This window comes from Caballeronia sp. LZ034LL (assembly GCF_031451215.1).
Classification (GTDB): Bacteria; Pseudomonadota; Gammaproteobacteria; order Burkholderiales; family Burkholderiaceae; genus Caballeronia.
Map to the genome: position 1 here is coordinate 27,147 of NZ_JARUXR010000003.1, position 55,920 is coordinate 83,066.

Consider the following 55,920-nt stretch of genomic DNA (forward strand, 5'->3'; position numbering starts at 1 on the left):
CTTGAATTCCTCTGAAAACTCTCGTCTGCCCATTTGACACCTCGTTGGTCGATCAAAGTCTACCTTTAAGAAGTGTCCAAGATTGTTAGACCACTACACGGTAACTTTCTTTGCGTGCTGCAAAGAAAGTCACCAAAGAAAGCAGCTCTCCTACCGCCCAGCGTCACCCCCACGGGCGCAGCACAGAACCACGTTTCTGGCCCGGCAATAGCGAGTGCCCTCACAATCCCCACCCGGCTTGGATCGCGGACCCACTGAGACAAGCCGCCGTTCAGCAAACTGGTGCAGCCATTGAAAGCGCCGGCTCAGCGCTACGCGCCGCCGCAGGGTATGCAAGGGAAACCGTCGAAGGGTCTATGCGATGCTTGATGTGGGATGCGGCGGTGACGCCCGGGCTCTTGGGCCCGGGCACCATCAAGCTTTTTTCTTTTCTCTTTTTCCTCAATAGGATTTAGCTGCGCCGCCGCTCGACGAACCCGAATCCATGCCGCTCTTGTTCTTCTGCATCTTGCTAGAGCCATGTTGCGAACCCATCGTGTTCGCGCCAGATGCGCCCGACGTCGTGCCCGTCACCCCCTCACTGTTCGGCGTGCTCATGCCCGTACCGCCCTGGCCAGCGCCGTTACCGCCCGCCGTGCCGCCCCCAGCGCCGCCTCCGGATCCCCCGCCCGCGCCTTGCGCGAATGCCGCGCCCGACAGGCTCAGAAACATGACGGATACCAGCAAGCCCTTCTTCGCGTTCTTCATGATGTGTCCTCCCGTTTATGGATGATCTCGCATAAGCCATCAGGCTCAACGCCCCAGCTATGCGCCTTACATCGCGCAAGGCTCGTGCCTCACAAACGGGAAAGTCAACGCGTCAGGCCAGCGCCTCGTCACACCATTCAATCGCCCACGCTCGAGCGCAGTGCAGCGCATCCGATTCGTTCGCGAAAGTGTCCAGATCGCCGGAATCGAAAATTTCCAGTTGCGCAGCCGGTTCGCCATCTGCACGCGTGATCCGGGCGTGGGCGTAGAAGCCGCCGTCCTCGTCGTGACGGGCCGTGCAGTCAATGTGGAATGTCTTGTAGTCGAAGCGCATCAATGTCTCCAGTTTCTGTTTCAGCAAGGCGAGGTTCCAATCACCTTGCAGGCGTCGCAAGAGTCAAACCCATGCCAATGCACGTTGCATCTGGGCGTTTTCGAAAGCGGGCGCGAAGGCTTCCAGATCAGCGGCGCGCATGCCGATGTCAGCCGACTGCGCCACGCGCCGCCAATTGGCAAGCGCGCTCGTGACTTGTCGGAGGATCCGCTTTGCGCTGCTGTCGGACAGTCTGAAATGAGAGGCCTCATGCATGATCGCGTCGATGGAATCCACCGGGCCGTCCGTTTCATTGATCCACAGCTTCAGTTCAGGATCCTTGTCCGGAAAAGGATTCAGGTCGAAAGCCGGCGCGAGCTGCCATTGCCCGTGCTCGACGTGCAGGAAGCCGTGGTTCTGAAGGTGATCGTCGACGTTGGTGATGAGCAGATTGAAGACGAGCCGCCGCCACAGTTCTTCCAAGTCGCGCTTCGGCTCGACGCACCGTGCGACGATCACGTCCGCAATCTCGGTGTAAGCGTGATCGGCGGTGCGCGACGCCTGGAGCATCGAAGCCGCCGACAAATAAGGAATGCGTCCGCCCGACGGCGCACGGTCGAAGCGCCGCACGAGCGCCACCGGGACATCATCCGACATGACAATGCGCGCGTGGGCCGCCGTCATGCCCGCGTCAACAGCCAGTCTCAGCGCGAGCACTTCGCCCCGCGTGACACAGCGCTCGTCCTGAACGCTCGGAAACTTGCCGATGGCGAGATGACCGTCCTGGTCGAGCAGCGTGCACTTGGGACGCATGCCGCCCAGTGACGTGCCCCGGCCCCGAAGGTATTGCAAGTCGGCCTCGGTCTCCTGATTCAGCTCGACCGCACGTGAGGCGCCAATCAATTGCGCCAGCTCGATCAAGGGCGGCGTGCTCCGGCCTCGCGGCGCTTGAGGCCGCAAGAAACGGCCGTTCGCGTCCGTCAGCCTGAGCGCCCCTACGCGGCTCAGGTCGTCGACGCCAAGCAAGTAATCCATCTCCGTCAGTGCCGCGCTCGGCGGCGCCTCCCCATTCAACCGCGCGGCGCGCCGCTGCTTCGCATGATCGCGTGCAATGACCCGGCACCCCCAGCCATCCGGCTCCGTATCGGCGAACGCGAAATGGAAGATCGAATCTTCACGGCTCGGCGCCCTGCGGAACTGATGGCCTTCCACCAGCGGCAGATCCGGCGAGATCTCGAAACGGTTGTCAGCCGAGAGCCAGTCGTGGTCGTAGGCGAAGGCCGTGCTCTGCCGGGCGCCATCCTTGTTCAAGGTCAGCGTACCCACCGGAATGGCACTGTCTCCCAATACCACGCGCACCGTCTGGCGCACGGCCGCGCCCTTCATAGCGCCCCCGATTCAGGCGTGATGCGCTTCTTTCGAACGCGCTGCGGTAGCTCCTGGTTCATCAGCGTCAAACCTATTTCGTCGGAGGCCGTGTCCAGCAGGCCGTCTATCTTGTCCAGTTCGCCCAGAACCATGAATGCTCGCGCGATCAGCCCGATAGGAATGCGCGCGTCACCATGCTCCAGGCGTCGCAAAGTGGCTACCGATGTCTGTATGCGTTCGGCCATCGATGCTTGCGTAAGACGCCGCCGCCGGCGCGCCAGCGCGAGATCGGCACCCAGTTTTTTCAAGGCGCGGGCAACGGGCGGAGGAGGCGCTGCATCTTGAGCTTTACCGCTCAGATGTGAGCGATTAAGGGCCTTAGGCATACATGCGTGAGCGGTTAAATCAAGGCGGAAGAGGTTTGGGCATTATTGACAGGGCATCTTCAGGAAGTCAAGAAATCAGAGATAAGCGCTTACAAACGAGCGATTGAGAACTTTAAAGGATCACATACGAGCGGTTAAGTTGGGGCGATTGAATTTCGGAGCATCAGGTCCGCAACCTGCGCCAGCATCGTTGCAAGCGATTGAGCAATCCTCCTTCTCAACCCACACCCAACATGAGATACTGTATATAAACACAGTATTGCCCTCAAGATGGAACTCTCCGAAAAGCTCGAAATACTCGCCGACGCCGCAAAGTACGACGCGTCGTGTGCGAGCGGCGGGGCGCCCAAACGCGAATCGCGCGGCATCGACGGCCTCGGCGCCAGCACCGGCTCCGGCATCTGCCACAGCTTCACACCGGACGGCCGCTGTGTCTCGCTGCTCAAGATTTTGCTGACCAACTTCTGTCTGTACGACTGCCAGTACTGCGTCAACCGCCGCTCCAGCAACGTCCCGCGTGCGCGCTTCACGCCCGACGAAGTCGTGAACCTCACGCTGGACTTCTATCGCCGCAATTACATCGATGGGCTGTTTCTCAGTTCCGGCGTGATCCGCTCGTCGAACTACACGATGGACCAGCTCGTGCAGGTCGCGAAATCGCTGCGCGAGAAACATCACTTCCGCGGCTATATCCATCTGAAAACCATCCCCGACGCCGATCCCGAACTCATCGCAATGGCCGGCCGCTATGCAGATCGTCTGAGCGTGAACATCGAATTGCCGACGGAAATCAGCCTCGAACGCCTCGCGCCCGAAAAAAGCGGCCGCACGATCAAGCTCGCCATGGGCAACATTCGCGTCGCTCGCGAGGAGTCGGAGGCGGAGCCGCGAGCGCCGCGTTTCGCGCCGGCGGGACAAAGCACGCAAATGATCGTCGGCGCCGACGAAACCGATGACCGCACCATCCTCGGCACCGCCGAAACGCTCTACGGTTCCTATCAGCTGAAACGCGTGTACTACTCGGCGTTCAGCCCGATTCCGGACAGTCCGTCGGGCGTGCCGTCGAAGGCGCCGCCGCTGCTGCGCGAACATCGCCTGTATCAGGCCGACTTCCTGATGCGCGGCTACGGCTTCAACGCGGCCGAACTGCTCGGCGATGCCGGCAACCTGCCGCTCGATGTCGATCCGAAGCTCGCGTGGGCGCTCGCTCATCGCGAACGCTTTCCGGTCGATCTGAACGCCGCGCCGGCGCGGATGATCGCGCGTGTGCCGGGCATCGGCATGCGCAATGCAAAGCGCATCGTCGAATTGCGGCGTGCGCGGCGAGTGCGCTACGACGATCTCGTCCGGCTGCGCTGCGCGATGGACAAGGTGAAACCGTTCGTCGTGACGGCGGACTACAAGCCGCCGCTGGCGGATACGCCGTCGGAAAACTTGCGGCGGGCGCTCGCGACCGGACCGGTGCAGCTGTCGCTGATCTGATGCTGAACTGATGCGCATCATCTCCATCGACGACGATTTCGATGCCTGGCGCACCGCCGCGCTCGATGCCCTCGCGCAAGGCCTCGCGCCCGAGTCGATCGACTGGCGCACGGCGCAGGCCGAACCGGCGCTGTTCAACGAAACCGCTCCTCAACAGGAGGCACCGGATGCGCCACGGATCCGCGTGTCGCGGGAGCTGTCGGCGCTGCTGAAGGACGCCGCGCATTTCCGCGACGAGCGTCGCTGGAGCTTCCTTTACCGCGTGCTATGGCGCTGGGCGCAGGGCGACCGCTCCGCGGCCTCCGCCGCCGATGAAGACGGCGCGCGTCTCTACAAGATGGCCAAGGCCGTGCGGCGCGCCCAGCACGACATGATCGCGTACGTACGGTTCCGCCAGCGCGATGCAGCGCTCGGCGCGCCGGAATACGTCGCGTGGTACGAGCCGGATCACGATGTCCTCGCCTGGGGCGCCGAGCATTTCGCGGCGCGCATGGGCCGCTCGACCTGGCTGATCGCGACGCCGGACGGCGCCGCCATGTTCGACGGCGCGCGCCTGCAACTCGAACGCCGCCGCGCGCTGGCGTCGGAACATGCGGTCGACACGCCCGACGCCGCCGAAGGCCTCTGGATGACCTATTACCGCAGCATCTTCAACCCCGCGCGGCTGAACGAGTCGGCGCTCGAACAGCACATGCCGGTGCGCTTCTGGAAAGGACTGCCAGAGGGCGCGCTGATCCCGCAGATGGTCAGCGCGGCGCGCGGCGGTGCGCGCCGCGTTGCGCAGGCGTCGAGTGTCGGCGCGCTCGGCGGCAAGGCCGTGCAGGTCGATGCCCACGAAGCCCAGCCCGAACGCGACGCGCCCACGTCGCTGGATACCTGCCGCCGCTGCGATCTCTGGCGGCACGCGACGCAGGCGGTGCCGGGCGCGGGACCGTCGGGCGCGCGCATCATGCTGCTCGGCGAACAGCCCGGCGATCAGGAGGATTTGAAGGGCGAGCCGTTCGTCGGCCCGGCCGGACAGTTGCTTGACGAAACCATGCGGCGCGCCGGTGTGCCGCGCGAGCAGGTGTACCTGACCAACGCGGTGAAGCACTTCAAGTGGGAGCCGCGCGGCAAGCGGCGTCTGCACAAGACGCCCGCGCAACAGGAAGTCGACGCGTGCTCGTACTGGCTCGAACAGGAACTGCACGACGTGGGCGCGCCGGTCATCGTCACGCTCGGTGCGACGGCGCTGGCAGCGCTGTTCGGCCGCCGCGCGACGCTCTCGGCGCATATCGGCCGCGTGGTGACGTACAAGGACCGACAGGTCGTCGCGACCTATCACCCGTCCTACGCGCTGCGCCAGAACGACGAGGCCGCGCGCGAGCGCACCGTCGCGGCCATCGTCGAAGCACTCGAAGAGGCGCGCCGCCTCAGTGGCGGCTAGCCGTCAGAACGCCGCGCGGATCACGCCGCCATCGGCGCGCAAGGCCGCGCCATTGGTCGCCGCCGAAAGCTCCGAACACACATAGGCCACCATATTGGCAATTTCCTCGGGTGTGATGAACCGCTTGAGGATCGACGTCGGCCGGGCTTCCTCGAAGAACTGCGTTTCGAATTCGTGGAAGCTCTTACCGCCCGACAGCTTCTCGACGAACTCCGTCACGCCTTCCGAACTCGTCGGACCCGGCAGCACCGAGTTGACCGTGACGCCGGTGCCCGCGCAGGTTTCCGCCAGCCCGCGCGCCAGCGCGATCTGCGCCGTCTTGGTCACGCCGTAATGAATCATCTCGACGGGAATCTGCACGCCGCTCTCGCTGCTGATGAACACCACGCGGCCCCAGTTCTTCTGCTTCATCTTCGGCAGATAGGCGCGTGACAGACGCACGCCGGACATCACGTTGGCATTGAGAAAGCGCAACCATTCGTCGTCGCTGATCTCCTCGAAGGGCTTCGGATCGAAGATGCCCATGTTGTTCACGAGGATGTCGACCTGCGGAAAGCGCGCAACCAGCGTATCGACCTGGGCGGCATCGGAGACATCGCCGGCGAAGCCTTCGGCCTGCGCACCCGGAACCTGCTCGCGCAGCTTGGCGAGCGCGGCATCGACGGAAGCTTGCGAGCGGCCGTTCACGATCACGCGGGCGCCTTCGCGCGCGAGCGCCACCGCGATGGCGTGCCCGATGCCTTTCGTCGATCCGGACACGAGCGCGAGCTTGTTGGCGATCTTGAGATCCATCTTTCTCTCCTTGAACAGGTATGACGGAATGCATCGCGCGGCGCGCAATGCGATGACGTGTCCGGCAGTTAACCAGAAGCCCGCCGAATCTGCATGAGCCCTGTCCCGCGCTGCATCTTTTGACTGGCCTGAAAACCTTGCCCAGCGGGCCTTTGCGCCCGATGAAACCGCACGACATAAATGCTCGATGGCGGCATGAAAAGGCATCGTCCATAGTTGCGCCAGCGTGATCGGGACAACCCGCGGGACAACCCACCAGACACAAAGCAGCAGCGGAACCGAACACCGTATTCCTCGTCGCGCGATACGAACCGTCAACGAATCCACACTTCCGGAGTCACATCATGTTCAACCCGATCAACGCCTTCTTCAGCAAAACCCTCGCCGCACTGGTCGTCGGCACGGCGCTGCTGGCGGGCTGTGCCGACAACCCCGCGCATGCCGCGGACGCGTCCGGCGCATACGCTCAGACAACGAGCGCGTCCGTGCAGACGCTGCGTCCCGATACCATCTACGTCTACCCGTTCGCCAGCGATGCCGGCGACGTCAAGCTCGACAACCACGGCATGATCGCGAAACTCGGCGCGGCGATGTCCGGCGATTCCCAGGCCGACAAGCAAGCGCAGGACGCCGTCGCCGCCCGCGAGGACGTGGCGAACGAGATCGTCGCGAAGCTCCAGTCGATGGGCCTGCGCGCCATTCGCGCCGACGTCCCGCCGCCCGACGGCCAGAACGTGCTGATGATCGAAGGCAGTTTCAATACGATCGATGCGGGCAATCGCCGCCGTCGCATGGTGATCGGTCTGGGGGCGGGCGAGAGCCGCGTCGGCGCGACGGTGCAACTGGTGCTCAAACCGGCCTACGGCGTGCCGCAAGTGCTGGAACAGTTCGACGCCAAGGCCGACAGCGGCCACGCGCCGGGCATGGCGGAAATGGCGGGCGTCGGCGCGGTGGCCGGTCATGCGGTCAGTTCGCTGGCCGTGTCGGGCGGCTTGCACGCGGTGTCGGAGAAGAAGCATGCGGACGTCTCGTCGGACGAAAAGCGTCTCGCGGACACCATCGCCAAGCAGATCCAGAAGCTTGGGCAGACGCAAGGCTGGATGCCCGCGAAGAGCTGAGCAGGTAAAAAGACCCGCACGCGGCCCGAAAACTGCTTCCATGGACATTCCGGACGCATGTTCGTTTCGCGAGGCCCGCGTATGGCGACGCTTGCCCTGATTGTCCTGACCGTCGTGGTGACGCTGATCGTCGTGCTCGTCATCGCCAATCTTTCGAGCGGCGAGAAGAAGATCGAACACAAGATAGAACGCGAGTACGCCAGCGACGACCCGCAGTTCCTCCGCTCGATGGGCCTGCTGCTCGGGCCGCCCGTCATCGGCGGGAACCGCTTCGAAGTGCTGCTGAACGGCGACCAGATCTTCCCGAAGATGCTGGACGCCATCCGCGCCGCCCGCGACACGATTACCTTCGAAACCTTCATTTACTGGTCAGGCGGAATCGGCGAGGAGTTTGCCCAGACGCTCTCGGAGAAGGCGCGATCGGGCGTGTCGGTGCATGTGCTGCTCGACTGGGTGGGTTCGTCGAAGATGGACAAGCGCTATCTGCACATGCTGCGCGACGCCGGCGCCGAGGTCATCCAGTATCACAAGCCGCACTGGACCGGTCTCGGCCGCATGAACGATCGTACGCATCGCAAGCTGCTGGTAATCGACGGGCGCATCGGTTTCACCGGCGGCGTGGGCATCGCCGACGAGTGGACCGGGCACGCGCAGGACGAAAAGCACTGGCGCGACACGCATTTCTGGGTCGAGGGTCCGGCGGTCGGCCAGATGCAGGCCGTCTTCATGGACAACTGGATCAAGGCGACCGGCAATGTCCTGCACGGTCCGCGCTATTTTCCGGAGATCGACGCGGCAGGCGACGGCCTCGCGCACATGTTCAGCAGTTCGCCCTCGGGCGGCAGCGACGACATGCAGCTCATGTATCTGATGGCGATCACCGCCGCGACGCATTCCATCCATCTGTCCAGCGCGTATTTCGTGCCGGACAAGCTGACGATCAACGCCATCGTCGAGGCGGCGAAGCGCGGCGTGCGGGTGCGCATCATCACGCCGGGCAAGCGCATCGACACGCATACGGTGCGGGAAGCGTCGCGCGCCTGCTGGGGCGACCTGCTGGCGGCGGGCGTGGAGATGTTCGAATACCAGCCGACAATGTTCCATTGCAAGCTGATCGTCGTCGACGAATATCTGGTGTCGGTCGGCTCGACCAACTTCGACAGCCGTTCCTTCAAGCTCAACGACGAAGCCAACCTCAACGTCTACGACCGCGATTTCGCGCGCCGCCAGACCGCAATTTTCGACGACGACGTGACGCGCGCGAAACGCATCACGCTCGACGACTGGCGCCGCCGCCCGCTGACCGAAAAGCTGCTCGAACGCGTCGTCTCGATGCTCGATCCGCAGCTCTGACGTTTGCGTGAAGTGCCTTGCGAAAAATTCCGTTGGCGACCCTAAAGGTCGGATTCCGGAAGCCGATAAGACGCTCACTCAAACGAGTCTTCGGTCCATTGGCGAACATGCACGGCACCTACAATCTCTGGCTGGTCGCGGCATCGCTGGTGGTCGCGACGCTCGCTTCATTCACTGCGCTCGATATTTCGGCACGCATCGCCAACCTCGCGCAGTCGCGCGGCCGGCAGATCTGGCTGGCCGGCGGCGCCGCTTCCATGGGCATCGGCATCTGGTCGATGCATTTCATCGGCGTGCTGGCCTTCCAGCTGCCGATTCCGCTCGGCTATGACCTGAAGATCACCGCCGGATCGCTCGGCATCGCGGTGCTGGTGTCGTTCTTCGCGCTGCATGTGATCACCAGCAAGCGCCTCACGGCCCGACGGCTCGTCGCGAGCAGCCTGCTGATGGGCGCCGGCATCGCCGCCATGCACTACACCGGCGACGCCGCCATGCGCATGCAGCCCGCCATCACCTACGATCCGGTGCTGTACGCGGCGTCGATCGTCATCGCCGTGGTGGCGTCGGGCGCGGCGCTGTGGATCGCGCACACGCTCTCGGCTGCGAACCTGCGCAACGTGATGGCCAAGCGCGTCGTGTCGGCGGTCGTGATGGGCATCGCCATCTGCGGCATGCACTACACCGGCAACGCGGCGGCGGAATTCGTGCCGGGCTCCATCTGCGGCGCGGCCAACGACGTCGATGCGCACTGGCTCGCCACCACCGTCGCGCTGTTCACGTTTGCGATCCTCATCATCACGCTGGTGCTGTCGCGCTTCGACGCGCGCACCGCCTTGCTGGCCGGCTCGGTGTCGCGGCTGAACGGCCAGATCGTCCGCATGGCCACCTTCGACACGCTCACGGACCTGCCCAACCGCCGCACGATGAACGAGCGCATCGAACGGGCGATCCGCCACGCGACGCAGCAGCGCAGCCGCTTCGCGATCCTCTTCATGGACCTCGACGGCTTCAAGACCATCAGCGATTCGCTCGGCCATACGATCGGCGACGAAGTGCTGAAGGCGTTTGCCCGCCGGTTACAGGAATGCGTGCGCGGCGGCGATACGGTCGCGCGGCTGGGCGGCGACGAGTTCGTGGTGATGCTGGAAAACCTGAACGCGCCCACCGACGCCGAAAAAATGTCCGAGCGCATCCTGGACACGATGAAACAGGGGCTGATGGTGTCGAGCCATCCGTTGCAGGTGATGCCGAGCATCGGCATCGCGCTGTATCCGCAGGACGGCGACAGCGTGGAGGCGCTGCTCAAGCACGCCGACATCGCGATGTACGAGGCGAAGCGCGGCGGACGCAGCACCTATCGCTTCTTCGAGGCGAGCATGAACGAGGCGGCCGTGCGCACGCTGCAGATCCAGCAGGCGCTGCACGAGGCGCTGAGCGGCGGGCATTTCTACCTGCTGTTCCAGCCGAAATTCCATGGCAAGAGCGGCGACCTGGCGGGCGCGGAAGCGTTGATCCGCCTCGATCATCCGCAGATCGGCACGCTGACGCCGCTCGAATTCATCCCGATCGCCGAGCGCTCGGGGCAGATCGTGCAAATTGGTTACTGGGTGGTGCGCGAGACCTGCCGGCACTTGTCGCGCTGGCGCGCCGAGGGCCGTCCGCCGGTGAAGGTGGCGATCAACCTGTCGCCGCGTCAGATGCACGAGGCGGATCTGGTCGCCAACGTCATGCGGATCGTGCGCGAGGAAGGCGTGCCGAGCGAGCAGATCATGTTCGAGATCACCGAAACAGTGGCGATGCAGGACGCGCCGCGCACCATCGAGATGATCCGCGCGTTCCAGGAGAACGGCATCGAGATCGCCATCGACGATTTCGGCACCGGTTATTCGAGCCTCGCCTATCTGCAACGCTTCCGCGCGAAGCAGTTGAAGATCGACCGCTTCTTCACCAATGGGCTCGACGAGAACGGCCAGGAAGGCCGCGCGATCGTCTCGGCGATCATCGCGCTCGCGCACTCGCTGGACATGGATGTGGTGGCGGAGGGCGTCGAGACCGGTTCGCAGCTGAACCGGCTGCAGGACATGGCGTGCGACGAAATGCAGGGCTTCCTGCTCGCCGTGCCCCTGTCCGCCGAGGCCTTCGGCGGGATGCTCGAAAAACGCACGGTCAGCGTCTGAAGCGCGGCTGACGGTGGTGGCGCTCAGTCCATCGCCGCGTGCGCGATGTTGTCGTCCGCCGCGCGCTTCTTCGCGGGCCGGATCAGCAACAGGAGCGGCACGACCAGCAGCGTCGCGACGAACATCAGCTTGAAGTCGTTGATATAGGCGATCATCGACGCCTGCTGGGTGATGGTCTGGTTGAGCATCGCCATGTCCTGCATCGAGCCGTTCAGGACGGACTGCATCGCCGGATTGAATGGCGTGACGTGCGCGGCCAGGTCCGCGTGCGCGATCTGCGTGTTGCGCGTCATCAGCGTCTGCACGATCGAAATGCCGATACTGCTGCCGATATTGCGCGCCAGACTATACGTGGCGGTGCCGTCGGCGCGCAGGTCCGGCGCCAGTGTCGAGAAGGTCAGCGCCGACAGCGGCACGAACACCAGCCCCAGCCCGAAGCCCTGGATCACGCCGGGCCACACGATATCCGACGCCGACAGCACGATCGTGTAGTGCATCATCTGCCACAGCGCGTACGCCGACACCAGGAAGCCCGAGAGCAGCAGCACGCGCGCATCGACATGTTTCAGCAGCCGGCCCGCCATCAGCATCGCCAGCATGGTGCCCGCGCCGCTCGGCGCCGTGACGAGGCCCGTGGTCGCGACCGGATAGTTCATCAGGTTTTGCAGCATCGGCGGCAGCAGCGCGCGGGTCGCGTACATCACCGCGCCGATCACGAAAATGAACAGCGTGCCGGTCGCGAAATTGCCGTCCTTCAGCAGCTTGTACTTGAAGAACGAGCGCGGACCGGCCGTCGCCGTGTGCGCAATGAAGAACACGAAACTCAGCGCGGCAAGAATGGCCTCGACGCGGATTTCCATCGAGCCGAACCAGTCGAGCTGCTCGCCGCGGTCCAGCATCGCCTGGAAAGCGCCGATCGCCAGGCCCAGGGTCGCGAAGCCGAAGGCGTCGAACTTCACCGCGCGGCGCGCCGCCTGCCCCGGCAGGAAGGTCGTCACGCCGAACAGCGCGAACGCGCCGATCGGCACGTTGATGAAGAACACCCAGCGCCAGTTGTAGCTGTCGGTGAGCCAGCCGCCGAGCGTCGGGCCGAGAATCGGGCCGACCATCACGCCCATGCCCCACACGGCCATGGCCTGGCCTTGTTTTTCGCGCGGATTGATGTCGAGCAGGATGGATTGCGACAGCGGCACCAGCGACGCCCCGAACACGCCCTGCAACAGCCGCGACGCGACGATTTGCGCCAGCGTTTCCGACAGCCCGCACAAGGCCGACGCCACCGTGAAGCCCGCAATGGAGATGCACAGCAGCTTCTTCACGCTGAGCTGGTCGGAGAGCCAGCCCGTCAGCGGCGTGGCGATGGCCGCCGCGACGATGTACGAGGTCAGCACCCACGTGATTTCATCCTGCGACGCCGAAAGCGCGCCCTGCATGTGCGGCAGCGCCACGTTGGCGATGGTGCTGTCGAGCGTCTGGATCAGCGTGGCGAGCATGATCGAGACGGTCAGCATGCCGCGGTTGAGAGGCGCCGCGGCGCTTGCTGTTGAAGCTTCGGAGGACATGGAGGCGGCCGCGCGTGACGGCAGATTGTAATCAGGGTGATGATAAGCACGCTTATTATAAGACGCTGACAACGGCGCGCCAATGCCGACATGCACCGGCGCATGCACGCGTGGCCGTCTGTTCCCTATAATCGCGCGATGGAAACCCAACTCGACAAACGCTTCGGCTTCCTGGTCGCGGACGTGGACCGCCTGTGCGGCAACCGTTTCGACGAACTCGCGAAGTCGTCGCTCAATCTCACGCGCGCGCAATGCCGCGTGCTCGCCTATCTATCGCATTACGGCGAGGTCAATCAGGCGCGTCTGGCCAGCCTGCTCGAAGTCGCGCCAATCTCCGCCGGACGGCTGCTCGATCGCATGGAAGAGGGCGGCTGGATCGAGCGGCTGCTCAATCCCGACGATCGCCGCGAACGTCAGGTGCGCATGACCGCGAAGGCGGAAAAGGCGCTCGACAGCGCGCGGCGCGTCGGCGACGAAATCACCGCCGAGGCGCTCGCGGGATTCACCCGCAAGGAAAGCGAGCAGCTGGTCATGCTGCTGCAGCGCGTGCGCGGCAATCTGAGCCGGATCGTGGATCGCTGAAACGCTGCGAAGGATGGTGCGAAGGCTGGCGGGGATGTGGCCCGCTTATTGCTGTCGCGATGCCTGCAAGTCCAACCGTCGCCATCCCTTCCGGAGAAGACCGATCATGAACAAACGCACCGCACCGTTGGCTGTCATCGCTTTGTCCGTCGCCGCGCTCGTGACCTTGCCCGTCGCGCCCGCGCTGGCGCAAGATTCCGCGGCTTCCACGCCGAAGCAGGTCAGGAAGGCCGAGCGCAAGCAGGCGCGCGCGAAGAAGAACGCCGAACTGAAGCAGCTGGAGCAGAACGGCTACAACCCGTCCGGCGAACAGACGAACTATCCGCAGAACCTGCAGAACGCGCAGGCGAAGATCAACGCGAAGAAGGCTGGCCAGCCCGCACCGGCTTCGGCGCCGTAATTCGAGTGCTGCACGCGCGGGCTCGCCCCGCGCGTCAATCCAGTTGATACGACAAGGTCGCGTTGACGCGCGGACTGCGTGACGTGTTCTCTATAGGCGCATCGCCGACCGCCTTCGCCACCGACAAATCGATGCTGTAGTGCTTCGCATCGGACACGCGAAAGCCGATTCCCACCGAAGACAACCTGCGCGGGTTCGCCGTGCCGCCGTGCAGGTAGACGCGCGCGGCATCGAACGCCACGTACGGCGTAAAGCTCTTCAAATAGGTCATGCCGACGTCGAGCGGCCGGTTCACTTCGAACGACGCTCCCCAGCCCGAATCTCCCGACACCTCTCCCGGCTGATAGCCCAGCGCGAAACGCTGCGCGCCGAACGACACCTGTTCCGAAGTCGGCAGGGAGTCGGGCGAGTATTGTCCGGTCGCGGACAGCACCGTGCCGATCTTCCACGGCCATTCGTTGCTCTGCGAGACGGTGGCGCCGGTACGCACGAAGGTCAGCGAGACCGGATTGACGGGCGCATAGCCGGCGATGTTCGTGTCCGCGCTCTTCGACGCCCCGAGCACGTCGAAGGCCTTCGCGACATTGAAGCTCGCGCGCCGCACGACGCCTTCGCTGATGCCGGTGTAATCGATCTGCAACTGCGCGACGCGGACCTGCGAGCGGTTGGCCAGAAACGGATTGCCGGGCGAGATCGTGTTCTTTAGGCGGTCCTCGTCGTGCGAGGCGTACACGGTCGCCGTGCCGATCAGACTGCGCGCGTTGCTTAGCATGAACGGATAGACGCCGGAGAACGCGAGCTTGTCGTTGACCACCGTGCGTTCGATATAGGACGGCAGGCCAGGGTTGTCGACCGGATGGCCGTGATAGTGCGAGGCATCGACCTTGGCGGTGAAGCCGTCGGTGCCCACCGGCAGCGTGCCGTTCAGCGCGTAGTAGGTCTGGTCGTCGCGGCCTTTCGGCAGCAGCGCCGACGCCGTCAGCGATTCGCCGAGCCCGAGCATGCCGTTCTCGGTCGCGCTCAGGATGCCCTGCACGCCCGGATGATTGAAGTCGATGCCCGTGCTGACGTTGAACGGCTTGCGTTCGACGTCGAGTTCGAGCGCCGTCGCGCCGTCGGTGGTCTGCGGCGGCGCGACGTTCACCTTCGCCTTCACGCCCGGAATCATCCCGAGCACGTTGACGTAACGTTCGAACTTCGCCTGCGTGAGCGGCCGGTCCGCCTCCAGGCGTTCGGCCACGGCGCGGATGCGCTTCTCGGCGGCGCCCGGATTGCCCTTCACGATGACCTTGGCGATATAGCCCTCGACGACCGTCACGCGCACGACGCCATCCTGGAACGTCTGCGCCGGGATGAACGCGAAGGAGAGCGCGTAGCCGTGTTCCTTGTACATCGCGGTGATGCCGTTGGCGGCCTCGATCAGCTGGCCGACTGTCACATCCTTGCCGACGAACGGCGTGAAGCGCGCCGCGATCGGTTCGAAGGGCAGCGACTTGACGCCTTCGATCTCGACCTTGGACGGCGTCAGATGATGGGCGAGGAGCGCTTCGAGCGCGGGCGCGGGCGGCGCGACATTCACCGCGACGGGCGCCTTGGGCGGCGTGTTGACTTGCGGCAGGGCATCGAGCGGATTGCCGCCGACGCTGGCGCGGGGTGCGGGCGCGGTCTGCGCCTGAGCGGGGTGTGCCATGGGCGCCGTCAGCGCGGCGAGCATGAGCGCCCGTGTCCAGTCACGGATCTTCATTGTGTTGCCCTCGGTTGGTTGCGAGAACGTCGTGCGTTCGGATGACGCCGCGTTCTTCGTCGTGTGTCGTTATGGGTGCTGCGTGTCTTGCGTGTCTTGCCTTGCGATTTCAGGCAGAGAGCAGGGAAGCGCAGGTTTCGTGGACCGCGCTCCCCTGCCGCGCGCCGGGTTAGCGCCGCGTGCCTCCCAACACGCCGCCTACCACGGCGCCCACCGTGCCCAGCAGGCCGCCGTTGTTGGCGGTGCCGGTCGTGGTGCCGCCGCCGGTGCTGGCGGTGGTCGTCGAGATGCCGGCGCCCGCGCCTGCGCCCGCCGCAGCGGAGTTCGGCGTGCTCGCAACCGTCACCCCGACTGCACCGGTGATCGTCGTCACCGAGCCGAGCAGCCCTGCGTTGCCGGGCGATCCGGCGGTGCTCGTCGGTGCGCCGGTCAATGCGCCGACCAGTCCGGTGACGGGTGCGAGCAGACCTGCGCTGCCTGTGCCGCCCGCGCCGCCGGTCGATCCTGCGCCGGTTCCCGTGGCGCCCGCCAGCGCGCCGGTGACGCCACCGACCAGACCCGTGACCGGTGCAAGCACACCGCCGACGCCCGCGCCGCTGCCCGTGCCGCCCGCCGCGCCCGTCAGGCCGCCGACCAGACCGGTGACAGGTGCGAGCACACCGCCCGCGCCCGCGCCAGTTCCGCCCGCCGCGCCCGTCAAGCCGCCGACCAGGCCCGTGACGGGTGCAAGCACGCCGCCTGCGCCCGTACCGGTGCCGCCTGCTGCGCCCGTGAGGCCGCCGAGCAGACCGGTGACCGGCGCGAGCGGATTGGCCGTCGAGCCGCCGTTGACGAGGCCGCCCACCGACGACACCGTTTGTCCCGTCGCCGAGACCAGGTTGCCGACGCCGGCGGTGACCGGATTCGCGCCGGTGCCGGTGACGCTCTTGCCGGCGTTGTCGAGCGTGCCGCCGAGGGTCGTCAGGAGATTGTTGACGGGCGCGCCGAGGCCGGTCACCGAGCCGACCGTCTGCGTCGTCGTGCCGACGACCGAAGTGATCGGCGTGATGGCCTGGCTGACCGTCTGCGTGAGTTGCGTGACCGGCGCGCTGGTGAGCGTGGTATCGAGCACGCCGCCGGTCTGATGGACCGCGTTGCCGACGATGCCGACGATGCTGCCCACCGGCGTCGTCACCGGTGCGAGCGGGGAGAGCGCGCCGGTGCCGAGGCTCGACACCAGCGTGCCCGCGCTCGACACCGCGTCACCCGTCTTCTGGACGACGCCGCCGACGCTCGCGACGGTGGTGCCCACAGGATTGGTGCTGGTGCCGATGGTGCCGAGTCCGGCCGACACGCCGTCGCCCAGCGTGGAGACAGCGCCGCCCACGTTCGATACGACATCGCCCGCGGCTTTCGTGGTGCCCGGGTTGACGCCCGGCGCGGTCGTCGAGCCGATTGCCGTCCCGATGCCCGTGACCGTGTCGCCCGCCGCGGACACCACGTTGCCTGTTTTATCGACGACAGCCGCGACCGGCTGGACCGGCGTACTGCCCGTGCCACCGCCGGTGCCGCCACCGGTTCCACCGCCGCCCGTGCCGCCGCCGCTCCCCCCACCGCTTCCACCGCCGCCATTGCTGCCGGTGGTGGTCCCCGAACCTCCGCCCGAGCCCGTTCCGGACCCGCCGCCCGAACCGCCGCCGGTTCCGCCCGCGCCCCCGCCGGTGCCGCCGGCATCGCCCGTGGAGATGCTTCCCGCGCCGCCCGGCGCCTTGCTCACGGATCCCGATCCGCCGCAAGCCGCAAGCGACAGCACGCCCGCAACCGCTGCCGCGATGATGGTGATCCGCAGGGTTTCGCGTCCGATGTGTCTCGTATTCATGTTGGCCCTCGATATGTTTGTTTGAACGAACCGCGGGCGAATAACTGCATTAGGTGTGCCATCGCACGGACAGCGCGATACCGATTCAATGGCGGGTTCACACAGTGCCAATCGCTTCAAGCACTTGCGGAGTAGTCGAGAATGATTCTCACGCCATGACGCGATGCATCAACTGAAGTGTTTCCGGGAAACGTAACGTAACGAGAAACGGCTTGTGTAACGGAGCGGAGGGTTACACGAAACCGCTTTGTCAACCCGCACTGGAGATATATCAAGCATTCAATACATGTAGCAGGAAGTTAATACCTGATTCGGATACCGGCGGTGGTCGCACTTACTTAATAGGAGTTGGAAAAACATGCCGTTAAGCGAAAGCCAAGTCAAAAATTGAACAAAGTTGGGTCAGACGATTATTGATTTTGGGATGGCCATGCGTTATAAATCCTCTCAGCGACACGTCACACGAAATGCCCGCCGCGAGGCGCCAGACGCGTAGACGAGATCGCAATACAAAACAGAGTCGGATCGCCTTTCGGGGGCTGTCACTTACGGTGCAGCAGAACCGGATGGTAGATGCGGCCAGAGAGAAGCAAACCCATCCGAGGGCCATTAATAATGAAAGCAACCTTCCTGCAGTTCCTTCGCGACAGTCGGGGAATTACCGCCATTGAATACGGATTGATTGCCGGCGTGCTTGCGCTGGGCATCATGGCGGCGGTCGGTGATGTCGCAGACCAGTTGAAGAGTACCTTCCAGGCAATCAAGACAGAACTGTCGAAAACCGGAACCTGAGAGAAACCGGCCTTTCGCCGTTATACGGCAAGACTGCATGTGCATTTAATGTTCTTCTCGCGCTGGCTCACGCCAGCGCGAGAATGTTTATCGCCTTGCGGTTTTGGAATATAAAAACATCCGTATTAATCCGGATGACGGTATTCGTTTGCCGGCGGATTTGTTTTCGACATGTTCTCGATCGAATCAGCATTATTCACGGGGTGGGCGTGCGCCATTGCCATGTGCGACTGGCGACGCCGTTCCATCCCCAACGCGCTCGTTCTGGCGGGCGCCGCGTGCGCGCTGGCGCTCGCGGCGGCCCGCCTGTCGCCGTTCGATACACCGCCCGGCGCCGCGCTGATCGGACTCGTCGCAGGCTTCGCTGCGCTGCTGCCGTTCTGGCTGCTGGGCATGATGGGCGCCGCCGACGTCAAGACCTTCGCGGTGCTCGGCGCCTGGTGCGGGCCGCGCGCGCTGCTCGGCATCTGGGTGGCGGCCAGCCTGTGCGCCGCGTTGCATGCGCTGCTGCTGCTCGCGCGCCGCCGCACCACGATTGCGCTGGACAAGCTGGCCACCGGCATGACGCTCGCCGAACGCCGGCGCAACAGCACGCCGTACGGCGCGCTGCTCGCGGTGGCCGCGCTCTGTCATCTCGCGCTGCATGCCGCCGGAGTGCCCTCATGACGCCCGCACGCCAAACCGGCAGATCCAGCCGCCGCGCCGAACGCGGCAACATGGCGATCGAATTCGCGATCGTGTTCCCGCTGTTCTTCGTGGTGTTCTACGCGATCGTCACCTACAGCCTGATCTTCGTCGCGCAGCAGTCGCTGACGCTCGCGGCCGAGGAGGGCGCGCGCGCCGCGCTGCGTTTCCAGGACGGCGCGGCAACCGTCGACGACTCGCTCGCCCTGCGCAGCACCGCCGCCTGTACGGCCGCGAAGGGCCTGACGAACTGGCTCGCCGGACTGGCCGACTGCACCGCGACGCCGGCCCCGTGCACCTATGACGCCTCGATGCGCTGCATCCAGGTGACGCTCGACTATCAATACGCGCAGCGTCCGCTGGTGCCGACGCTGCCGCTCTTCGGCCTTGCGCTGCCCGACTCGCTCGTGGCGCGCGCGATGGTTCAACTCGATCCGGACAACGTGCTATGAGCGCGCTCCTGCCGGTCCACTCGCCCTGACACCATGGCCAATCTCACTCGCACGCTTGCCATCCTGCTGTTTTCGGTCGCGGTCATTCTCGGCATCTTCGCCGTGATGCTCGCGCGCCATCCGGCGCCTTCGCCCGAGCGCGACCGGACGCCGGCGCAGCCCGCGGCACTCGCCACGCCGCAACGGCTCGCGCCGGTCGTGATCGCCACCCGCGATCTGGCCGCGGGCAAGCCGCTCGACGCCGACGCCCTGACCATGCGCATGCAGGCCGAACCCGCGCCGGGCACCTGCGGCGATGCGTCCGCGAGCGTCGGCCGCGTGCCGCTCGTCGCCGTGCCGAAGGGCGCGCCGCTGACCGCCGAAACGCTGTCGAGCGGCCTCGCCGACGTCGTCGCGCCCGGCGAGCGCGCGGTGGCCGTGCGCATCGACGAGACCAATGCCGTGGGCAATTTCGTGCGGCCGGGCGATTACGTCGACGTCTTCTTCACGCTGAAGCGCGAAGGCGCATCGGGCGATGTGGAAATCAGCTCGACGCAGGCGCGCCTGCTCCTGTCGAAGGTACGCGTGCTGAGCATGGGCGACGCGTCGATCGGCCGCGCGGGCGGCAAGGACGCAAAGGATTCGGCGCTGCGTTCGGGCAGTCCGCGCACCGCGGTGCTCTCGGTGCGCACCGCCGATGTCGATGCGCTGACGCTCGCGGAAAACGCCGGCCGTCTGGTGCTCGCGCTGCGCAATTCCGCCGATCCCGAAGCGCCGCCGCCGCACGCGTTCGCACCGCTGTTCGCCGCCGCGAAGCCCGACGACGGCGCCGCGCGTGCCGCCGCCGGGCTCTCGCTCGGCACGCTGGCGGGCGCGCGCACGGCGAGCCGCGCGGCGGAACGGGCGCGCGTCGCACGCACGCCGCGCGCGGCCACGGGGGAAGGCATCGAAGTGATACGCGGCGGCCGGGCAGAACAGGTCGCGTACTGACAGTCAGGGCAGGAACGGAACGCGGACAGCGCGACGAATCACGATGACAAGAAAACGGCAAGACAAGGGCATGAAGAAATCGACGGGATGGAAACGGGCGGCGCTCCTCGGCTGGGTGGTCGTGGTATGCGGCGGCACCGTGCAGACGGCGGCGGGAGAAGCAGCGGCGAATGCGGCGACGACGCCCGCGCGCGGACAGGTGCTTGCGCTGTCGACGGGCGCGCAGATGTCGCTCGCGCCCGGCAAGACGGTGACGCGCGTGGCGATCGGCGATCCGGCCGTCGCTGACGTGAACGTGCTGAAGGGCGGCGGCGTGCTGCTCGTCGGCAAGGCGGCGGGTTCGACCAGCCTGATGCTGTGGCAGCGCGGCGGCGAGACGCCGCTCTCCTATACGGTCGACGTGGCCTCCGGCGCAGGCGCCGCGCTCGCCGAAAGCGACGCGCCGCAAGTCCGCGTGCTCGGCAAGACGGCGGTGCTGACCGGCAGCACGCCGGGCGTCGGCAAGCATCAGCGCGCGGTGGCGGCGGCGCGCGCGTCGGTGGGCAAGGACGGCGCGGTCGTCGATGCCTCGACCATCGCGACCCGCAGCGTCGTGCAGGTGGACGTCAAGGTGGTCGAGTTCAGCAAGTCGGTGCTCAAGGAAGCCGGCTTCAACCTGTTCTCGCAGAATCACGCGGGCTTCGCGTTCGGCACCTTCGCGCCGAGCGCGCTCAGCAGCGTGTCGGGCGGCGCGACCAGTCCGCTCGCCGTCACGGCCACCTCGCCGATCGGTTCCGCATTCAACCTGCTGCTCAATTCGACCTCGCGCGGATTGTTCGCCAACCTGAGCTTGCTGGAAGGCAACAATCTGGCGCGCGTGCTGGCGCAGCCGACGCTGGTGGCGCTCTCGGGACAGAGCGCGAGCTTCCTCGCGGGCGGTGAAATCCCGGTGCCGGTGCCGCAGTCGCTCGGCACGACGACGATCGTCTACAAGCCTTACGGCATCGGCCTTTCGCTGACGCCGACCGTACTCGGGCCGGAGCGCATCGCGCTGAAGGTGGCGCCCGAGGCGAGCCAGCTCGACTTCGCGCACGCGATCACCATCGACGGCGTCTCGGTGCCCGCGCTCACTACGCGCCGCGCCGAAACGGCGGTCGAACTCGGTGACGGCGAGAGCTTCGTGATCGGCGGACTGGTGGATCGCGAGACGGCCTCGAACGTCAACAAGGTGCCGCTGCTCGGCGACCTGCCGATCATCGGCGCGTTCTTCAAGACCTTGCAGTACTCGCAGCAGGACCGCGAGCTGGTGATCATCGTGACGCCGCATCTGGTCGCGCCGATCGCCCGCAACGCCCCGTTGCCCGCGACGCCCGGCGAGCAGTCCGAGCGGCGCGACGGTCCGGTGTGGCGCTCGTTCATCGGCGGCGCGTTGTCTGCCGAAGCCGCGCCGGGATTCTCGCGATGACGCCCGCCGAAGCATCCGCGCTACCCGCGCGCTTCCTGTGCGCGAGCCCCGACAGCGCGCGGCTCGACTGGCTGCAACGCGCGCTCGCGGGCGCGGGCCCGGTGGAAGCCGCGCCGTGGGATGTGGCCGGACTGACGGCGCGCATCGGCGAGCGGGCGCCGGGCGTCGTCTTCATCGACTTCGGCGCGAGCGGCGACGCCACCCACGCGAGCCTGCTGGCGCATGCGGCGCGCGACATGTATCCGGAGGTGCCGATCGTCGCGCTGGGCACGCTGGCGACGCCGGCTCCGGCGCTCGCGGCGCTGCGCGCGGGCGTGCGCGATTTCGCCGACGTGAGCGGCGCGCCCGCCGATGTCCTCGCCATCGCGCGGCGTCTGCTGGCCGAACGGCCGGCTCCGCGCAACGAGCCGGTGAGCCGCCAGGGCAAGCTCACGGTGCTGCTTGGCGCGCGCATCGGCGTGGGCGTGAGCACGCTCGCGGCAAACCTCGCGGTGAGCCTGCAAAAACGCGCGGCGGCGGCGCAGCGCACCACGGCGCTGCTCGACCTCGGCCTGCCCGCAGCGGACAGCGCCTTGCTGCTCGACACCCGCAGCGAACTGCATTTCGTCGATGCCGTGCGCAACCTGCGCCGTTTCGACGAAACCTTCGTAAATACCGCCTTCGCGCGCCATCCGAGCGGTCTGGCGCTGACCGCGCTGCCCGCCGACCTCGGCGAGATGCGCGCGATTTCCTTCGCCTCCGCGACCAGCACGCTGAACCGCCTGCGCGCGTATTTCGATCAGCAGATCGTCGATCTGGGCGGTTTCTCGAACTTCGAATTCGTCGCGCAGGCGGTGCGCGCCGCCGACGAAGCCTGGCTCGTGTGCGATCCGAATGTCGCCTCGGCGGTCTCGGCGGTGGCCTTGCTCGACGCCCTGCGCGCGGGCGATGAAAGCGAGCCGGACGAAGCCAGACCGCTCGGCCTCGTCGTCAACAAGTTCGACGCCGCGCTCAACTTCGGCGCCGACCAGCTGGCCGAGCGTCTGGAGCTGCCGCTCGTCGCGGTGCTGCCGGAGCGGGCGCAGGCGCTCGGACGCGCGGTGAACCAGGGCCGGCTGCTGGCCGAGTGCGCCGAACGCGACCCGTATGTCCGCGCGCTCGCGCCGCTGGTGGCGCGGCTGCACGGTGAAGCACCGGGCGAGGCGGCCGCGCGCGACGCACAGTCGGCGGGCGGCCGTGCGTCCCTCCGTTCGGCGCTGGGCGCCGGGCAATTCCTTCCCAACTTTCTCAGACGGTCATAACGATGGTTCAGGACTTCAGCAAGGACATCGCGTTCGCGAACGATCTGGCCGAAGACGCCGTCGCGTTCGCCCAGTCGCAGCAGTTCCAGGACGTGGCGACGGCCGCGCACGAACATCTGCTGTCGCGCATCGAGGAACTCGGCGCGGAATTCGGCCGCTGGTCGCGCCAGGCGATCCAGCAGTTCGTCGATCTGGAAATGGACAGCTTCGTGCGCCTGCGCCGCATTCCGCTCAACGAGAGCGAAGTGCGGCTGGTGGCGGCGGCGCTGACCAAGGAACTCGCGGGTTTCGGTCCGATCGAGGACCTGCTTGCCGACGCCGCCGTGGAGGACATCCTCATCAACGGCTATAGCGACGTGTATGTGTCGCGGCACGGCATCCTCGAAAAGATCCCGGTGCGCTTCGCCGACAACGCGCACCTGCTGCGCATCGTGCGGCGCATTCTCGCGCCGATCGGCCGGCGTCTCGACGAATCCAACCCGATGGTCGATGCGCGCCTGCCCGACGGCGGCCGCGTCAACGTGGTGATCGAGCCGCTGTCGATCGACGGGCCGGTCGTGTCGATCCGCAAGTTTCGCCGCGATCCGCTGCGTCCCGACGATCTGCTCGCCAACGGCACCTTCAACCAGGACATCGCGACGCTGTTGCAGGCGGCGGTCGAGGCGCGCTGCAACGTGCTGGTCTCGGGCGGCACGAGCTCGGGCAAGACCTCGCTGCTCAACGCGCTGGCCTTCTTCATTCCGAAGCACGAACGCGTGGTGACGATCGAGGACACGGCGGAGCTGTCGCTCAACCATCCGCACGTGGTGCGGCTCGAAAGCCGGCCCGGCGGCTTCGACGGCGCGGGCGTCGTGTCGATCCGCGACCTGCTGCGCAATACGCTGCGGATGCGTCCGGACCGGATCATCGTGGGCGAAGTGCGGGGCGGCGAAGTGCTCGAAATGCTCCAGGCGATGAACACCGGCCACGACGGCTCGATGGGCACGGTCCACGCCAGTTCGCCGCGCGAGTGTCTGTACCGGCTGGAAATGCTGGCGGGCTTCGCGGGCTTCCAGGGCACCGAGGCAAGCCTGCGCAGGCAGATTGCCAACGCGATCGACTTCATCGTGCAGATCGGGCGGCTCTCCAACGGCCGGCGCCGGATTCTCTCGGTCACCGAAGTGACGGGCCTGTCCGACAACATCATCGCGATGCAGGAGTTGTATCGCTATGAGCCGTCCGTCGACATGAACGGCGACGAACAGGACCGCTGGAACTGGCTCGGCATTCATCCGAGTTCGCCGAAGCTCGCGAAATTCCGCCAGGCGCAAGGCGTGGCGATGTCGGAAGGCTTCGGGCAGACGGGACGCTTCGGCGGCGGCTTTGGCGGGGGCTTCAGTGGCTAGGGGCGTCGCACTCGTCGCGATGCTGGCGCTGCTGTGCGCGGCGGCGGCGCTCATGCTGTGGCGGCGCAGTGCCGTGCGGCGCGAACGGGCGCTGGCCGAGCGCTTCGTCGAGCGCCAGGTGCAGAGCGCGAGCGCGGCGCATGGCATGCCCGCGCCGCATCCGGCCCAGCCGCCCCGGCCCGTGCCGGGCGCGCCTGCCGTCGAGATGCAGACGGGCGTCCGGGCGCGCATCGCGCAGGTTCGCGCCTTTGTCGGCAATCTGCTGAACCGTGCGGGCATCGAACGGCCGGGCGCGCTCGTCGCGACCACGTTCGCCGTTGCCGGCTTCGGCGCGCTGTGGGCCGGCTTGCGCGCGGGACCAGCGATTGGCGCGGGCGTCGCGGCGTTCGTGCTGGTCGCCGTCTATGCGTGGCTCACGTGGCGCGCGCAGAAACGCTATCAGCGCATCGTGCGGCAGTTGCCGCCGTTCCTCGACGGCATCGTGCGGATGATCGTCATCGGCCACAGCGTGCCGGCCGCGTTCCAGAGCGCGCTCGGCAGCGCCGAAGCGCCGCTCTCCGAATGTCTGAACCGCGCGCTGCCGATGCTGCGCACCGGCATGGAAATCGATCACGCGCTCGGCGCGGTGGCGCGCATCTATCGCGTGCGCGAACTGGAACTGGTGGGTTCGGTGCTGCGCGTGTCGGTGAAATACGGCGGCCGCTCCGACGTCATGCTCGACCGCATGGCCGCCCTGATGCGCGACCTGGAGCAGGCTGATCGCGAACTGATCGCGCTGTCCACTGAAACGCGGCTGTCGTCGTGGGTGCTCGGACTGCTGCCCATCCTGCTCGGCACGATGGTGATCCTGACCAATCCCGCCTACTTCGACGCCATGTGGACCGACACGCTCGGCAAACGCCTCGTCTACATGGCGGTGGCGTTGCAGGCGCTCGGCGCGTGGATGCTGTACCGGCTGGCGAGGGTGCGGACATGACGATCACGCCTGCCTTGCTCGGCGCGCTCGCGCTCGCCGCCGCCGCGCTGGCCGTGAGCCTGTGCGGCGTGCTGGCGTTCAGCCGCCATCTGCGCATGCAGCGTTCGGCGCGCACGCTCGACCACGCGTTGCAGGACCGTGCCGCGGCGTCGCTGGCGGCCGCTTCTGCTGCCGCTGCGCCCGCCACGCGCCTCACATCGCCGCCGACGCGCGGCCTGTTCGCGGCGCTGGGGCGCGCGAGCGTCGCCTGGCTCGACACGCCGTTCGGGCGCATCGCGGTGGCGCCGGAAGACCGGCGTCTGCTGGAACGCTGCGGCTATCTCGACGTCCGTGCGCGCGCCCGCTTTCTCGCGGCGCGCATTGTTGGCGCGCTCGGCGCGCCGCTCGCCGTCTTCGCCGTCGACCATGGCGGCATGAGCAGCGCGCGCTTCATGCTGCTGATGTTCATGGCGCTCTCGGCGGGTTTCATGGCGCCGAAGTGGTTCGTGCGGCGGCGGGCGCAGGCGCGTCAGCGCGCGGTGGAAAACGAGCTGCCGATGTTCGTCGACCTGTTGCGGCTGCTGCAGGGCGTCGGGCTGTCGCTCGATCAGAGCCTGCAGGTGATGATCCACGACTTCGGCAGCGTGCTGCCCGTGCTCGCCCGCGAACTGGCGCTGGCGCAGGCGCAGTTCGTGACCGGCCGCACCCGCGAGCAATCGATGAAACGCCTCGCCACGAGCTACGAAAACGACGATCTCGCCGCCATCGTGCGGCTCATCATCCAGGTCGAGCAGCACGGCGGCGCGGTGCAGGATCCGCTCAAGCAGTTCGGCGACCGGCTGCGCGAGGCGCGCCGCGCGGCGCTGCGGGCGCGCATCGGCAAGGTCACCGTGAAGATGACCGGCGTGATGGTGCTCACGCTGCTGCCCGCGCTGCTGATCATCACGGCCGGGCCGGGTTTCATCGCGGTGGTGCACGCGCTGGCAGGACTTCATCGATAACGGAACGCTCATGACTCTCTCCACGACCCTCTTGCGTCCGCTGCTCGCGGCGCTGCTCTGCGCGACGCTCGGCGCATGCGCGACCAAGCAGGAGAACGGCTACGGCCTGGGCATCCAGGCCGAACGCCAGGCCGCGCTCGATCAGGCGCAGCAGAAGGACGCGCCGCCCGATACGCCCGGCATGTACCTCGCGCTGATCGACCGGATGCAGGCGCAGGGCTTGTGGTACGCGTCGCTGGCGCACATCGATGCTTACGAGCAGCAATACGGCGAAACGCCCGACACGATTCTGTTGCGCGCCGACGCGCTGCGTCAGACCGGCCAGCCCGAGGCCAGCGCCGCGGCCTACGCGCGTCTCGCCGATACCCCGCTCGCCGCGCGCGGTCTGCGCGGCCTGGGTTTGCTGGCGGGCGCGAAGGGCGATTTCACGCACGCCGCCGAACGGTTCGAGGCGGCCTCGAAGCGCGCCCCGACCGACGCCACGATGCTCTCCGACCTCGGTTATGCGCGCTTGCGCATGGGCGACGTCGAAGGCGCGCGCGTGCCGCTGATGAAGGCCGCCGAACTCGCGCCGGGCAACCCGAAGATCCTGAGCAATGTCGCGCTGTATCTGCTGGCCAGCGGGCAGACCGCGAATGCGCAAGGACTGATGGACCAGCAGAAGTTCACGGCGGACGTGCAGCAGGCGATCCGCGGCGATGCGAAGCGGGTTGCCGATGCGGCGCGGCCGCGCGTCGCGGCGCGCTGATGTCGCACGAACGAAGTTTCCGAACCACGAGGCAACGATGAAACGAATCCCCCTGACGATGCTGGCCGCCGTGCTTGTCGCAGCGCCCGCCGCCCCCTTCGCGCAGGTCGCGAACCCGCCGGCGGCGAGCGAGATCGGCCACGCGACGCTGGCCTGGCTCACGCTCCAGGCCAGCAATGCCGCCGCCGCGCCCGCGCAGCCGATGCTGGGCGCCGAGGCCAGCGCGGCCTACGACCGCTACCTGAAGTCGTTCGAGACGGGCATTCCGGCGCGCTTCGGTTCGTCGCTCGAAGACGCCGGGCGGCCGGCGCTCGACGTCAACTATCACAACGCGAACTGATGCAACTCCGCAGCCCACGCTCACGCCATGAAAGCCCACCGCACCTTCGGACCGCACCTTAAGCGCCAGCGCGGCGCGGCGGCGACGCTCGCGGCAATCTGGCTGGTCGTGGCGGTCGCGGCGCTGGGCGCGCTCGACATCGGCAATCTGTTCTTCGCGCGGCGCGCGTTGCAGAGCGTCGTCGATCTCGCCGCCAGCGCGGGCACGCAGTCGCTGTCGAGTTCGTGCGCGCGCGCCACCTCCGCGGCGACCGGCAGCGCACTCGTCAACGGTTTCGACGCCAACGCCGCCGGCAACAGCCTGAGCGTCACGTGCGGGCGCTGGGACACGCAGGCGAACGCCGCGCCCGACTATTTCTCGACCAGCGGCACGCCCGCCAACGCCGTGAAGGTGAGCGCCGCGCGCACGGTGCCGTACTTCTTCGTCGGGCCGTCGCGGAAGGTGACGGCAACGGCCATCGCCCGGGCGACGGAGGTCGGCTCGTTCTCGATCGGCACGACGCTCGTCAGTCTCGGCGCGGGCCAGCTGAACGGCCTGCTGAACGCGTTGCTCGGCACGAATCTCAATCTGAACCTGGTGTCGTACCAGGGGCTCGCGAACGCCCAGGTGCGCGTGGGCGATCTCGTCACGGCGGCGGGCGTCGGCACCGTGGATCAACTGCTGGGCCTGCAACTCAGCGCGGGCGATATCGCGAAACTCATGCTGAAGGCGCTGCAAACCACGTCTGTCGTGAATGCCAATCTGTCGACGGCGATCGGCGCGATGGGCGCCATCGTCAACGCGAATATTCCCGGCAACCAGACCATCGCGCTCGGCAGCAAGAACGGCGCGCCCGGGCTGCTGTCGATTGCGCTGGCGAACACGCAAAGCGCGCTCGACGCCACCATCAACCCGCTGGAGGCGCTGCTCGTTTCCGCCGAGATCGCGCAGGCCGGCAAGGCGGCCGTCATCCTGAAGCCGAGCATCGACCTGGGGCTGCTCGGGTCGGTGACGCTGTCGGTGCAGATCATCGAGCCGCCGGCGCTGGCCATCGGCGAGGCGGGGCAGGACGGCAACGGCAACTGGCGCACCCAGGCCAGCACGGCGCAAGTGCGGGCGGTCCTCGACGTGCGCCTCGTGAAGCTGCCCGACATCCCGCCCATTCCGGCGCTGAGCGGCCAGCTGATCCATCTGCCGCTGTATGTGGATGCGGGATCCGGCACCGCGTGGCTCGCCTCGACGCAATGCGCTGGTCCGCCGCTGGCCCGGCGCTCGGTGATCGGCGTGCAGAGCGGCATCGCCAATGTGTGCGTCGGCGACCTGCAGGCCAATGCGGCGTTCGGCACCTGCCCCGTGCCCGCGACGATTCTCAACGTGCCCGGCGTGGCCAGCGTGAGCCTCGCCGCCGCCCTGCCCGCGACGATGCCCGCGTCGGCCGCGCCGAACATCACGTTCGACGGCGTGAGCGGCAACGCCGACGACTACCAGACCGTGCCGTCCGCGCCGGGCGCATCGCTTGCGAATGCGTTGAGCGGACTGAGCAACCGCCTCTCGGGCACGCTGAAGATTTCTTCGCCCATCCTGCCGACCGTGCTGACCGAGCTGTTGAGCGGCATCGTCACGGGCTTGCTGGGCGGCGTCGTGGCCACGCTGCCGCAATTGCTCACAAGCCTCGACACCGTGTTGCTGCCGGTGCTCCAGGCGCTCGGCGTGCAAGTGGGCGCGAGCACGATCCACGACCTGTCGCTGACCTGCGGCGAGTCGCAACTGGCCTATTGATTGATCGACATGAGACAGAACACCAGAATCGACGGCCTCGACATTCACGTATGGGAGGGCAAGGCCGACATCGTCGAGCGCGTGGTGCGCGCGATGTCCGGCCAGGACGTCGACGTGCTGCGCGCCGACGGCACCGCCATCAGCGCGCCTCGCGACGCCGAGCGTCCCGCGCTCGCGATCATCAGCGTGAGCGTGATCGACCATGGCGCGTTCGTTTTGCGCGACTGGGAGGCGCGGCATACGATGCCGGTCGTGTGGGTCGGCGCGGCGCCGCGCGAGCGCGATCCGTCGATGTTCCCCGCCGACTATTCGCACATCCTGCCGCTCGACTTCACCGGCGCGGAACTGCGCGCGATGGTCTGCAAGCTTGCGCGGCAACTGCGCGCGCATGGCGAGGATACGCAGGCATCGGAGGATCTGATCGCGCATGCGGACTGCATGAAGGCGCTGCTGCATGAAGTCGATACCTTCGCCGATTGCGACACCAGCGTGCTGGTGCACGGCGAGACCGGCGTCGGCAAGGAACGCATCGCGCAACTGCTGCACGAGAAGCACTCGCGTTATGGCGCGGGGCCGTTCGTGGCGGTGAACTGCGGCGCGATTCCGGACGGCCTCTTCGAATCGCTGTTCTTCGGTCATGCGAAGGGTTCCTTCACGGGCGCGGTGATGGCGCACAAGGGCTATTTCGAACAGGCCAACGGCGGCACGCTGTTCCTCGACGAAATCGGCGATTTGCCGCTTTATCAGCAGGTCAAACTGTTGCGCGTGCTGGAAGACCAGGCGGTTACGCGGCTGGGGTCGGCGACGCCGGTGCGCCTCGAATTCAGGCTGATTGCGGCGAGCAACAAGTGCCTGCCGCAGCTCGTGAAGGATGGTGTCTTTCGTGCCGACCTGTATTACCGGCTGGCGGTGATCGAACTCAAGATTCCGTCGCTGGAGGAACGCGGCGCGCCCGACAAGATTGCGCTGTTCAAGGCGTTCGTCAGCGAAGTGATCGGCAAGGACAAGCTCGACACGTTGCCGGACCTGCCGTACTGGCTCGCGGACGCCGTTGCCGATATCTATTTCCCCGGCAATGTGCGCGAACTGCGCAACCTGGCGGAACGGGTAGGTGTCACCGTGCGGCAGCTCGGCGGCTGGGACGAGTCGCGCGTGAAGCGCTTGTTGGTGCTGGCGCGCAACCAGCAGCAACCGTCAGCGGGAGAAGGTGCAACCGATTTGCTCGTCGATCGCAGCAAGTGGGACATGAACGAGCGCAACCGCGTGATCGCCGCGCTCGACGCGAACGGCTGGCGCAGGCAGGATACCGCGCAGCAACTCGGCATCAGCCGCAAGGTGTTGTGGGAGAAGATGCGCAAGTTCCAGATCTTCGACGAGGAACCCGAGACCCGGCCGATGTAAAGCCGTTTCGCCGCTTCGCCGCGTTCAAGCGCGGCGCACCAAAAAAAACGCCGGCGCACGCATGCGCCGGCGAAGTTCTGGCTTTACGAGGGCTGCCAGAAGCTCTTGGGAAACCGGTTCTAACTGCTCGATTTCGTTTTCATGCCGCGTTTGCGATGCGCATGGCGTGGCGAACCTCGCGGCGTTTGTCGGCGACTTTCGCCGTGCGGGCGCCGGGCACCTGGTCGATCCCGAACGCCGGGCGCGCCAGGAAGAAGCCTTGCGCGAGCACATGCGGCCATTGCGCCAGCCATTGCGCCTGCGCGGCGGTCTCCACGCCTTCAACGACGATCGACACCTTGAGCCGCGTCAGTAGCGCGAGCACCGCAGAGAACACCGTGCAGGCGTTCGGGCAGCTCGGCGCTTCGGCGAGCAGCTCCTTCGCGATCTTCACCGTGCCGAATTCGATCGGTCCAAGCGCCGCAAGACAGGCATAGCCGGTGCCAAAATCGTCCATCGAAATATTGACGCCCTTGTTGCGGAAGCGGCGCACGAGCTTCTGCATGCCGGGAAAGCGCGCGAGATCCTCGCTTTCCGATAACTCCAGTTCGAGGCATTCCGGCGCGACGCCATGCGCGCGGCAGATGCTGTCCATACGCTCGGAAAAACCGGGCAGCGCCGCGATGGACGGCGGCACGTTCACGGCCACCGGATAGTGCGCGCCGCCGGCAGCGCGCCACGCGGCCATGTCGGCGGCCACGCGGTCCATCACGAACCAGGTGAGTTCGAGCATCACATCGGCGTCCTTGAACGCCGCGCAAAATGCGCCTGGCAGCTGCAGTCCGAACTCCGGATGACGCCAGCGAATCAGCGCTTCCATCTGCGCGAGTTCGCCGCTGTCCACCCGATAGATTCCCTGATAGGCGATGCAGAACTCACCGGCCCGCAGGCCCTGGAGTACGCGATGCCTCAATGCATGATCTGAGTCCGGCGCGGCGATCGCTGCGGGCGAGCCGTCTGTCGTTCGTTTCATGCTGCTTCCATCTCCTCCGTTTGGTCCGTCGGAAGATTGCACGAGTCGTGCCAGATGCGTCCGACTGCCGTGGTATCAGGGGTGAGCCCGGCATGTCACGGCTGGATAACGTTTGCGGGGGTATTTCGTCGTACCGAAGGCCGCGCCCAGTATGAAACAGGTGCTTCAGTTACGTAACGTCCAGCGCGTGTTACGCCGTGCGGGGCGGAATGCGGGGCGGAACGGAGGCGTTGCTATTTGTCGGCCTTTTTGCATTTTGTACGGACAGGTGGCCGAACTTTTGTAATCCGGACGAGTGGCGGGCTGTCAATAAACGATCGTGGCGACGATCGTATCGGTGTAAGTGCCGGCGCTCGGCGTCGTCTGCGGCGGCACACGGCCATACACGGTGATGGCCTGATTCGAGCCATTCCCGAAGGCGCTCACGAGTGCCGTCCCGTTGCTGCCGTCGCCCCACGGAATCGTGAGCGCGGCGTTGCTGTACAACTGATACTTCACCTGCTCCGTGCCTCCGCCCTTCGTCATGCGCCGGTCGGCCACGGTTGCGCCGACGCCGCTGCCCGCCGAGAGCGAGATCGAATAAGCGTCGTTGTTGGTGCATGCGACGCTCAAAGTGCCGGTCGCGGTGAGCGCGCCGTTCAGCACGCCTGAGGCGCCGAAGTTGATGTTGGTGGCCGACAGCGAGCAATCGTTGATGACCGGCGCCGTGACGATGAACGACAACGCCGTGGCATTCGAGGTGACCGTGGAGCAGTCGGGCGCGAGCAGGACGTATGCTGTGTAGTCCATTTCCGCCGAGACCGTGCCGAAGAACACGGAGACGTAGTTGCCGGCGGTGAGCGTCGTCTGGCCCGGCGCAGTGCGGGCGTAGATGGTCACGGCGCGGCTCACCGAGGACACGCCGAGCGGAAACGTGAGGTCCACCGCGACGGGCGCAAAGGAACCGGACGCTCGCGAGCCCCAGATCGTGCTGTAGCCGGAATCGGAATAGAGGTTGTACTGAATCGTGCCGGTGCCTGTGCTCGCCAGGCGCGGAGAGTACGACGTGCCGCCGCCGCCGGTGCCGAAGTTCAGGCAGACGCGCACCGGCGGATTCAATGCAGCAGGCGTGCAGGTGATGTTGACCGTGCCCGTGATGCTTGCGACGGAGGTGGTTGCGGGCGAGATAGGGCCGAAGGTGATGCCCGAGACCGTCGCAGTGCAACTCTGCGCGTGCGCGGTTGCGCCGTACAGCAGGAACACGAGAAACAGCACGATGCGCTTCATGGCGACGCATCCCCGCACGTGAACGGCCCGAGCGTCGGCAGGCCGCGACCCTGTGCCTTGAAAGGCACCCGCACTTCGCAGGGCTTGCCTGCCGGCGCCGCGTCGAGCGTATTCGCTTGCGAGAGATCGTCGACGAAAGCGAGACCGTCGTAGCCCACCACGTATTGCTTGCCGGTTTCGCGATGCGTGATCTGCGTTCCGACCGGCAAGGGCTGGCCGTTCGCCGACACCAGTTGCAACTGCGCGCCCTTGAAATCCTGCAGCGGGAAGCGCGCAAGCACGCCCGCGCGCGCCTGCGGCGCGAGATTCAGCTGGGTCGTGGTGACGGAGGTATCGGCGGGAAGGCCGAGCGGATCGATGGAAAGATGGTTCGGCTGATACGAGACCAGGTCCGGCACCAGCAGATGCCCCGCCGAATTGGTCTCGCCGATCTCGCGGTTCTCGTGCAGCACCGGAACGCCCGCTACGCCGTCCGTCGAGACGAGAGCGAAGGCGTCGTCGATACGCCGGCCCGCGAGCACGTCGCCGGCCATGACCACGATGGAACCCGAAGCATCCAGCTCGCCGTAGGTGCGCGAATCGACGTTCGCGACCGACGCCAGCAAATCGCCGTAGCGGCCGCGATACGTGCCCTGCGCGAGCGATTGCTGAATGCCGTTCTGGCGCGACGACTGGACTTGCCAGCCGAAGCCGCCGCCGTAGTCCGCCGTCTTCGACAGCGCCGCGCCGAAGATCGGCTTGCCGTGATCCGAGCCCGCGTTGACGCTCGCATTCAGCGCGCCGCCGATCACGAAGCTCAGCGCGACGAAGACGCCGGTGGTGCTGCTGTCACCGAAGTCGTGATAGACGCTCGCCGACAGCGACGCGCCGCGCGGCAGGCTGGTCGTGTACGCGAGCGAGCCGATGCGCGAATAGCCGTAGTAGGGATCGTCCACGCCGACGAAACTCGCGCTCGCCGTGCTCGACGAACCGAGCGCGCGCAGCGGCGCGGCGACGGTGGCGCGATAGGTCGCGCGCGGCACCGGCGTGCCTTCGGCGGCGGCGAGGTCGCTGTAGTGCGGGGTGGCCTTGGTCGCCTGCAAGTCGACGGAAATCGCGGGCGTGCGCCATTGCCAGCCCGCCGCGAACTGCACGCCGCCGCCGCCCGTCGACGGCTGCCGGGGAATGGCTGTGGCCTGCGGGGCAATCGATCCGAAGCCGTCGTAGTAGCCGGCCGGATAGACATAGAGCGGCGCCGGATTGGCGCCGCCATTGCCCGCGCTGCCCGCCACTGCGACGTTCAGCACGCCCCACTGGCCGACGCCGAACAGCACGCCGACGCCTGCGTTATAGACGCCGCGCGTGATTTCGCTGTGCGCTTCGAGCGTGAATTCGTCGGTGACGCCGCGCCGCAGCGACGCCGACAGCGACGGATCGCCGGCGTAGTTGAACGAGTCGAGCGAATAGGCGCGCCGCACGAAGCCCGCTTCCACCGAAAAATCCGTGAGACCGCGCGCGAGCAGGCGGGCATCGATATACAGCGGCACCGTGGTCATCACGCTGCGCCCGAGCGTATCGCGGCTCACGATGACGGCTTCGCCGGCGCCGTTGATCGCAGGCACCGCGTTGATGACGAATGGTCCCGAAGGCGCGTTGCCGCTGAACTGGCGCACGTTGTTCACATACAGGTCGACCGCGCTTGGCACGGCCGCCGAGCCGGCCAGCGCGGGCACCGGATAGGTGATCAGGTCCGGCCGCAGCGAGAAGTCGCGCGACACCTGCGCGCCGCCCATGCGCACCGGCCGCGTCCACGTGAGCGAAGACGAGATGGTGTCGCCGAGACGCGTGGTGACAAGCGTGTCGGTATCCGAATGGCTCCACGACGTATCGAGCCGCACGTAGCGGTGCCGGTCCTGATACCAGTACGCGGTGCCCGTGTTGTCGAACACGCCGCCCGGATAGAAGAAGCGCTGTTCGCTGAAGAGGCCGTATTGCGTCGGCGAGTTGGTCTGCACCGTCGCGTCGTAGTTGATGACGAGACCGGTGCCGGTGGCGGCCGTCGGCGGGCGCGCGGGCGTGTTGGCGAGCGAGGCCGGCAGACGGCGGGAGTCGTTGGTTTCCAGGTTGATGCGCTGCCGCTCCGGCTGGTACGTGTAGCGCAGGCCCGGCACGAAGCCGAGCCCGACGCGACCCTGGGCGTCGGGACGAAGGTCGTCGGTGCGCAGGCCGAGGTCGCGCAGCTCGTTGATCGTCGTGTAGATCATCGTGTCGGTGATGAAGAACTGCGCGATCTTCTGCGTCGACACGCCGTTGATGGCCACTTCGAGATACAGCTCGCCCGTGGCGCCGCCGCCCGCAGCGGGGAAGCCGCCACGCAAGGCGGCGAGCGTCGCGGGCAGGTCACCGGCGGCCAGCGTCGCCGGAACGTCATCGGCGCGCGCCGGCACGCAGGCCGACGCGAATACGCAGACCGGCAGCACCCAGCGCATGCGCCTGAAGGCATGCCCGCGGGTGTGGCACGAGTGCCGGTGGGGCGAGCGCATCCACGGGTCACCGATCAGGTTGCGGTCCGACGACGCTCACGGGCATCGTCACCGGTTCGCCGTTCACGAGCGCCTTGAGCGTCGCCGAGGTCACGCCCGAAGGTGCGCCCTGCACCGGCCAGCGGCGCGCCGCGTGCGGGAGGGCGTATCCAAGGAGGCCGGGGGACACCTGGGTCGAATGGCCGTTAGGCCAGTCGAGGTGCACTCGGCTCAGTTGCGCGTGGAGATCCGTGTGGTTCGCCGCGCGCAGCATCAGGATGTCGTGGCCGTCCGGCGCTTCAGTGCGTTCGAGCGACAGCGCAAGTGCAGGCACCTGGTCCTCCTTGGCGCCGACGAACACCGGCACCGAATAACGCAACTGCATGCGTATGCCGGTCGAGGAGGCGGCCTGGCCGTTCGGCAATTCGTCGATCAGCAGCCGATAGGCTTCCTCGCGGACCAGCGGGGTCGTGCCGACGCGCAGGATGCGAACGGTCTGATCGCCACCCGGCGCGACGTTGACGATAGGCGGACTCGCGACGATGGCAGAGGTGCGGTCCAGATGATCTTCATCGATCGTTTGCGTCCATGCGAACACGCGCACCTGCGCATAGAGCGGCACGGCGCCGTCGTTATGCAGCGTGAGCGCGGCGGCGGGTTTCTCGGCGGAAAGGTCCAGCCGGATCGGCGAAACCTGAAGCGCGGCGCCCCACGCGCTGCCCAGCTGCGAGAGCGTGAGCAGCGCGAACGAGTACAGCAGCCCCCGCCTCACCCGGCGGAGGACTCGACCTGCCTTCGGATCACGCATACCTAGAACGTGATGGTCGCGGTGACCGTCGACGTATAGGTACCCGCTGCCGGAGTGGTCTGCGGCGCGACGCGGCCATACACGGTCAGCGTCTGTGCCGCACCGTTGCCGGTGCCCGCCACCGTGTCAGTGGCGACCGTTTGCCCCCAGATCAGCGTGCGGGCGGCGTCGCGGTAGAGCTGATAGGCGACCGTCGGCACCGGCGTGCCGGTTCCGCCCAGCAAACGGGCGGGGATGGTCGAGCCGGCGACCGAGCCTGCATCGAGCCCGACGTTATAGGCCGCGCCGTTCGAACACGTGACCGACAGCGTGGTGGTCTGGTCGATGTTCGCCGCGATGACGCCCGAAGTACCGAAGTTCAGCGGATTCGCTGTGATGTTGCAGTCGTTCTGCAACGTCAGGGAGACCACGAAGGTGGTGGTCTTGGTAGCGGCTCGCGCTCCGAAGGGAATGAGGGGCCCCGTGGCTAACGCGAGTGAAATGAATGAAACCGCAATCGAGTGGCGACGCATTCTTCACCTCAGAATATTTTTTTATTGATGTGTCCGTGTTCGACAACGTTTGCGCCGTTAGCGCAAAAGCCGTCTACACCTCGGTGGACGTTTCCATTCTTGTTCAATCTTCACACTGAAGACGTAACCGTTTGTAACGAAAGCAACAGATTAACGGAATGCTGCAACGCACTCTTTTAAAAGGCGATTTCGACAACGGCTCTGTTTCGTGTTTGTGTTTTGTCAGTTTCCGCAACCTGGAAATCGGCGAAATACTGTCCTGTAAGGACGCGATATTGCCCCGCTGCCGAGCAGGCGACGGCGGGCCGACGAGCGTCGGTATCGAGGGTGCAGACCTCGTAGATGGTCAGCGAGACGGCGAGCTCGGCGCTGGTCGCGGCGAGCGAGGAGGGTGCTGCTCCGAACGCGAGCAACAGGATGAGCACCGCGGCCGACGCCGCGAGCGAGCGAATTCGAGATGCCATGGAGTTCACGAGACACGAGGTGAAGTCGGCCGCGAAGCAGGACGGCCGAGTGCGCCAGTCGGCGCGTGTTCTCGTTTACGGCAAATCCTCCATTAACTTGACGAAACGCAGCCGTTTCGCCGTGTCAGGCCGTGGCCGTCTGCGCCACCGGCCGCATGCGTTCGAGCGCGCTGCCGTCTTCGCGGAACAGATGCACGTGGCGAATGCTGAAGCCCGCGTTGAGGCGCTGGCCTTCCACGGCGTTCGACTCGCCCGAGCCCTTCACCTGGATCACCAGACCGTTGGCCAGACGCAGATGCAGCAGCGTCTCGCCGCCGAGATGCTCGATCACCATGACCTCGCCGGTCAGGCCGCTGTCGATGTCGCCGCCGCATGACTCGATGAAATGCTCCGGCCGGATGCCGAGCGTCAGTGTCTCGCCGGCCTTGAGCGCGCCGGCGGCGAAGGGAAGCGTGAGTGCCTCGCCGCCCGGCAGCTCGATGGTGACGCCCAGTTGGTCCGCGCGCATGACGCGCACGTCCATGAAGTTCATCTTCGGAGAGCCGATGAAGCCGGCGACGAAGCGGTTATGCGGCGTGCGATACAACTCGAGCGGCGAACCGATCTGCTCCACGCGCCCGTGATTCAGCACGACGATGCGATCAGCCATCGTCATGGCTTCGGTTTGATCGTGCGTGACGTAGATCATCGTTGCGTTTAGTTGCTTGTGCAACTTGATGAGCTCGAGGCGCATCTGCACGCGCAGTGCGGCATCGAGATTCGAGAGCGGTTCGTCGAACAGGAAGACCTTCGGCTCGCGCACGATGGAACGGCCGATGGCCACACGCTGGCGCTGTCCGCCCGACAACGCGCGCGGACGCCGTTCGAGCAACTGGCCGATCTGCAGGATCTCCGCCGCGCGCTGCACGCGTTCCTTGATCTGCGCTTCGGGCAGCTTCAGCATGCGCAGCCCGAATGCGATGTTCTCGTACACCGACATGTGCGGATAGAGCGCATACGACTGGAACACCATGGCAACGCCGCGCTGCGACGGTTCGAGTTCGGTGACGTCTTCGCCGCCTATCAGGACTTGCCCGGAGTCGCAGCGTTCGAGTCCGGCGATGGTGCGCAGCAAGGTGGACTTGCCGCAACCCGAAGGGCCGACGAAGACCATGAACTCCCGGTCCGTGACTTCGATCTCCACGCCCTTCAGCACGTCCACGCCGCCGAAGGTCTTGCGGATCTGCTGCAAATGAACTGCGCTCATGCGTTGTCTCCAGTGTGCTGCTGCGGCAGCGCAGCATCGGATGCATCGGCGATTTTTGTTCTTGACAACCTGTTCGGGCCAAAATATACAATTGTAAAAGCGAAATTACAAGTGAAACGGAGCGTATGATCCGAAGCGCGCAGGATGCTGCGTGACAGGCTCGTTGTACGCTCGTTGCACGTCTGGGAGCGCAGCAAAGAAGCACGAACGAACTGAACCCGACCGCATATCCGCTCGATAAAAACCAAGGAGACAGGCATGAAGAAGCGCTTCATCCCGGCCAGGCAACTCGGCCCGATCAAACACATCGCGGCAGTGGCGCTACTGGCGGCAAGCGCTGCGTTCGCGGCATCGAATGCGCAAGCCTGGACCTTGAAGGAAGCCGCGCAGCCTTACGCGGGCACCACGATCAAGGCCATCTTCCTGGACCGCCCCGGCTACAAGGCCGCGCAACAGCTCATTCCGCAGTTCGAGAAAGAGACGGGCATCAAGGTGCGCTGGGAAGTCATTCCCTACGAGAACACGCGCGAGAAGGAAGTGCTGAACTTCGTCGGTGGCGGGGATCAGGACATCGTGCTGGTGGACGTGGTGTGGATCGGCGAATTTGCGAGCAACAAGTGGCTCGTGCCCATCAAGAAGTTCACCGACGACCCGAAGCTCGCAGACCCGAATCTGAACCTGAAGGGCTTCTTTCCCATCCTGCTCGATTCGTTCGGGTCGTGGGACAAGGTCACCTACGGCCTGCCGTTCGATAACTACTCGGGCCTGATGTTCTACAACAAATGCATGTTGAAGGACGCGGGTTTCGACGCGCCGCCCAAGACCTGGGACGAACTCCTCAACGTCTATGCGCCGAAGCTCACGAAGGGCGACAAGTTCGCCTTCGCGCTGCAATCGCGGCGCGGCGAAACGCAGTCGGCGGACAGCTTCATGCGCGTGCTGTGGCCCAACGGCGGCTCGCTGCTCGATGCGAAATTCAAGTCGAACCTGATGTCGCCGCAATCGCAGGCGGGCCTTGAATACCGGCAGAAGCTGATGAAGTACATGCCGCCGGGCATCGTCGACTTCGATCACGCCGAAGCGGTGAACGCGCTTGCGCAAGGGCAGGTCGCGATGATCACCGAATGGTCCGCGTTCTATCCCACGCTGACCGATCCGAGCAAGTCGAAGCTCGGCAACTGTCTCGCCATTACCACCGAGCCAAAGGGCCCGGCGGGTCTGAAGCCCGCGCTCGGCGGCTTCTCGCTCGCGGTGAACGCGAAGTCGAACGCGAAGAAGCAGGCGGCATCCTGGCTCTTCATCCAGTGGATCACGTCGGAAGCCATGGCGAAGCCGTATCTCGACGCGGGCGGTGTGCCGGCGCGCATGGCGGTGTACGAAGACAAGGCCGTGCAGGACAAGTATCCGTTCGTCAAGCCGATGGTCGAGTCGTGGCAGGGCGGCGTGCCTGATTACCGGCCGCGTTTCCCGGAATGGCCGGCGGTGTCGGAAGTGATCGGCGAATGGGGCAGCAAGATGATGCTGGGTCAGGTGACGGTGAAGGAGGGCGCAGAGACCATCGGTCAGAAGACCGAGGACATCCTCAAGAAAGCGGGCTATTACGACGGCAAGAAGCCCTTGCTGAAGTAACCCGTTCACAGGAACCGGAGGCGATCGAATGGCATCACCCGCACTGCACGCGAGAGGACCGCGCAAGCCCGCGCGCTATTTCGGCATCCTGCCGCGTTCGCCCGCCTTCTGGTTCCTGATTCCCGCCATCGCCGCGCTGGCGATCATCGGCATCTATCCGCTGCTGCTCGCGCTTTACAACTCGTTTCATCAGTACAAGCTCGCAGACCTGAGCTCGGGCACACCCTTCATCGGCGTCGACAACTACATCGCCACGCTCACCGATCCGTCCTTCTGGGGCGCGCTCGGGCGCACCGCGCTGTTCCTGTGCGTGACCTTGCCGATCGAAGTCGCGCTCGGGCTGTTCGCGGCGCTCATGCTGCATCGGACCGAACTGCCGTGGATGCGCGCGGCAGCCCGCGTGAGCCTCGTGATTCCGATGGCAACCACCTATGCCGTGGTCGGGCTGATCGGGCGGCTGATCTTCAATCGCCAGTTCGGCGTGGCGAACTACCTGACGGGTCTGATCGGCATTCCGCCGCAGGACTGGCTCGCCGATCCGACGCTCGCCTTCGTCTCCGTGATGATCATGGATATCTGGCAATGGACGCCGTTCTGCGCGCTGATCCTGCTCGCGGGACTCTCGATGGTGCCGAAGGAAGCGGAAGAGGCGGCGCGTCTGGAGACGCCGAAGTGGAGCATGATCCTGTGGCATCTGCAGCGGCCGTATCTGCTGCCGGGTCTCACGGCCATCCTGATCCTCCGCTCCGCCGACATGCTCAAGATGTTCGACGCCGTCTTCACGATGACGCGCGGCGGACCGGGCGCAGCGACCGAGTTCATCAGCGTGTATATCCAGCGCGTGGGCTTCCGTCTGTTCGATCAAGGCATGGCGTCCGCGCAGGCCATCATCCTGCTGATCCTGACCATCGTGCTGTCGCGTCTTTACATTCGTTTCGTGTATCGGGAGGCAGCGTGAGTTCATCTGGCCCGCAGGCGTCGAACGGCGCCCTGTCGTCACGCGCAAAACGTGCCCGCGCCGCGCGCCGGCGCGTCACCGTATGGCATTTCCTCGGCCTTCTGGTGGTGTTTCTCTCGTCGGTCTTTCCGTTCTACTGGATGGTCACGACGAGCCTGAAAAGCCAGGCCGATGCGCTCGCCTACCCGCCGAAGTGGCTCTTCTCGCCCACCTTGCATCACTACTCGGCGGCGCTGTTCGAACACGATGTCGCGGGCAGCCTGCTGAACTCGCTGATCATCGCGAGCAGCACCACCGTGCTCGCGATCCTGCTCGGCGCGCCTGCTGCCTATGCGCTGGCGCGCTATGAATTTCGCGGCAAGGAAGACCTGTGGTTCTGGTTCATCTCGAACCGCATGGTGAGTCCCGTGGTGCTCGCCGTGCCGTTCTTCCTGATCGCGACGAAGCTCGAACTCGTCGATACCCATATCGTGCTGATCCTGCTTTACCTGACGTTCTCGTTGCCGATCGTCGTCTGGATCTGCACCGACCAGTTCCGCAACATCCCGATTGAACTCGATGAAGCCGCACGTCTCGACGGCGCGTCACCCTGGCGCGTGTTCTGGCGCATCAACCTGCCGCTCGCGATGCCGGGCATCGTCGTCTCGGCGATCTTCGCGTTCATCTTCTCGTGGAACGATCTGCTGTATGCGCTCGTGCTGACGCGCAGCGACGCCATCACGTCGCCGGTGGCGGCAACGAGCTACATGAGCGGCTACGAATTGCCGTGGGGCGAGATCATGGCGACCGGCACGCTGATCGTCCTGCCGATGGTGGTGTTCGCGCTGGCCGTGTCCGGCCGGCTGGTGCAAGGGCTCACGATGGGCGCGGTCAAATAGAATCACGGCGACCATCACTGAACACTGGAGCAACATGAGCAAGAGCGCACCGACCATCGCCGTGGCGGAAACGGACGAGGCCATCGACTCCGAAGAGGAGTTGCAGGCGCGCGTCGCGTGGCACTACTACGTCGGCAACCTGACGCAGCAGGAGATTGCGCAGCGCATCGGCAGCAACCGCGTGCGCGTGAACCGGCTGCTGGCCGCGAGCCGCGAATCGGGTCTCGTGCAGATCACGATCAACAGCAAGATCGCGCCGTGTGTCGCGCTCGAAGAGGCGCTCGCCAAGCGCTTCGGACTGGAGTGCGCGGTCGTCGTGCCGACCGGCGCCGACACCGAAGCCAACAACGCGGCGCTCGGCATCGGCGCGGCGAACTACTTCTCCCGGCAGATCAGCGCGGGGCAGACCATCGGGCTCGGTTGGGGCCGCACCATTCGCGCAGTGCTGCGCGCCATGCCGCAGCGCTCCTATGGCGCGATTTCGGCGGTGTCGCTGCAAGGCGGGCTATCGCATTGCCCGAGCATCAATACCTTCGACATCGTCTCTGACTTCGCCAACATCTGCCGCGCGGACAGTTATCTGTTTGCCGCGCCGATCTACGTGAGCAGCCAGAAGGCACGCGACGTGATCCTGCAGGAAGAGACCGTGCGCGAAACCTATGAACTCGCGCGCAATGCCAGCCTCGCGTTGCTCACTGCAGGCGACTTGACCGAGTCGCTGGTCGTGACCTACGGCATCGACAACCCCGAGCAACTGCGCACGCTGCAGAAGGCCGGTGCGGTCGGCGACATGCTCGGACACTTCATGGATGAAGACGGCGAGCTGATCGATCATCCGCTGAACCGGCGCACCGTCGCCATTACGCTGGAAGACCTGCGCAAGATCCGCCGCGTGGTGCTCGTGAGCGGCGGCAAGAAGAAGTTTCATGTGACGCGCGCGGCGTTGCGCGGACGCTATCCGTCCGTGCTCGTAACCGATGAAGAAACCGCGCAGCGCTTGTGCGAGACGCCTTGATACGGAAACCATGAACCCGACCATCGACAGGAATCGCGAGTTTGCCGGCAAGACCGTGCTCGTCACGGGCGCGGGCAAAGGCATTGGTCATGCGACCGTGCATCTGCTGACGGAGCGCGGCGCGCGCGTGATCGCGCTGAGCCGCAGCCCCGCCGATCTCGATGCGTTGCGTGATGAAACCGGCTGCGAAACCATCGCCGTGGATCTCGCCGATGCCAATGCCACGCGTGAGGCCGCGCGCAACGCGCAGCCCGTGGACCTGCTGGTCAACAACGCGGGTCTCGCGGTGCTGCAGCCGTTCCTCGAAACGAGCGTCGAAGCCTTCGACCTGACGATGAACGTCAACCTCCGGGCCGCGATGATCGTCGCACAGGAATGCGCGAAAAACATGATCGAGCGCGGCGTGGGCGGGTCGATCGTCAATGTGTCGAGCCTATCGGCGAACGTGGGCTTTGCGTTGCATGCCGCGTATTGCGCATCGAAGGGCGGCATGGACGCGCTGACCCGCGTGATGGCCACCGAACTCGGACCGCACGGCATTCGCGTGAACGCGGTGCTTCCCACGGTCACGATGACGCCGATGGGCGAACGCGCGTGGAGCGATCCCGCCAAGTCCGGCCCGATGCTCGCGCGCATCCCGATGAATCGCTTCGTGCAGCCGCTCGAAGTGGCGCGCACGATCGCTTATCTGCTCGGCGAAGACTCGAGCATGGTGAGCGGCGTGAGCCTGCTTGTCGATGGCGGATTCCAGGCCTGCTGATCCCGCTTGTTCAACATCAAAGGAAAGATGATGGAAGCACTGGTTCTCGAGGAAGCAAGGCGCATCAGTCTGCGTCCGTTCAGCCTGCCGCAAGTGGTGGGGCCGCGCGATGTGCGCATCAAGATTCATACCGTGGGCATTTGCGGCAGCGACATTCATTACTACCAGCACGGGCGCATTGGCCCGTTCGTCGTCAACGAGCCGATGGTGCTCGGACATGAGGCTTCAGGGACGATCGTCGAAGTGGGCGAAGAGGTCACGCATCTCAAAGCCGGCGACCGTGTGTGCATGGAGCCGGGCGTGCCGGACATGGAATCGCGTGCCTCGCGCGAGGGGCTGTATAACCTCGACCCGAAAGTGCGCTTCTGGGCTACGCCGCCGGTGCATGGCTGTCTCGCGCCTTATGTCGTGCATTCTGCGGCCTTCACCTACAAGCTGCCGGACAACGTGAGCTTCGCGGAGGGCGCGATCGTCGAACCGCTCTCGATCGGACTGCAAGCCGCGAAGAAGGCCGCGATCAAGCCGGGCGACGTCGCCGTGGTGCTCGGCGCGGGCACGATCGGCATGATGTGCGCGCTGGCCGCGCTCGCGGGCGGGTGCAGCCGCGCGATCGTCTGCGATCTGGTGCAGGAGAAGCTCGACTTGATCGGCGGCGTGCAGGGCGTGACGCCGGTGAATATTCGCGAACGCCGCGCGCTCGACGTGGTGAAGGAACTGACCGATGGCTGGGGCGCCAACATCGTGTTCGAGGCGAGCGGCAACGAGAAGGCCTTCGACGGCATCGTGGACATGCTGTGTCCGGGCGGCTGTCTCGTGCTGGTCGGCATGCCGCAGCATGCCATTCCGCTCGATGTGGTCGCGGTGCAGATCAAGGAAGCGCGGATCGAATCGGTGTTCCGCTACGCCAACATCTTTCCGCGCGCCATTCAGCTGATTGCATCCGGCAAGCTCGATGTCAAGCCGTTCATCTCACGCACGTTCCCGTTTGCAGAAGGCATCAAGGCATTCGAGGAAGCGGCGAGCGGCGTGCCCACTGACGTGAAGGTGCAGATCGTTCTGGAAGGGTAAGCCGCGGGGCGCTCGGGTCAGAACAGCGCCTCGGCGACGTGCCACAGCACGCCGGACGGATCGAACACGAAGCCGACCTTCATTCCCCAGCTCTGCACCGCGGGCGGACGCGCGGGATTGACTGGAAAGCTTCCGCTCAGCGCGGCAGGGTTCGTGTCGCGCCACCAGGCATCGAGATCGCGCACGAGCATCTGCAACATGAAGTTCTCGGCCAGTTCTTTCACATAGAAGTTCTGCAGGATGAAGCTGAAGCCTTCGGACTTCAGCATCGCAATGTTCTCGTCCTGATGCGTGATGCGAAAACCCAGAGCTTCGTAGAAGCGCTTGGACATTTCGAAGTCTTTAGCGGGAACGAAAGGGCGCAGCGAAAGAAGTTGGCTCATTCGGAAGGTCGGCGAAGTTAAAACGGCAGTGTACCGTGCGCGTAACTCGGTACTATCATGTAACGGTCACGTGGATCATCGCCGAGGCCGATTGTGAAACGCAAGGATCTGCTCTACATACTTGTTCTGTCGATTCTTCTGTTTTTTGCGCCGGCCTTCTGCATAGCCTTTATCGCATGCGGATTCGCGGACTTTCAGCGCAGCCGTCAATTCAATCTCCCGAGCTGGCGCCGCTACTTTCTCGGCAACGGTCTGCTCACGTGGGTACTGTCGCCATTCAATCTTCTGGTGGATCTGATGTGCACGCGCAATCGCGGCATCTACGCGCTTGCGGATTTACCCGAAGGGCATCAGGAAGAAATTCGCCACGTCATTGGCGCGTTCCGGAAAAACCTGCCCTATGTTCAGGCGCATCTTGCCGCGCAGATGCCTGACAAGCGCCGGGGCATGTGCTTCGCGCGCTGGTATGGCGTGCCGGTGGAAAGCTCGATCGACTTGCCTGAATTCAGCCGCAGCTTCAAGTATGTGCAGACCATCGGCATTTCCGTGTTCAATGAGCGGCAAAGCACCTCGGTCCATTACGGGCCTTTGCGGCTCACGTTACGTTGCCTGTATAACCTGAATCCGGTGCAGGACGAGAACGTTTATATCCATGTGGCGGGGCATCGGCACTACTGGCATGACGAGCCGCTCTTCATCTTCGACGATACCCTCGTGCATCAATCCATTAATGATTCGGACCGTCTGCGCTATTGCATCTTTCTCGACGTGCTGCGGCCCACGCACTTCGGCCGTGTGCTGCATGCGCTCGTGACGGGCGTGCGCCTGAGCGTGATGTCGGTGCGGCGCGTGTTCTATGCCAACTGGGAGATGATTCGCTGAGTCATGCATCACAGCGATACGCCGAGCAGCTTGCCCAGTCCATAAGTGCAGCCCGCGGCCACGAGTCCGATCAGGACTTGCCTTGCTGCTGAAAAAAGCGCGCTGCGTCCATTGAACAGTGAGGTAAAGACGCCTATGCCCGCCAGGCCCAACGCGCTCAAAGCCATACACTGCGCAATGCCGTTCACGCCGCTCGACCAGAGAAAGGGCACCGCGGGAAACATCGCGCCGATGGCAAACAACGCAAACGACGCCAGCGCGGCCGTCCACGGATTGCCGCCGAGTTCGTGTGGATCGAGACCCAGCTCTTCGCGTGTGAGGGTATCGAGCGCCTTGTCCTTGTCGAGCATGATCTGTGCGGCGACGCGGCGCGCTTCCGCCGGCGCGATACCCTTCGCCTGATAGATGAGTGCGAGTTCGTGGCGCTCGGCGTCGGGCATGTGATCGAGTTCGTCTTTCTCTTTCGCGATCTGCGTGCGCGCCAGTTCGCGTGCGTTGGTGACGGACAGCCATTCGCCGAGCGCCATCGACGCCGCGCCCGCGATCAGGCCGGCAAACGCAGTGAGCAGGACGGACCTGCTACCGGCGCCGGCGCCCGCGACGCCCATGATGAGACAGAAGTTCGATACGAGGCCGTCGTTCGCGCCGAGCACGGCAGCGCGCAAGTTGTTGCCGGAGGCCACGCCGCGATGCCATGTTTCGGCGGCCGCAATCGCGTTGCCTTTGTCGAGTCCCTTGTTGCGGCTCACCACGTCCTGCACGATGTCCGCGTGATGGCGTTCTTCCATCGACATCTGCGCGGCATCGGGTTGTCCGGCGTACTTGTCGCGATCGGCCATCTCGTTCGCCGCGACCGAGCGGAGCACGAAGTCAGGTCCGAATACGCTGGCAAGCGTGCGCATGATGCGCGTCTTGAGGCTCAGACGATGCTCGCGAATGGGCACGCCATTCGCCTTGAGTTTCGCCGCCCAGATACTGGCGTGACGGCGTTCGGCGTCGGCCAGTTCGGCATAGACGCGTCGTTTGTCTTCTTGCGGTTCGGCTCGCGCCAGTGTGTCGTAGAGCGCGGCGCTGTCGAGTTCATCGGCGAGATTGGCCGTGAAACGCCTGAGTTCAGCATGCGAGGCCATGACATCACCCTGGATGGTTCGTCTAGGTCTTCTCAGGGTAATGACGAAGCCGGTCAAGGTTGCCAATAGCCCCACAAGCCACGATAAGTGCGAATGTATTCGCGTCTCATCAAACTGCTTGGGAACTCATTTGAGCATCCACATCCACCACGATCTTTCCCTGCGCCGCACCGCTCATCAAGGCTTCATAGGCCGCTTCCGCGTCGTGCAGACCGAAGCGGCGCGGGTCCACGCGCGGCACGAGCTTGCCCGCTTCAACGAGTCGCGCGGCGACACGCAGCATCTCGCCATGATGAGCGCGATGCTCTCCCGTCAATAGCGGATACAACGTGAAGACGCCCGAATAGCTTGCTTCACGGAAGGAGAGCGGAGCCAGCGCATGATTGCCCCATCCCAGTGCGCTGACGACATGGCCGAAGTGACGGACCGCCGCGAACGATGCATCGAGCGAGGCGCCGCCGGCCGTGTCCACCACGACGTCGAAGCCGGCGCCTTGCGTATGTTCGGCGACGTAGTGCTCGACGCTCACCGTCTTGTAGTCGATCGGCGTGGCGCCGAGGCGCTCGATATAGCTGTGATCCTTCCGACTGGCCGTGGCAAACACCTGTGCGCCCAGTGCTTGGGCAAGTTGCACGGCGACGTGTCCCACGCCGCCCGCGCCGCCCTGGACCAGCACGGTCTGTCCGGCCTGCACGCGCGCACGGTCCACGATGCCCGCATGAGCGGTGATGAAGGCGAGCGGCAGGGCGGCCGCATCGTGCAAGGAGAGATTCGCGGGCTTGTGGGCGAGCAACGTGGCATCGACGGCAGCATATTGCGCGAGCGAACCCTGTATGCCGCCGACGCCGCCGGTCATTCCATATACGGCATCGCCGGGTTTGAAGGCATCGACGCCGGGTCCGACGGCTTCGACGATGCCCGCCATGTCGATGCCCAGCACGAGCGGCAGCGGATGCCGCGCATGCTCTGCGACGCCGGCGCGAATCTTGGTATCGAGCGGATTGAGGCCGCTTGCGGCAATGCGCACGAGTACCTTCCCCGGGCCGGGTTCGGGACGAAGCATGTCGACGAGTTCGAGCGGACCGTCGTGCCGGGTCAGAACGAGTGCTTGCATGGTGGACATCGCGGGCTCCTTGAGAGGTTGAACGCTGGTTTCGTTGCGCTCATACTCCGCCATGCAGGCAAGCATGTAAATCCACAGATTCGCACGGCGATCATACAAAAATGAATGGACCCGATCTCGACTGGAGCGACGTGCGCGTATTCCTCGCCATCGCACGAAGCGGCACGCTCGGCGCCGCGGCGCGCGCGACGGGCCAGACGCAGCCCACCATGGGCCGCCGCCTGCGCGCGTTGGAGGAAACCCTTGGTCATGTACTGTTCCAGCGCACCAGCGACGGCTTCGTGCTGACCGACGAAGGCGCAGCCGTGCTGTCCCACGCCGAACGCATGGAAGAAGAGGCGCTGAGCTTCACGCGCGCGCTGGCCGGACAGGAAGCGTCGCTGACCGGCTTGCTGCGCGTCTCGTCGTCGGACTGGTTCGGGGTTCATGTGCTGACGCCGGTATTCGCGCGCTTTCTCGCCAAACATCCGGATGTACAGATCGAACTCGTGACGGATGCGCGCCGCTATAACCTTGCGCGTCGCGAGGCGGATCTCGTGTTCCGCATCACGCCCTTTGAGGAGCCTGATGTGGTGCAGCGCAAGCTCATGCATATCGATTACGCACTTTATGGGCGCCGCGATCTCGCGCAGCCTTCCCTGGGCGACGGAACAGGGCAGACGCTCATCAGCATGGACAGCGCCTTCGATTACCTGCCGGATGTGCTGTGGGTCAAACGCGCGTTGCCCAATGCGAGGATCGTTTTCGGCAGCAACAATCGCGATGCCCAGGCGCGGATGTGCGCGTCCGGTGCAGGGTTCGCGGTGCTGCCCTGTCCGCTCAGCGATGTCGATGCCCGCCTGAAGCGCTTCGACTTGGGCGAGACACCGCCGGGCCGCGACGTATGGATGGGTTATCACCGCGACCTCAAGCGCGTTGCGCGATTGCGCGCGCTGCTTGAGGAAACGCTGTCTGCTTTAAGCAAATCTTAGTGGTCGCATGTTATCGGCGCGGACTAATTTGCACTGCAACTAACCCTCTTTTTTGCTTGAAGCCTTTGAATTTGTTCAAAGCCAACGCTTACACAAGCCTTAAAGGAATATCGAAGAGAATAGGGCTGCGGAGATTAAGGCAAGTCGTTAACGCTCAAGAGCAGTGCGTGCGTGCCGCCTGTTGAGCTTGTTTTAAAAAGCGAGGCTACAATCCGCTAGCTCTTTCTGCTCGCTTTCACGCCGGCTGTCTCCCCGCAGCCGGCCATTTGCGCTATCCGCCATATCTACTCTTAAGCCGGAGCCGCTCATGACCACGCTTGATATCAACGGCCAGACTCATACGGTCGATGCCCCGCCCGACATGCCCGTGTTATGGGTCTTGCGCGATCTCGTCGGCCTCACCGGCACCAAGTTCGGCTGCGGCATTGCGCAATGCGGCGCCTGCACGGTTCATCTCGACGGCGTGGCCGTCCGTTCCTGTGTGTTGCCGGTTGCGGCAGTCGGCGAGCGCAAGATCACGACGATCGAAGCAGTCGGCGACACGCCCGCAGGCAAGAAGGTGCAGGCGGCCTGGCGCAAGCTCGATGTCGTGCAATGCGGCTACTGTCAGTCCGGGCAGGTGATGTCCGCCACAGCCCTGCTCGCGACCGTACCCGATCCCGGCGACTCCGACATCGACGCCGCCATGGCCGGCAACATCTGCCGCTGCGGCACCTATCACCGCATCCGCGCCGCCATCAAGCAGGCAGCGAAGGAGGCGTGACATGTCGCAAGGACTGATTGAAGCGGGACGCCATGCGGCTCGTGCGGGCTTCTCGCGCCGCGCATTCCTCAAGTGGGGCGTGACGGCGGGCGCGGCCGCGGGCGGTGGATTGCTGGTCGGCTTCAGCCTGCCTGCCGCGAGCCAGGATCAAGGCAAGGGCAAGTCGGTGATCGGCGGCGATGGCGTCGAGACGCCGCAGGACGGCGTGTTCGCGCCGAATGCCTTCGTGCAGATCGACAAGAGCGGCAAGGTCGTGCTCATCATGCCGAAGGTCGAGATGGGACAGGGCGTCTATACGTCGCTTCCGATGCTGATCGCGGAAGAACTCGAAGTGCCGCTCGACCAGGTCACGATCGATCACGCACCGCCGAATGAAAAGCTCTTCACTGACCCGCTGTTGGGCGGTCAGCTGACGGGCGGTTCAACGTCCATACGCTATGCCTGGGAACCTATGCGCAAAGCCGGCGCGGCTGCGCGCATGATGCTCGTCGCGGCGGCCGCGCAGCAGTGGCAATGCGATGCCGCGTCGTGTCAGGCGCAAGGCGGCAAGGTGGTCCATGCATCGGGCGAGCGCAGCGCGAGCTATGGCGATCTCGCCGAAGCCGCGGCGAAGATGCCCGTGCCCACGGACATCAAGCTCAAGGATCCGAAAGACTTCAAGATCATCGGCACGCCGGTGAAGCGGCTCGACTCGCCGGAGAAAGTGGACGGCACCGCGATGTTCGGCCTCGACGTGCGCTTGCCCGACATGGTGTACGCCGCCATCGTCAACTGCCCGGTCTTCGGCGGCACGGTCGTGTCCTTCGACGACAGCGCCGCGAAGAAAGTGCCGGGCGTGCGCCAGGTCGTCAAGTTCGACAACGGCGTCGCGGTCATCGGCGATCACACGTGGGCCGCGAAGCGCGGTGCGGCTGCGCTGAAGATCGAGTGGAACGAGGGCGCGGGCGCGAAGCTGTCCACGCGGCAACTCGTCGACGACATGGCGCAGGCCTCGCAGCGCACTGGCGCCGTCGCGCGCAAGGAGGGCGATGCCGGCAATGCATTGTCGGGTGCGAAGACGCGCGTGGATGCCGTGTACGTCCAGCCCTTGCTTGCACATGCAACCATGGAGCCGATCAACTGCACCGTGCATGTGCGCCCGGACGGCTGCGACATCTGGCTCGGCACGCAGGTGCCCACGCGCGTTCGCGATGCCGGCATGCAGGCCACCGGCTTGCCCGCCGACAAGATCGTCGTGCACAACCATCTGCTCGGCGGCGGCTTCGGCAGACGGCTCGAATTCGACATGGCGACGCAGGCGCTCAAGATCGGCAAGGCGCTGGGCGTGCCCGTCAAGGTGACCTGGTCGCGCGAGGAAGACATCCAGCACGACATGTATCGTCCGTGCTACTACGACCAGCTCTCCGCCGGACTCGATGCCAACGGCAAGCCGGTCGCGTGGACGCATCGCATCGTCGGGTCGTCGGTGCTGGCGCGCTTTGCGCCGCCTGCCGTGAAGAACGGCGTCGATCCGGACGCTGTGGAAGTCGCGGCCGATCTTCCCTACGACCTGCCGAATCAACTGATCGATTACGTGCGGCTCGAACCGCACGATGTCCCTACTGCGTTCTGGCGCGGCGTGGGCCCGACGCGCGGCACCTTCGTGGTAGAGAGTTTCATCGACGAACTCGCGGCGCAGGCCAAGGCCGATCCGGTCCAGTACCGGCGCGATCTGCTGAGCAAGTCGCCGCGCGCGCGCAACGTGCTCGATGTCGCGACGCAGGCGGCCGGCTGGGGACAACATGCGTTGCCGCAAGGTCAGGGACGCGGCGTCTCGGTGATGCACGCGTTCGGCAGCTTCTTTTCGATCGTCGCCGATGTGAGCGTCGACAAGGAAGGCGAGGTCAAGGTGGACCGCATCGTGTGCGCGGTGGATTGCGGCATGGCCGTGAACCCGAACACCATCGAAGCGCAGGTGCAGGGCGGCATCATCTTCGGCATCACGGCGGCGCTCTATAGCGAGATCACCATCAAGGACGGCCGGGTCGAGCAAAGCAATTTCACCGACTATCGCATCTTGCGCATTCATGAAACGCCGCCGGTGGAAGTGCATATCGTCAAGAGCACCGAAGCGCCTGGCGGTATCGGCGAACCCGGCACGGCCGCGCTCGCGCCGGCCATCACCAACGCGATCTACGCGGCAACCGGCAAGCGGCTGAGGCAGTTACCGGTCGGCAGCCAGTTGCGCAGCGCCTGAGGGAGCCCGTCCATGAAGAACGCATTCAAGCCTCTGTTCGCGGCGTTGACTGCGGCAGGCATGGCCTTCTGCCTGTCGCCCTCCGCTGCCACCGCCGCCACTGCCGCCGATACCGCGAACGACGCGCTCGTCGCACGCGGCGCCTATCTCGCGAAAGCCGGCGACTGCGTCGCGTGTCACTCGATTCCAAGCGGCAAGCCGCTGACGGGCGGTCTGAAGATGATGACGCCTGTCGGCGCAATCTATTCGACCAACATCACGCCGGACCCTGAAACCGGGATCGGCCGTTACACGGAAGAGGACTTTGCGCGCGCCTTGCGCAAGGGCGTGGCGAAGGACGGTCATAACCTTTATCCGGCGATGCCTTATCCGTCGTACGCGAAGATCAATGACGACGACATGCATGCGCTCTATGCGTACTTCATGCATGGCGTCACGCCGGTTAAGCAGGCGAATCGGGAAGCAGACATCAAGTGGCCGATGAACATGCGCTGGCCGCTGAAGTTATGGAACATGGTGTTCCTCGAGAACGGCGTGTATCAGAGCAAGCAGGGCAAGGATGTCGCGTGGAATCGCGGCGCTTACCTGATCCAGGGGCTGGGACATTGCGGCTCGTGTCATACGCCGCGCGGCATCGCGTTCCAGGAAAAGGCCCTCGATGAAAGCGGCAGCGCGTTCCTGACGGGCAGCCTGCTCGATAACTGGTTCGCTTCGAACCTGAGCGGCGAACACAATACGGGCCTCGGACGCTGGTCGGAGCAGGATGTCGCGACCTTTCTGAAGACCGGCGCGAATGCCCATGCTTCGGCATTCGGCTCGATGACGAGCGTCATCAACAACAGCACGCAGCATCTGAACGATGCTGACATCACCGCCATGGCGCAGTACCTGAAATCCTTGCCGGCATCGGGCGGCACGGGCGCGCCGGCGTATTCGTATGATCCCAAGGCGACGCGCGTTTCGCTCACGCGGCCCGCGGCTTCGGACTCGGGAGCACGCGTTTATACGGCGTACTGCATGCACTGCCACGGCGTGGACGGACGCGGCTTCGCGCCGATGCTGGCGCCGCTCGCGGGCAATCCGAATGTGCTGGAAAAGGATGCGTCGTCGCTGATCAACGTCACGCTCAACGGCACGGAAGATATCGTGCTTCAAGGCGTGCCCGCGCCTTATCCGATGCCGCGCTATGCACCGGTCCTGAATGACCGGCAGATCGCCGACGTGCTGACCTTCATTCGCGGGGCGTGGAATAACAATAACAATGCACCCGCGATAGCGCCGGAAGACGTGGCCAAGATGCGCAAGGCAACCCAGGCGGCGCGCTAGACGGAGGCATGGCGCGCGCTTGAACGGTTTGCCTCACGAAGCAAAGTCGATGACGTCGAGGTGAATGGAACTGGCCGGATGAGCAAGAAACTTCCGGTGTACGCGCGCGCTGATGCGTTCATAACCGTCGCTCAAGGCTTTCAGCAGACGCTCGTCGCTTGCGCCGACGGGTGCCCAGAAACATTGCTCCAGCGCCTTGCGGGTGATGTTGCACTGAATGGCCTGCTCGCGGGAAAACGCAACGAAACTGACGGACGCACGGTCCGCAGAGATGTTTGCATGGATCGGGGGCTTGCTTGTCATGATCCGACAGGAGTGTCCAGGGCGCCGGTTTTATTGTGTCAGAAATCGATGCATGCGCGCACTCCGGATCGAAAGCGAAACCTGTCTGGATGCCTGACGTTCCTTACTTCATTCAAGTGAAGAATTCCGCCTTGAGGCCGCTTGGCGGCGAACGTCCGTTCGTCCAAGCGATTTGGCTTGAGATGCTTTGGCTTGCGAACGCTTGAGCGTGTCGCTCTTGGGCAAGCGCTGGCGTTCGCGAACATGTATTTCAGGAAAAATGGAAACAAAATACGGTCCATGTGTACTACTCTAGGAACGATAATCCGAAGCGGCAGTGTCGCCCGGTTCATTGGGCGAATTCACTAGCGCGACAATCCGGCTCGGCAAGCGGAACGTGTCTCGCATTCCCGTCATCACATCGGCAACGTTCACCGGGTCGCTGTTGCGGTGCGCGTCGTCGCGAACAGGAGCGGAACATGAAGAGTCCATCGATGATGGATCCCTGGAGCCGTACCCTGGCCATGCTCGACAAATCGGGCCGGCTGTCCGAGGCAGCCGACAATCCCACGTCCCTGACGCGAGCGCTGGTGCGCAAGGTGCCGGTCAGAGGCAGCTTTGCGCCGGACAACGAGACTGGCCGAGTGAACATCCGCGTGCTCGAACGCCTCAGCGCTTCAACCCTTGCGCTGTCCTGGCACGATCCCACCTCCTTCAACTATTCCGAGCAGGTCTGGTCGCTCTGCACGGCGCGCAAGCGCGGCACGTGCGCATTGAGTGGACAGGCGATCCGGCGCGGTCAGCCCGTGTACCGGCCAAGACGGGTCGGCAGGTCGATACCCCTCAACAGCGGCGCGATGATCCTCGCCCGGGCAGTCATGGTCACGCCGCTCGAGCAGGAAGAAGAGGCGCTCGCCGTCGAATGACGAAAAAGACCCCAGGGCAGGCGCGCATCCCAACTATCGAGAATATGTCGCATCAGGATTGCGCGTCCTGTTCATTCGTCTGACGGGCAACTCAGAAATCGGGCGCGTCATAAAGACCGGGTGAAGTAAGAACAGGCTGACTCTGTGCATCGTCAGAGCGCGATAAAGGTAATCTTTTGAGCATGAGCGCTTCGCTACGGCGTGCGCCGGATAAGATTTCCTGCGACACAAGCTCACAGGATTGCAAGGTTATGCCGAAGTTATGGCGAGGCCCAAACAAACCATGGGCTTGTTGGCTTGAGCCGGTCACGCTAAGGCTCAAGATATCGCTTCAACTCTCGCTCTAGTGTCGTTCCAAGGCCGCTTCATGTTTCAGGAGGAACAATGGCTACTCTGGCGCAGCTGGAAAACCAGATTCAGGAATTGCAGCGTCGCGCGGATGCCATGCGCGAGGAAAAGTCACTGGAAGCTATCGCCAGTATCCGCGCGCTCATGCAAGAGTACGGGTTGACCATGTCGGATCTGGTCAAGGCGGGATTGGGGAAGATGCGCGGCCGTCCCGCCGGTTCGCGGAATGCGTCAGCCAGGAACGGTCGAGGGCAGGCAACCAAGCTGCCGCCGAAGTATCGCGATCCCAAATCGGGCGCCACGTGGAGCGGTCATGCGCGCGCGCCGGCGTGGATCAAGGATGCGCCGGATCGCAGTGTCTATCTGATCGATGATGCGGCGGACAAGCCTGCTTCGAATCGGGCTGCATCGGCTTCGCGCGCGGCCGGCGCAAAGCGCGCGCGCAAGACCGGAGCGAAGAAGGCGCCCAAGCTGTCTGACCGTGCAGAGCCCAGTACCGGTCAAAGGGCCGCGCAGCGCGCCGCCGCGTGATTTAGTCAAGCACGCCGGTCAAGCAACGGGCTGCGTCGGGTAGAGCAGTCGCTTGCACGTTCATACGCAAGCCCAAGCCGAAGTACGTCGAGATCCTTCTGCACCGGTCCCATGATCTGCAAGCCCGCCGGCAAACCGTCTGCATTGAAGCCGGCAGGCGCGCTGAGTGCGGGAAGCGCAGCCATCGTGGCGGGAACCACGGTCTCCATCCAGCGGTGGTACGAGTCCATCTCACGCCCGGCAATGACATGAGGCCAGTCGAGTGACGCATTGAACGGAAAGACCTGGGCCGAAGGCATCACCAGGAAGTCGAAGCGTTCGAATAGCGTATTGATCGCCTGATACCATGCGGACCGCTCGCGCACCGCGCGCGAAATGTCTTCGC

Annotated in this window: 53 protein-coding genes (1 of these 53 cut by a window edge); 33 read left to right on the forward strand and 20 right to left on the reverse strand. The window is 65.2% G+C overall.

Annotated features, from left to right (window positions below; translation table 11 throughout):
• Window positions 1-441: 441 nt before the first annotated feature.
• The 4 genes from QCE83_RS21245 to QCE83_RS21260 form a co-directional block, all read right to left on the reverse strand.
• A complete protein-coding gene (locus QCE83_RS21245) occupies window positions 442-747 on the reverse strand; it encodes a hypothetical protein (RefSeq protein WP_309815654.1) in 306 nt (101 codons plus the stop codon).
• A 112-nt stretch (window positions 748-859) separates the two neighbouring features.
• Entirely contained in the window at window positions 860-1,081 is a 222-nt protein-coding gene (locus tag QCE83_RS21250; RefSeq protein ID WP_309818677.1) for a hypothetical protein, read from the reverse strand.
• 63 nt (window positions 1,082-1,144) lie between these two features.
• Complete coding sequence (locus QCE83_RS21255) at window positions 1,145-2,446, reverse strand: type II toxin-antitoxin system HipA family toxin (protein WP_309815659.1); 1,302 nt, start codon at window positions 2,444-2,446, stop codon at window positions 1,145-1,147.
• Window positions 2,443-2,814 (reverse strand): helix-turn-helix domain-containing protein, encoded by a 372-nt coding sequence (locus tag QCE83_RS21260; RefSeq protein ID WP_309815662.1) that lies wholly within the window; start codon window positions 2,812-2,814, stop codon window positions 2,443-2,445. The genes QCE83_RS21255 and QCE83_RS21260 overlap by 4 nt, the downstream gene beginning before the upstream one ends.
• Before the next feature lie 270 nt (window positions 2,815-3,084).
• On the opposite strand from QCE83_RS21260, the gene QCE83_RS21265 reads away from it, so the two are divergent.
• Window positions 3,085-4,296, forward strand: a complete 1,212-nt coding sequence (locus QCE83_RS21265) for a putative DNA modification/repair radical SAM protein (RefSeq protein WP_309815665.1) — start codon at window positions 3,085-3,087, stop codon at window positions 4,294-4,296.
• Between the two features lie 10 nt (window positions 4,297-4,306).
• Window positions 4,307-5,722: a UdgX family uracil-DNA binding protein gene (locus QCE83_RS21270; RefSeq protein ID WP_309815668.1), complete on the forward strand. Its 1,416-nt coding sequence runs from the start codon at window positions 4,307-4,309 to the stop codon at window positions 5,720-5,722.
• A gap of 3 nt (window positions 5,723-5,725) precedes the next feature.
• Here the strand turns inward: QCE83_RS21270 and QCE83_RS21275 are convergent, their stop codons facing one another.
• Window positions 5,726-6,514 (reverse strand): SDR family oxidoreductase, encoded by a 789-nt coding sequence (locus tag QCE83_RS21275; protein ID WP_309815672.1) that lies wholly within the window; start codon window positions 6,512-6,514, stop codon window positions 5,726-5,728.
• Window positions 6,515-6,858: 344 nt separating this feature from the next.
• Between QCE83_RS21275 and QCE83_RS21280 the strand changes: the two genes are divergently transcribed.
• From QCE83_RS21280 to QCE83_RS21290, 3 genes are all read left to right on the forward strand, one after another.
• On the forward strand, window positions 6,859-7,632 hold the full coding sequence (locus QCE83_RS21280) for a DUF4410 domain-containing protein (RefSeq protein ID WP_309815674.1): 774 nt from the start codon (window positions 6,859-6,861) through the stop codon (window positions 7,630-7,632).
• An 81-nt stretch (window positions 7,633-7,713) separates the two neighbouring features.
• Complete coding sequence (gene cls / locus QCE83_RS21285; protein WP_309815677.1) at window positions 7,714-8,985, forward strand: cardiolipin synthase; 1,272 nt, start codon at window positions 7,714-7,716, stop codon at window positions 8,983-8,985.
• Window positions 8,986-9,092: 107 nt separating this feature from the next.
• The gene (locus QCE83_RS21290; protein ID WP_309818679.1) at window positions 9,093-11,162 is read left to right on the forward strand and encodes an EAL domain-containing protein; all 2,070 of its coding nucleotides are present in this window, start codon (window positions 9,093-9,095) and stop codon (window positions 11,160-11,162) included.
• Between the two features lie 23 nt (window positions 11,163-11,185).
• Here the strand turns inward: QCE83_RS21290 and QCE83_RS21295 are convergent, their stop codons facing one another.
• Window positions 11,186-12,724, reverse strand: coding sequence for a DHA2 family efflux MFS transporter permease subunit (locus QCE83_RS21295; RefSeq protein WP_309815681.1), 1,539 nt, complete (start codon window positions 12,722-12,724; stop codon window positions 11,186-11,188).
• A 138-nt stretch (window positions 12,725-12,862) separates the two neighbouring features.
• Between QCE83_RS21295 and QCE83_RS21300 the strand changes: the two genes are divergently transcribed.
• Both QCE83_RS21300 and QCE83_RS21305 read left to right on the forward strand, forming a co-directional pair.
• Window positions 12,863-13,306: a MarR family transcriptional regulator gene (locus QCE83_RS21300; protein ID WP_309815685.1), complete on the forward strand. Its 444-nt coding sequence runs from the start codon at window positions 12,863-12,865 to the stop codon at window positions 13,304-13,306.
• A 106-nt stretch (window positions 13,307-13,412) separates the two neighbouring features.
• Window positions 13,413-13,706, forward strand: coding sequence for a DUF4148 domain-containing protein (locus QCE83_RS21305; protein ID WP_309815688.1), 294 nt, complete (start codon window positions 13,413-13,415; stop codon window positions 13,704-13,706).
• Between the two features lie 34 nt (window positions 13,707-13,740).
• On the opposite strand, the gene QCE83_RS21310 is transcribed toward QCE83_RS21305, so the two are convergent.
• Complete coding sequence (locus QCE83_RS21310) at window positions 13,741-15,450, reverse strand: POTRA domain-containing protein (protein ID WP_309815692.1); 1,710 nt, start codon at window positions 15,448-15,450, stop codon at window positions 13,741-13,743.
• A 169-nt stretch (window positions 15,451-15,619) separates the two neighbouring features.
• A complete protein-coding gene (locus QCE83_RS21315) occupies window positions 15,620-17,308 on the reverse strand; it encodes a collagen-like triple helix repeat-containing protein (protein ID WP_309815695.1) in 1,689 nt (562 codons plus the stop codon).
• Between the two features lie 615 nt (window positions 17,309-17,923).
• On the opposite strand from QCE83_RS21315, the gene QCE83_RS21320 reads away from it, so the two are divergent.
• The 13 genes from QCE83_RS21320 to QCE83_RS21380 all read left to right on the forward strand — a co-directional run bounded on the left by QCE83_RS21320 (window position 17,924) and on the right by QCE83_RS21380 (window position 30,517).
• A complete protein-coding gene (locus tag QCE83_RS21320) occupies window positions 17,924-18,100 on the forward strand; it encodes a Flp family type IVb pilin (protein ID WP_309815697.1) in 177 nt (58 codons plus the stop codon).
• Window positions 18,101-18,271: 171 nt separating this feature from the next.
• Window positions 18,272-18,766, forward strand: a complete 495-nt coding sequence (locus QCE83_RS21325; protein ID WP_309815700.1) for an A24 family peptidase — start codon at window positions 18,272-18,274, stop codon at window positions 18,764-18,766.
• On the forward strand, window positions 18,763-19,236 hold the full coding sequence (locus QCE83_RS21330) for a pilus assembly protein (RefSeq protein WP_309815702.1): 474 nt from the start codon (window positions 18,763-18,765) through the stop codon (window positions 19,234-19,236). The genes QCE83_RS21325 and QCE83_RS21330 overlap by 4 nt, the downstream gene beginning before the upstream one ends.
• 33 nt (window positions 19,237-19,269) lie before the next feature.
• Window positions 19,270-20,205: a Flp pilus assembly protein CpaB gene (gene cpaB, locus QCE83_RS21335; protein WP_309815706.1), complete on the forward strand. Its 936-nt coding sequence runs from the start codon at window positions 19,270-19,272 to the stop codon at window positions 20,203-20,205.
• 70 nt (window positions 20,206-20,275) lie between these two features.
• On the forward strand, window positions 20,276-21,649 hold the full coding sequence (locus tag QCE83_RS21340; protein ID WP_309815708.1) for a type II and III secretion system protein family protein: 1,374 nt from the start codon (window positions 20,276-20,278) through the stop codon (window positions 21,647-21,649).
• Window positions 21,646-22,929: a fimbrial protein gene (locus QCE83_RS21345; protein ID WP_309815710.1), complete on the forward strand. Its 1,284-nt coding sequence runs from the start codon at window positions 21,646-21,648 to the stop codon at window positions 22,927-22,929. The genes QCE83_RS21340 and QCE83_RS21345 overlap by 4 nt, the downstream gene beginning before the upstream one ends.
• 2 nt (window positions 22,930-22,931) lie before the next feature.
• Window positions 22,932-24,314, forward strand: coding sequence for a CpaF family protein (locus QCE83_RS21350; protein WP_309815713.1), 1,383 nt, complete (start codon window positions 22,932-22,934; stop codon window positions 24,312-24,314).
• Between the two features lie 19 nt (window positions 24,315-24,333).
• Window positions 24,334-25,290 carry a type II secretion system F family protein gene (locus QCE83_RS21355; RefSeq protein WP_309818681.1) on the forward strand — a complete coding sequence of 319 codons (957 nt, stop codon included), beginning with the start codon at window positions 24,334-24,336 and terminating at the stop codon, window positions 25,288-25,290.
• Window positions 25,287-26,270: a type II secretion system F family protein gene (locus QCE83_RS21360; RefSeq protein ID WP_309815715.1), complete on the forward strand. Its 984-nt coding sequence runs from the start codon at window positions 25,287-25,289 to the stop codon at window positions 26,268-26,270. The genes QCE83_RS21355 and QCE83_RS21360 overlap by 4 nt, the downstream gene beginning before the upstream one ends.
• Window positions 26,271-26,280: 10 nt before the next feature.
• Window positions 26,281-27,018: a tetratricopeptide repeat protein gene (locus QCE83_RS21365; RefSeq protein ID WP_309815719.1), complete on the forward strand. Its 738-nt coding sequence runs from the start codon at window positions 26,281-26,283 to the stop codon at window positions 27,016-27,018.
• A gap of 37 nt (window positions 27,019-27,055) precedes the next feature.
• Complete coding sequence (locus tag QCE83_RS21370) at window positions 27,056-27,358, forward strand: DUF3613 domain-containing protein (RefSeq protein WP_404985265.1); 303 nt, start codon at window positions 27,056-27,058, stop codon at window positions 27,356-27,358.
• A gap of 27 nt (window positions 27,359-27,385) precedes the next feature.
• The gene (locus QCE83_RS21375) at window positions 27,386-29,116 is read left to right on the forward strand and encodes a TadG family pilus assembly protein (protein ID WP_309815721.1); all 1,731 of its coding nucleotides are present in this window, start codon (window positions 27,386-27,388) and stop codon (window positions 29,114-29,116) included.
• 9 nt (window positions 29,117-29,125) lie between these two features.
• Entirely contained in the window at window positions 29,126-30,517 is a 1,392-nt protein-coding gene (locus QCE83_RS21380; protein ID WP_309815724.1) for a sigma-54 dependent transcriptional regulator, read from the forward strand.
• Window positions 30,518-30,656: 139 nt separating this feature from the next.
• Here QCE83_RS21380 and QCE83_RS21385 read toward each other — a convergent pair whose 3' ends face one another.
• The 7 genes from QCE83_RS21385 to QCE83_RS21415 form a co-directional block, all read right to left on the reverse strand.
• On the reverse strand, window positions 30,657-31,529 hold the full coding sequence (locus tag QCE83_RS21385; protein WP_309815727.1) for an EAL domain-containing protein: 873 nt from the start codon (window positions 31,527-31,529) through the stop codon (window positions 30,657-30,659).
• Between the two features lie 306 nt (window positions 31,530-31,835).
• Window positions 31,836-32,795, reverse strand: coding sequence for a spore coat protein U domain-containing protein (locus QCE83_RS21390; protein ID WP_309815730.1), 960 nt, complete (start codon window positions 32,793-32,795; stop codon window positions 31,836-31,838).
• Complete coding sequence (locus QCE83_RS21395; protein ID WP_309815733.1) at window positions 32,792-35,317, reverse strand: fimbria/pilus outer membrane usher protein; 2,526 nt, start codon at window positions 35,315-35,317, stop codon at window positions 32,792-32,794. Before QCE83_RS21395 ends, QCE83_RS21390 begins: the two co-directional genes overlap by 4 nt.
• Before the next feature lie 7 nt (window positions 35,318-35,324).
• Entirely contained in the window at window positions 35,325-36,068 is a 744-nt protein-coding gene (locus QCE83_RS21400) for a molecular chaperone (protein WP_309815736.1), read from the reverse strand.
• A 38-nt stretch (window positions 36,069-36,106) separates the two neighbouring features.
• Window positions 36,107-36,616, reverse strand: a complete 510-nt coding sequence (locus QCE83_RS21405; protein ID WP_309815740.1) for a spore coat U domain-containing protein — start codon at window positions 36,614-36,616, stop codon at window positions 36,107-36,109.
• Between the two features lie 176 nt (window positions 36,617-36,792).
• Window positions 36,793-37,080, reverse strand: coding sequence for a hypothetical protein (locus QCE83_RS21410; RefSeq protein WP_309815742.1), 288 nt, complete (start codon window positions 37,078-37,080; stop codon window positions 36,793-36,795).
• 124 nt (window positions 37,081-37,204) lie between these two features.
• Complete coding sequence (locus QCE83_RS21415; protein WP_309815744.1) at window positions 37,205-38,326, reverse strand: sn-glycerol-3-phosphate ABC transporter ATP-binding protein UgpC; 1,122 nt, start codon at window positions 38,324-38,326, stop codon at window positions 37,205-37,207.
• 258 nt (window positions 38,327-38,584) lie between these two features.
• Between QCE83_RS21415 and QCE83_RS21420 the strand changes: the two genes are divergently transcribed.
• From QCE83_RS21420 to QCE83_RS21445, 6 genes are read left to right on the forward strand one after another with little or no spacing between them, the layout of a single operon-like run.
• Window positions 38,585-39,955, forward strand: coding sequence for a sugar ABC transporter substrate-binding protein (locus QCE83_RS21420; protein WP_309815747.1), 1,371 nt, complete (start codon window positions 38,585-38,587; stop codon window positions 39,953-39,955).
• Window positions 39,956-39,983: 28 nt separating this feature from the next.
• Window positions 39,984-40,913 carry a sugar ABC transporter permease gene (locus QCE83_RS21425; RefSeq protein WP_309815749.1) on the forward strand — a complete coding sequence of 310 codons (930 nt, stop codon included), beginning with the start codon at window positions 39,984-39,986 and terminating at the stop codon, window positions 40,911-40,913.
• On the forward strand, window positions 40,910-41,791 hold the full coding sequence (locus QCE83_RS21430) for a carbohydrate ABC transporter permease (protein ID WP_309815752.1): 882 nt from the start codon (window positions 40,910-40,912) through the stop codon (window positions 41,789-41,791). Before QCE83_RS21425 ends, QCE83_RS21430 begins: the two co-directional genes overlap by 4 nt.
• 34 nt (window positions 41,792-41,825) lie before the next feature.
• Window positions 41,826-42,806 carry a sugar-binding transcriptional regulator gene (locus QCE83_RS21435; RefSeq protein WP_309815754.1) on the forward strand — a complete coding sequence of 327 codons (981 nt, stop codon included), beginning with the start codon at window positions 41,826-41,828 and terminating at the stop codon, window positions 42,804-42,806.
• Between the two features lie 10 nt (window positions 42,807-42,816).
• A complete protein-coding gene (locus tag QCE83_RS21440) occupies window positions 42,817-43,566 on the forward strand; it encodes an SDR family oxidoreductase (protein WP_309815757.1) in 750 nt (249 codons plus the stop codon).
• Window positions 43,567-43,596: 30 nt separating this feature from the next.
• A complete protein-coding gene (locus QCE83_RS21445) occupies window positions 43,597-44,634 on the forward strand; it encodes an NAD(P)-dependent alcohol dehydrogenase (protein ID WP_309815761.1) in 1,038 nt (345 codons plus the stop codon).
• Window positions 44,635-44,651: 17 nt separating this feature from the next.
• Here the strand turns inward: QCE83_RS21445 and QCE83_RS21450 are convergent, their stop codons facing one another.
• Window positions 44,652-45,017, reverse strand: a complete 366-nt coding sequence (locus QCE83_RS21450; protein WP_404985270.1) for a VOC family protein — start codon at window positions 45,015-45,017, stop codon at window positions 44,652-44,654.
• 93 nt (window positions 45,018-45,110) lie between these two features.
• On the opposite strand from QCE83_RS21450, the gene QCE83_RS21455 reads away from it, so the two are divergent.
• Window positions 45,111-45,899: an aspartyl/asparaginyl beta-hydroxylase domain-containing protein gene (locus QCE83_RS21455; protein WP_309815763.1), complete on the forward strand. Its 789-nt coding sequence runs from the start codon at window positions 45,111-45,113 to the stop codon at window positions 45,897-45,899.
• Between the two features lie 8 nt (window positions 45,900-45,907).
• On the opposite strand, the gene QCE83_RS21460 is transcribed toward QCE83_RS21455, so the two are convergent.
• Together QCE83_RS21460 and QCE83_RS21465 are read right to left on the reverse strand one after the other, a co-directional pair.
• On the reverse strand, window positions 45,908-47,029 hold the full coding sequence (locus tag QCE83_RS21460) for a VIT1/CCC1 family protein (protein ID WP_309815764.1): 1,122 nt from the start codon (window positions 47,027-47,029) through the stop codon (window positions 45,908-45,910).
• 109 nt (window positions 47,030-47,138) lie between these two features.
• Window positions 47,139-48,152 (reverse strand): zinc-dependent alcohol dehydrogenase family protein, encoded by a 1,014-nt coding sequence (locus tag QCE83_RS21465; protein ID WP_309815766.1) that lies wholly within the window; start codon window positions 48,150-48,152, stop codon window positions 47,139-47,141.
• Window positions 48,153-48,253: 101 nt separating this feature from the next.
• Between QCE83_RS21465 and QCE83_RS21470 the strand changes: the two genes are divergently transcribed.
• The 4 genes from QCE83_RS21470 (at window position 48,254) to QCE83_RS21485 (ending at window position 53,448) form a co-directional block, all read left to right on the forward strand.
• On the forward strand, window positions 48,254-49,123 hold the full coding sequence (locus tag QCE83_RS21470; RefSeq protein WP_309815768.1) for a LysR family transcriptional regulator: 870 nt from the start codon (window positions 48,254-48,256) through the stop codon (window positions 49,121-49,123).
• A gap of 307 nt (window positions 49,124-49,430) precedes the next feature.
• Window positions 49,431-49,886, forward strand: a complete 456-nt coding sequence (locus tag QCE83_RS21475) for a 2Fe-2S iron-sulfur cluster-binding protein (protein ID WP_309815769.1) — start codon at window positions 49,431-49,433, stop codon at window positions 49,884-49,886.
• 1 nt (window position 49,887) lies between these two features.
• A complete protein-coding gene (locus QCE83_RS21480) occupies window positions 49,888-52,122 on the forward strand; it encodes a xanthine dehydrogenase family protein molybdopterin-binding subunit (RefSeq protein WP_309815773.1) in 2,235 nt (744 codons plus the stop codon).
• Window positions 52,123-52,134: 12 nt separating this feature from the next.
• Window positions 52,135-53,448 carry a cytochrome c gene (locus QCE83_RS21485; protein WP_309815776.1) on the forward strand — a complete coding sequence of 438 codons (1,314 nt, stop codon included), beginning with the start codon at window positions 52,135-52,137 and terminating at the stop codon, window positions 53,446-53,448.
• Window positions 53,449-53,481: 33 nt separating this feature from the next.
• Here QCE83_RS21485 and QCE83_RS21490 read toward each other — a convergent pair whose 3' ends face one another.
• Window positions 53,482-53,751: a DUF1488 family protein gene (locus QCE83_RS21490; RefSeq protein WP_309815779.1), complete on the reverse strand. Its 270-nt coding sequence runs from the start codon at window positions 53,749-53,751 to the stop codon at window positions 53,482-53,484.
• 458 nt (window positions 53,752-54,209) lie between these two features.
• On the opposite strand from QCE83_RS21490, the gene QCE83_RS21495 reads away from it, so the two are divergent.
• Together QCE83_RS21495 and QCE83_RS21500 are read left to right on the forward strand one after the other, a co-directional pair.
• Window positions 54,210-54,656 (forward strand): DUF3331 domain-containing protein, encoded by a 447-nt coding sequence (locus QCE83_RS21495; protein ID WP_309815782.1) that lies wholly within the window; start codon window positions 54,210-54,212, stop codon window positions 54,654-54,656.
• A gap of 444 nt (window positions 54,657-55,100) precedes the next feature.
• Window positions 55,101-55,535 carry an H-NS histone family protein gene (locus QCE83_RS21500; protein WP_404985275.1) on the forward strand — a complete coding sequence of 145 codons (435 nt, stop codon included), beginning with the start codon at window positions 55,101-55,103 and terminating at the stop codon, window positions 55,533-55,535.
• A 5-nt stretch (window positions 55,536-55,540) separates the two neighbouring features.
• Here QCE83_RS21500 and QCE83_RS21505 read toward each other — a convergent pair whose 3' ends face one another.
• Window positions 55,541-55,920, reverse strand: the final stretch of a protein-coding gene (locus QCE83_RS21505) for an amidase (protein WP_309815788.1). The gene runs 1,102 nt beyond the window's last position; 380 of the gene's 1,482 nt are visible here — the last part of the coding sequence; its start codon lies beyond the right edge, outside the window — the gene reads right to left on this strand; its stop codon occupies window positions 55,541-55,543.

Excerpts from the sequence above, each read along its gene's own strand:
- QCE83_RS21245 (WP_309815654.1), bottom strand. The coding sequence starts at position 747 with ATGAAGAACGCGAAGAAGGGCTTGCTGGTATCCGTCATGTTTCTGAGC.
- QCE83_RS21250 (WP_309818677.1), bottom strand. The coding sequence starts at position 1,081 with ATGCGCTTCGACTACAAGACATTCCACATTGACTGCACGGCCCGTCAC.
- QCE83_RS21255 (WP_309815659.1), bottom strand. The coding sequence starts at position 2,446 with ATGAAGGGCGCGGCCGTGCGCCAGACGGTGCGCGTGGTATTGGGAGAC.
- QCE83_RS21260 (WP_309815662.1), bottom strand. The coding sequence starts at position 2,814 with ATGCCTAAGGCCCTTAATCGCTCACATCTGAGCGGTAAAGCTCAAGAT.
- QCE83_RS21265 (WP_309815665.1), top strand. The coding sequence starts at position 3,085 with ATGGAACTCTCCGAAAAGCTCGAAATACTCGCCGACGCCGCAAAGTAC.
- QCE83_RS21270 (WP_309815668.1), top strand. The coding sequence starts at position 4,307 with ATGCGCATCATCTCCATCGACGACGATTTCGATGCCTGGCGCACCGCC.
- QCE83_RS21275 (WP_309815672.1), bottom strand. The coding sequence starts at position 6,514 with ATGGATCTCAAGATCGCCAACAAGCTCGCGCTCGTGTCCGGATCGACG.
- QCE83_RS21280 (WP_309815674.1), top strand. The coding sequence starts at position 6,859 with ATGTTCAACCCGATCAACGCCTTCTTCAGCAAAACCCTCGCCGCACTG.
- cls (WP_309815677.1), top strand. The coding sequence starts at position 7,714 with ATGGCGACGCTTGCCCTGATTGTCCTGACCGTCGTGGTGACGCTGATC.
- QCE83_RS21290 (WP_309818679.1), top strand. The coding sequence starts at position 9,093 with ATGCACGGCACCTACAATCTCTGGCTGGTCGCGGCATCGCTGGTGGTC.
- QCE83_RS21295 (WP_309815681.1), bottom strand. The coding sequence starts at position 12,724 with ATGTCCTCCGAAGCTTCAACAGCAAGCGCCGCGGCGCCTCTCAACCGC.
- QCE83_RS21300 (WP_309815685.1), top strand. The coding sequence starts at position 12,863 with ATGGAAACCCAACTCGACAAACGCTTCGGCTTCCTGGTCGCGGACGTG.
- QCE83_RS21305 (WP_309815688.1), top strand. The coding sequence starts at position 13,413 with ATGAACAAACGCACCGCACCGTTGGCTGTCATCGCTTTGTCCGTCGCC.
- QCE83_RS21310 (WP_309815692.1), bottom strand. The coding sequence starts at position 15,450 with ATGAAGATCCGTGACTGGACACGGGCGCTCATGCTCGCCGCGCTGACG.
- QCE83_RS21315 (WP_309815695.1), bottom strand. The coding sequence starts at position 17,308 with ATGAATACGAGACACATCGGACGCGAAACCCTGCGGATCACCATCATC.
- QCE83_RS21320 (WP_309815697.1), top strand. The coding sequence starts at position 17,924 with ATGAAAGCAACCTTCCTGCAGTTCCTTCGCGACAGTCGGGGAATTACC.
- QCE83_RS21325 (WP_309815700.1), top strand. The coding sequence starts at position 18,272 with ATGTTCTCGATCGAATCAGCATTATTCACGGGGTGGGCGTGCGCCATT.
- QCE83_RS21330 (WP_309815702.1), top strand. The coding sequence starts at position 18,763 with ATGACGCCCGCACGCCAAACCGGCAGATCCAGCCGCCGCGCCGAACGC.
- cpaB (WP_309815706.1), top strand. The coding sequence starts at position 19,270 with ATGGCCAATCTCACTCGCACGCTTGCCATCCTGCTGTTTTCGGTCGCG.
- QCE83_RS21340 (WP_309815708.1), top strand. The coding sequence starts at position 20,276 with ATGAAGAAATCGACGGGATGGAAACGGGCGGCGCTCCTCGGCTGGGTG.
- QCE83_RS21345 (WP_309815710.1), top strand. The coding sequence starts at position 21,646 with ATGACGCCCGCCGAAGCATCCGCGCTACCCGCGCGCTTCCTGTGCGCG.
- QCE83_RS21350 (WP_309815713.1), top strand. The coding sequence starts at position 22,932 with ATGGTTCAGGACTTCAGCAAGGACATCGCGTTCGCGAACGATCTGGCC.
- QCE83_RS21355 (WP_309818681.1), top strand. The coding sequence starts at position 24,334 with ATGCTGGCGCTGCTGTGCGCGGCGGCGGCGCTCATGCTGTGGCGGCGC.
- QCE83_RS21360 (WP_309815715.1), top strand. The coding sequence starts at position 25,287 with ATGACGATCACGCCTGCCTTGCTCGGCGCGCTCGCGCTCGCCGCCGCC.
- QCE83_RS21365 (WP_309815719.1), top strand. The coding sequence starts at position 26,281 with ATGACTCTCTCCACGACCCTCTTGCGTCCGCTGCTCGCGGCGCTGCTC.
- QCE83_RS21370 (WP_404985265.1), top strand. The coding sequence starts at position 27,056 with ATGAAACGAATCCCCCTGACGATGCTGGCCGCCGTGCTTGTCGCAGCG.
- QCE83_RS21375 (WP_309815721.1), top strand. The coding sequence starts at position 27,386 with ATGAAAGCCCACCGCACCTTCGGACCGCACCTTAAGCGCCAGCGCGGC.
- QCE83_RS21380 (WP_309815724.1), top strand. The coding sequence starts at position 29,126 with ATGAGACAGAACACCAGAATCGACGGCCTCGACATTCACGTATGGGAG.
- QCE83_RS21385 (WP_309815727.1), bottom strand. The coding sequence starts at position 31,529 with ATGAAACGAACGACAGACGGCTCGCCCGCAGCGATCGCCGCGCCGGAC.
- QCE83_RS21390 (WP_309815730.1), bottom strand. The coding sequence starts at position 32,795 with ATGAAGCGCATCGTGCTGTTTCTCGTGTTCCTGCTGTACGGCGCAACC.
- QCE83_RS21395 (WP_309815733.1), bottom strand. The coding sequence starts at position 35,317 with ATGCGCTCGCCCCACCGGCACTCGTGCCACACCCGCGGGCATGCCTTC.
- QCE83_RS21405 (WP_309815740.1), bottom strand. The coding sequence starts at position 36,616 with ATGCGTCGCCACTCGATTGCGGTTTCATTCATTTCACTCGCGTTAGCC.
- QCE83_RS21410 (WP_309815742.1), bottom strand. The coding sequence starts at position 37,080 with ATGGCATCTCGAATTCGCTCGCTCGCGGCGTCGGCCGCGGTGCTCATC.
- QCE83_RS21415 (WP_309815744.1), bottom strand. The coding sequence starts at position 38,326 with ATGAGCGCAGTTCATTTGCAGCAGATCCGCAAGACCTTCGGCGGCGTG.
- QCE83_RS21420 (WP_309815747.1), top strand. The coding sequence starts at position 38,585 with ATGAAGAAGCGCTTCATCCCGGCCAGGCAACTCGGCCCGATCAAACAC.
- QCE83_RS21425 (WP_309815749.1), top strand. The coding sequence starts at position 39,984 with ATGGCATCACCCGCACTGCACGCGAGAGGACCGCGCAAGCCCGCGCGC.
- QCE83_RS21435 (WP_309815754.1), top strand. The coding sequence starts at position 41,826 with ATGAGCAAGAGCGCACCGACCATCGCCGTGGCGGAAACGGACGAGGCC.
- QCE83_RS21440 (WP_309815757.1), top strand. The coding sequence starts at position 42,817 with ATGAACCCGACCATCGACAGGAATCGCGAGTTTGCCGGCAAGACCGTG.
- QCE83_RS21445 (WP_309815761.1), top strand. The coding sequence starts at position 43,597 with ATGGAAGCACTGGTTCTCGAGGAAGCAAGGCGCATCAGTCTGCGTCCG.
- QCE83_RS21450 (WP_404985270.1), bottom strand. The coding sequence starts at position 45,017 with ATGAGCCAACTTCTTTCGCTGCGCCCTTTCGTTCCCGCTAAAGACTTC.
- QCE83_RS21460 (WP_309815764.1), bottom strand. The coding sequence starts at position 47,029 with ATGGCCTCGCATGCTGAACTCAGGCGTTTCACGGCCAATCTCGCCGAT.
- QCE83_RS21465 (WP_309815766.1), bottom strand. The coding sequence starts at position 48,152 with ATGTCCACCATGCAAGCACTCGTTCTGACCCGGCACGACGGTCCGCTC.
- QCE83_RS21470 (WP_309815768.1), top strand. The coding sequence starts at position 48,254 with ATGAATGGACCCGATCTCGACTGGAGCGACGTGCGCGTATTCCTCGCC.
- QCE83_RS21475 (WP_309815769.1), top strand. The coding sequence starts at position 49,431 with ATGACCACGCTTGATATCAACGGCCAGACTCATACGGTCGATGCCCCG.
- QCE83_RS21480 (WP_309815773.1), top strand. The coding sequence starts at position 49,888 with ATGTCGCAAGGACTGATTGAAGCGGGACGCCATGCGGCTCGTGCGGGC.
- QCE83_RS21485 (WP_309815776.1), top strand. The coding sequence starts at position 52,135 with ATGAAGAACGCATTCAAGCCTCTGTTCGCGGCGTTGACTGCGGCAGGC.
- QCE83_RS21490 (WP_309815779.1), bottom strand. The coding sequence starts at position 53,751 with ATGACAAGCAAGCCCCCGATCCATGCAAACATCTCTGCGGACCGTGCG.
- QCE83_RS21495 (WP_309815782.1), top strand. The coding sequence starts at position 54,210 with ATGAAGAGTCCATCGATGATGGATCCCTGGAGCCGTACCCTGGCCATG.
- QCE83_RS21500 (WP_404985275.1), top strand. The coding sequence starts at position 55,101 with ATGCGCGAGGAAAAGTCACTGGAAGCTATCGCCAGTATCCGCGCGCTC.